Annotated in this window: 52 protein-coding genes and 1 riboswitch (2 of these 53 only partly in view); of the genes, 17 read left to right on the top strand and 35 right to left on the bottom strand. The window is 47.2% G+C overall.

The annotated features are described in order from the left end of the window. Nucleotides 1-990, top strand: partial view of an Ig-like domain-containing protein gene (locus tag ACM64D_RS09190; protein WP_415062910.1) — the final stretch only. It extends 2,067 nt beyond the left edge of the window; the window shows 990 of its 3,057 coding nt (coding positions 2,068-3,057); its start codon lies off the left edge, out of view; the stop codon is at nt 988-990. On the opposite strand, the gene ACM64D_RS09185 is transcribed toward ACM64D_RS09190, so the two are convergent. The 12 genes from ACM64D_RS09185 to ACM64D_RS09130 form a co-directional block, all read right to left on the bottom strand. Continuing rightward, complete coding sequence (locus ACM64D_RS09185) at nt 987-1,628, bottom strand: pentapeptide repeat-containing protein (protein ID WP_415062909.1); 642 nt, start codon at nt 1,626-1,628, stop codon at nt 987-989. The genes ACM64D_RS09190 and ACM64D_RS09185 overlap by 4 nt on opposite strands. Beyond that, nucleotides 1,628-2,620 carry a hypothetical protein gene (locus ACM64D_RS09180; protein ID WP_415062908.1) on the bottom strand — a complete coding sequence of 331 codons (993 nt, stop codon included), beginning with the start codon at nt 2,618-2,620 and terminating at the stop codon, nt 1,628-1,630. The genes ACM64D_RS09185 and ACM64D_RS09180 overlap by 1 nt, the downstream gene beginning before the upstream one ends. A 255-nt stretch (nt 2,621-2,875) precedes the next feature. After that, complete coding sequence (locus tag ACM64D_RS09175) at nt 2,876-3,685, bottom strand: alpha/beta fold hydrolase (protein WP_415062907.1); 810 nt, start codon at nt 3,683-3,685, stop codon at nt 2,876-2,878. A gap of 50 nt (nt 3,686-3,735) precedes the next feature. Beyond that, on the bottom strand, nt 3,736-4,143 hold the full coding sequence (locus tag ACM64D_RS09170; protein WP_415062906.1) for a 2Fe-2S iron-sulfur cluster-binding protein: 408 nt from the start codon (nt 4,141-4,143) through the stop codon (nt 3,736-3,738). A gap of 58 nt (nt 4,144-4,201) precedes the next feature. Next, nucleotides 4,202-5,407 (bottom strand): tyrosine--tRNA ligase, encoded by a 1,206-nt coding sequence (gene tyrS / locus ACM64D_RS09165; RefSeq protein WP_415062905.1) that lies wholly within the window; start codon nt 5,405-5,407, stop codon nt 4,202-4,204. Beyond that, complete coding sequence (gene rny / locus ACM64D_RS09160) at nt 5,404-6,969, bottom strand: ribonuclease Y (protein ID WP_415062904.1); 1,566 nt, start codon at nt 6,967-6,969, stop codon at nt 5,404-5,406. Before rny ends, tyrS begins: the two co-directional genes overlap by 4 nt. A gap of 5 nt (nt 6,970-6,974) precedes the next feature. Further along, on the bottom strand, nt 6,975-7,538 hold the full coding sequence (locus ACM64D_RS09155; protein ID WP_415062903.1) for a 5-formyltetrahydrofolate cyclo-ligase: 564 nt from the start codon (nt 7,536-7,538) through the stop codon (nt 6,975-6,977). A gap of 25 nt (nt 7,539-7,563) precedes the next feature. Further along, nucleotides 7,564-7,875 (bottom strand): cell division protein ZapA, encoded by a 312-nt coding sequence (locus tag ACM64D_RS09150; RefSeq protein ID WP_415062902.1) that lies wholly within the window; start codon nt 7,873-7,875, stop codon nt 7,564-7,566. Between the two features lie 138 nt (nt 7,876-8,013). After that, nucleotides 8,014-8,604: a hypothetical protein gene (locus ACM64D_RS09145; protein ID WP_415062901.1), complete on the bottom strand. Its 591-nt coding sequence runs from the start codon at nt 8,602-8,604 to the stop codon at nt 8,014-8,016. Between the two features lie 13 nt (nt 8,605-8,617). Next, nucleotides 8,618-9,589 (bottom strand): hypothetical protein, encoded by a 972-nt coding sequence (locus tag ACM64D_RS09140; protein WP_415062900.1) that lies wholly within the window; start codon nt 9,587-9,589, stop codon nt 8,618-8,620. An 11-nt stretch (nt 9,590-9,600) separates the two neighbouring features. Then, on the bottom strand, nt 9,601-11,286 hold the full coding sequence (locus tag ACM64D_RS09135) for a L,D-transpeptidase family protein (RefSeq protein WP_415062899.1): 1,686 nt from the start codon (nt 11,284-11,286) through the stop codon (nt 9,601-9,603). Nucleotides 11,287-11,433: 147 nt separating this feature from the next. Then, entirely contained in the window at nt 11,434-13,059 is a 1,626-nt protein-coding gene (locus ACM64D_RS09130; RefSeq protein WP_415062898.1) for a hypothetical protein, read from the bottom strand. A 169-nt stretch (nt 13,060-13,228) separates the two neighbouring features. On the opposite strand from ACM64D_RS09130, the gene ACM64D_RS09125 reads away from it, so the two are divergent. Beyond that, nucleotides 13,229-14,788: a L,D-transpeptidase gene (locus ACM64D_RS09125; protein ID WP_415062897.1), complete on the top strand. Its 1,560-nt coding sequence runs from the start codon at nt 13,229-13,231 to the stop codon at nt 14,786-14,788. Between the two features lie 12 nt (nt 14,789-14,800). Beyond that, nucleotides 14,801-15,472 (top strand): oxidoreductase, encoded by a 672-nt coding sequence (locus ACM64D_RS09120; RefSeq protein ID WP_415062896.1) that lies wholly within the window; start codon nt 14,801-14,803, stop codon nt 15,470-15,472. A gap of 13 nt (nt 15,473-15,485) precedes the next feature. On the opposite strand, the gene ftsY is transcribed toward ACM64D_RS09120, so the two are convergent. The 4 genes from ftsY to ACM64D_RS09100 all read right to left on the bottom strand — a co-directional run bounded on the left by ftsY (nt 15,486) and on the right by ACM64D_RS09100 (nt 18,866). Next, complete coding sequence (ftsY, locus tag ACM64D_RS09115) at nt 15,486-16,682, bottom strand: signal recognition particle-docking protein FtsY (protein ID WP_415062895.1); 1,197 nt, start codon at nt 16,680-16,682, stop codon at nt 15,486-15,488. 182 nt (nt 16,683-16,864) lie between these two features. Then, nucleotides 16,865-17,641, bottom strand: a complete 777-nt coding sequence (ygiD, locus tag ACM64D_RS09110; protein ID WP_415062982.1) for a 4,5-DOPA dioxygenase extradiol — start codon at nt 17,639-17,641, stop codon at nt 16,865-16,867. A gap of 231 nt (nt 17,642-17,872) precedes the next feature. Next, nucleotides 17,873-18,427 (bottom strand): GNAT family N-acetyltransferase, encoded by a 555-nt coding sequence (locus ACM64D_RS09105; RefSeq protein ID WP_415062894.1) that lies wholly within the window; start codon nt 18,425-18,427, stop codon nt 17,873-17,875. A gap of 28 nt (nt 18,428-18,455) precedes the next feature. Then, the gene (locus tag ACM64D_RS09100; RefSeq protein WP_415062893.1) at nt 18,456-18,866 is read right to left on the bottom strand and encodes an RrF2 family transcriptional regulator; all 411 of its coding nucleotides are present in this window, start codon (nt 18,864-18,866) and stop codon (nt 18,456-18,458) included. A 190-nt stretch (nt 18,867-19,056) separates the two neighbouring features. Between ACM64D_RS09100 and ACM64D_RS09095 the strand changes: the two genes are divergently transcribed. Beyond that, entirely contained in the window at nt 19,057-19,698 is a 642-nt protein-coding gene (locus tag ACM64D_RS09095; protein ID WP_415062892.1) for an NAD(P)H-dependent oxidoreductase, read from the top strand. 83 nt (nt 19,699-19,781) lie between these two features. Here the strand turns inward: ACM64D_RS09095 and smc are convergent, their stop codons facing one another. The 4 genes from smc to ACM64D_RS09075 form a co-directional block, all read right to left on the bottom strand. After that, the gene (gene smc / locus ACM64D_RS09090) at nt 19,782-23,369 is read right to left on the bottom strand and encodes a chromosome segregation protein SMC (protein ID WP_415062891.1); all 3,588 of its coding nucleotides are present in this window, start codon (nt 23,367-23,369) and stop codon (nt 19,782-19,784) included. 284 nt (nt 23,370-23,653) lie between these two features. Then, complete coding sequence (locus tag ACM64D_RS09085) at nt 23,654-24,085, bottom strand: hypothetical protein (RefSeq protein ID WP_415062890.1); 432 nt, start codon at nt 24,083-24,085, stop codon at nt 23,654-23,656. 189 nt (nt 24,086-24,274) lie between these two features. Beyond that, nucleotides 24,275-24,754: an ankyrin repeat domain-containing protein gene (locus ACM64D_RS09080; RefSeq protein WP_415062889.1), complete on the bottom strand. Its 480-nt coding sequence runs from the start codon at nt 24,752-24,754 to the stop codon at nt 24,275-24,277. A 9-nt stretch (nt 24,755-24,763) separates the two neighbouring features. Continuing rightward, nucleotides 24,764-26,251, bottom strand: coding sequence for a catalase (locus ACM64D_RS09075; RefSeq protein WP_415062888.1), 1,488 nt, complete (start codon nt 26,249-26,251; stop codon nt 24,764-24,766). Nucleotides 26,252-26,455: 204 nt separating this feature from the next. Here ACM64D_RS09075 and ACM64D_RS09070 point away from each other — a divergent pair, with 204 nt between their 5' ends. Continuing rightward, the gene (locus tag ACM64D_RS09070; protein ID WP_415062887.1) at nt 26,456-26,914 is read left to right on the top strand and encodes a heavy metal-responsive transcriptional regulator; all 459 of its coding nucleotides are present in this window, start codon (nt 26,456-26,458) and stop codon (nt 26,912-26,914) included. A 41-nt stretch (nt 26,915-26,955) separates the two neighbouring features. After that, on the top strand, nt 26,956-27,180 hold the full coding sequence (locus ACM64D_RS09065; RefSeq protein WP_415062886.1) for a hypothetical protein: 225 nt from the start codon (nt 26,956-26,958) through the stop codon (nt 27,178-27,180). A 62-nt stretch (nt 27,181-27,242) separates the two neighbouring features. Here the strand turns inward: ACM64D_RS09065 and ppdK are convergent, their stop codons facing one another. From ppdK to ACM64D_RS09005, 12 genes are all read right to left on the bottom strand, one after another. After that, entirely contained in the window at nt 27,243-29,957 is a 2,715-nt protein-coding gene (ppdK, locus tag ACM64D_RS09060; protein ID WP_415062885.1) for a pyruvate, phosphate dikinase, read from the bottom strand. A 411-nt stretch (nt 29,958-30,368) separates the two neighbouring features. After that, complete coding sequence (locus ACM64D_RS09055; RefSeq protein WP_415062884.1) at nt 30,369-31,394, bottom strand: VWA domain-containing protein; 1,026 nt, start codon at nt 31,392-31,394, stop codon at nt 30,369-30,371. A 2-nt stretch (nt 31,395-31,396) separates the two neighbouring features. Further along, a complete protein-coding gene (locus ACM64D_RS09050) occupies nt 31,397-32,992 on the bottom strand; it encodes a tetratricopeptide repeat protein (protein ID WP_415062883.1) in 1,596 nt (531 codons plus the stop codon). Further along, nucleotides 32,989-33,696 (bottom strand): outer membrane beta-barrel domain-containing protein, encoded by a 708-nt coding sequence (locus tag ACM64D_RS09045; protein WP_415062882.1) that lies wholly within the window; start codon nt 33,694-33,696, stop codon nt 32,989-32,991. The genes ACM64D_RS09050 and ACM64D_RS09045 overlap by 4 nt, the downstream gene beginning before the upstream one ends. After that, nucleotides 33,693-34,847, bottom strand: coding sequence for a hypothetical protein (locus tag ACM64D_RS09040; RefSeq protein WP_415062881.1), 1,155 nt, complete (start codon nt 34,845-34,847; stop codon nt 33,693-33,695). The genes ACM64D_RS09045 and ACM64D_RS09040 overlap by 4 nt, the downstream gene beginning before the upstream one ends. Nucleotides 34,848-34,850: 3 nt before the next feature. Then, entirely contained in the window at nt 34,851-35,981 is a 1,131-nt protein-coding gene (locus ACM64D_RS09035; RefSeq protein ID WP_415062880.1) for an AgmX/PglI C-terminal domain-containing protein, read from the bottom strand. Continuing rightward, nucleotides 35,978-36,238, bottom strand: coding sequence for a hypothetical protein (locus ACM64D_RS09030; protein ID WP_415062879.1), 261 nt, complete (start codon nt 36,236-36,238; stop codon nt 35,978-35,980). The genes ACM64D_RS09035 and ACM64D_RS09030 overlap by 4 nt, the downstream gene beginning before the upstream one ends. Beyond that, complete coding sequence (locus ACM64D_RS09025) at nt 36,235-39,222, bottom strand: tetratricopeptide repeat protein (RefSeq protein ID WP_415062878.1); 2,988 nt, start codon at nt 39,220-39,222, stop codon at nt 36,235-36,237. Before ACM64D_RS09025 ends, ACM64D_RS09030 begins: the two co-directional genes overlap by 4 nt. Before the next feature lie 38 nt (nt 39,223-39,260). Continuing rightward, the gene (locus ACM64D_RS09020; protein ID WP_415062877.1) at nt 39,261-39,758 is read right to left on the bottom strand and encodes an ExbD/TolR family protein; all 498 of its coding nucleotides are present in this window, start codon (nt 39,756-39,758) and stop codon (nt 39,261-39,263) included. Nucleotides 39,759-39,768: 10 nt separating this feature from the next. Next, nucleotides 39,769-40,224 (bottom strand): ExbD/TolR family protein, encoded by a 456-nt coding sequence (locus ACM64D_RS09015; RefSeq protein ID WP_415062876.1) that lies wholly within the window; start codon nt 40,222-40,224, stop codon nt 39,769-39,771. A gap of 16 nt (nt 40,225-40,240) precedes the next feature. Next, on the bottom strand, nt 40,241-40,945 hold the full coding sequence (locus tag ACM64D_RS09010; RefSeq protein WP_415062875.1) for a MotA/TolQ/ExbB proton channel family protein: 705 nt from the start codon (nt 40,943-40,945) through the stop codon (nt 40,241-40,243). Between the two features lie 187 nt (nt 40,946-41,132). Then, entirely contained in the window at nt 41,133-42,473 is a 1,341-nt protein-coding gene (locus ACM64D_RS09005; RefSeq protein ID WP_415062874.1) for a glycine--tRNA ligase, read from the bottom strand. A 132-nt stretch (nt 42,474-42,605) separates the two neighbouring features. Here ACM64D_RS09005 and ACM64D_RS09000 point away from each other — a divergent pair, with 132 nt between their 5' ends. From ACM64D_RS09000 to ACM64D_RS08990, 3 genes are all read left to right on the top strand, one after another. Further along, nucleotides 42,606-42,959: a hypothetical protein gene (locus ACM64D_RS09000; protein WP_415062873.1), complete on the top strand. Its 354-nt coding sequence runs from the start codon at nt 42,606-42,608 to the stop codon at nt 42,957-42,959. A gap of 73 nt (nt 42,960-43,032) precedes the next feature. Beyond that, nucleotides 43,033-46,107 carry an efflux RND transporter permease subunit gene (locus tag ACM64D_RS08995; RefSeq protein ID WP_415062872.1) on the top strand — a complete coding sequence of 1,025 codons (3,075 nt, stop codon included), beginning with the start codon at nt 43,033-43,035 and terminating at the stop codon, nt 46,105-46,107. A 14-nt stretch (nt 46,108-46,121) separates the two neighbouring features. Next, nucleotides 46,122-46,511 (top strand): YbaN family protein, encoded by a 390-nt coding sequence (locus tag ACM64D_RS08990; RefSeq protein WP_415062871.1) that lies wholly within the window; start codon nt 46,122-46,124, stop codon nt 46,509-46,511. 6 nt (nt 46,512-46,517) lie between these two features. Here the strand turns inward: ACM64D_RS08990 and ACM64D_RS08985 are convergent, their stop codons facing one another. Further along, on the bottom strand, nt 46,518-47,876 hold the full coding sequence (locus ACM64D_RS08985) for a hypothetical protein (RefSeq protein ID WP_415062870.1): 1,359 nt from the start codon (nt 47,874-47,876) through the stop codon (nt 46,518-46,520). Between the two features lie 238 nt (nt 47,877-48,114). On the opposite strand from ACM64D_RS08985, the gene ACM64D_RS08980 reads away from it, so the two are divergent. From ACM64D_RS08980 to ACM64D_RS08970, 3 genes are all read left to right on the top strand, one after another. Beyond that, nucleotides 48,115-48,618: a hypothetical protein gene (locus ACM64D_RS08980; RefSeq protein ID WP_415062869.1), complete on the top strand. Its 504-nt coding sequence runs from the start codon at nt 48,115-48,117 to the stop codon at nt 48,616-48,618. Further along, nucleotides 48,615-49,319: a hypothetical protein gene (locus tag ACM64D_RS08975; protein WP_415062868.1), complete on the top strand. Its 705-nt coding sequence runs from the start codon at nt 48,615-48,617 to the stop codon at nt 49,317-49,319. Before ACM64D_RS08980 ends, ACM64D_RS08975 begins: the two co-directional genes overlap by 4 nt. A 138-nt stretch (nt 49,320-49,457) precedes the next feature. Further along, entirely contained in the window at nt 49,458-49,943 is a 486-nt protein-coding gene (locus ACM64D_RS08970) for a hypothetical protein (RefSeq protein ID WP_415062867.1), read from the top strand. Nucleotides 49,944-49,950: 7 nt separating this feature from the next. Here the strand turns inward: ACM64D_RS08970 and ACM64D_RS08965 are convergent, their stop codons facing one another. Then, nucleotides 49,951-50,349 (bottom strand): hypothetical protein, encoded by a 399-nt coding sequence (locus tag ACM64D_RS08965; RefSeq protein WP_415062866.1) that lies wholly within the window; start codon nt 50,347-50,349, stop codon nt 49,951-49,953. A 49-nt stretch (nt 50,350-50,398) separates the two neighbouring features. Between ACM64D_RS08965 and ACM64D_RS08960 the strand changes: the two genes are divergently transcribed. The 5 genes from ACM64D_RS08960 to ACM64D_RS08940 all read left to right on the top strand — a co-directional run bounded on the left by ACM64D_RS08960 (nt 50,399) and on the right by ACM64D_RS08940 (nt 57,248). After that, complete coding sequence (locus ACM64D_RS08960) at nt 50,399-51,193, top strand: Mrp/NBP35 family ATP-binding protein (protein WP_415062865.1); 795 nt, start codon at nt 50,399-50,401, stop codon at nt 51,191-51,193. Nucleotides 51,194-51,634: 441 nt separating this feature from the next. Beyond that, a riboswitch (cyclic di-GMP riboswitch) is annotated at nt 51,635-51,717 on the top strand. Between the two features lie 270 nt (nt 51,718-51,987). Then, entirely contained in the window at nt 51,988-52,659 is a 672-nt protein-coding gene (locus tag ACM64D_RS08955; protein ID WP_415062864.1) for a hypothetical protein, read from the top strand. A 55-nt stretch (nt 52,660-52,714) separates the two neighbouring features. Then, complete coding sequence (locus tag ACM64D_RS08950) at nt 52,715-54,295, top strand: FAD-binding oxidoreductase (protein ID WP_415062863.1); 1,581 nt, start codon at nt 52,715-52,717, stop codon at nt 54,293-54,295. Nucleotides 54,296-54,405: 110 nt separating this feature from the next. Beyond that, a complete protein-coding gene (locus ACM64D_RS08945) occupies nt 54,406-56,160 on the top strand; it encodes a phospholipase D-like domain-containing protein (RefSeq protein WP_415062862.1) in 1,755 nt (584 codons plus the stop codon). Then, nucleotides 56,157-57,248 carry a hypothetical protein gene (locus tag ACM64D_RS08940; protein ID WP_415062861.1) on the top strand — a complete coding sequence of 364 codons (1,092 nt, stop codon included), beginning with the start codon at nt 56,157-56,159 and terminating at the stop codon, nt 57,246-57,248. Before ACM64D_RS08945 ends, ACM64D_RS08940 begins: the two co-directional genes overlap by 4 nt. A 69-nt stretch (nt 57,249-57,317) precedes the next feature. Here the strand turns inward: ACM64D_RS08940 and ACM64D_RS08935 are convergent, their stop codons facing one another. After that, nucleotides 57,318-57,671, bottom strand: partial view of a LysM peptidoglycan-binding domain-containing protein gene (locus ACM64D_RS08935; protein WP_415062860.1) — the 3' portion only. Its footprint extends 1,218 nt past the window's final position; 354 of the gene's 1,572 nt are visible here — the last part of the coding sequence; its start codon lies off the right edge, out of view — the gene reads right to left on this strand; its stop codon occupies nt 57,318-57,320.

Here is a 57,671-nt window from a genome sequence, read left to right as displayed (position 1 = left end):
GACGGAACTGTCGCAACAAATTGTTTATCACCGTTTAACTATGCAGCTCTTTCAGAAGGAGAGCACACCTTCGCGGTAGTGGCTGTCGATGCTGCAAACAATAGCTCTACGGAGGCCACTTACACTTGGAAGGTGGACTTAACATCTCCGACGATCACCCTTCAGTCGGGTCCCAGCGACCCTAGCCACTCCATCTACGATGCAAGTTTTGTATTTACCGTTTCAGACGACCTCAGTGGTGTATCTTCAATAAAATGCCAACTCGATGGTGGCCCCCTCGAAGATTGTATTAGCGGAAAGACTTATACGGGGCTTAGTACCGGAGCTCACTCCTTCCTGCTCAATGCAATCGACAACTCTGGCAACAGTGCTCAACAAAGTTATAGCTGGACGATATATAGCTACACTTGGAAGAGTTCAGCCTGGTCCGCCTGTTCGGCGGCTCAACCCTCGTGGAGTGTTGGTGCCTGGTCGGCTTGTTCTGCTGCCCAACCGGCATATCAGTATGGCGCGTGGGGATCTTGTAGCGTCTCTTGCGGAGGAGGCCTTCGCTATCGTACGGAAACATGCCCCGTGGTTTCAGGAACACAAACTCGTTCCGTCAGTTGTGTCGCCACCAATGGCACACAAACTCGGACTGTCTGGTGTGAGCGAAATGATGGCGTCACTGTCGCGGAGTCCTTTTGTCTTTCGGCGAAACCCAATGATAGTCAGGCTTGCACTCGCACCGATTGTCCAACGCCCACTCCGGACTCGAGCCAATCTTGTCCCCGTGGCGGCGGCACTGATTGCAACAGCAAAATGGCAACGTCGGAAGCCTGTAATACCCAAGCTTGCTGTACAGCCGCCAACAACACGTCAAATATGTGTGCAGGATACACTTACTGTGGAGGTTGTGGTTCTGCAGGTGGGACTTGTGCCAGCGGCAGCTCCGTCCAAATTGGTTGGTGTTCAGATTGTCCTATGATTCCCCAATGTCAATGTAACTAAGAAGTTCGTCTTCTGATCACGACAAACAGGACAACGATCAAAAAAAGTCCGCCAAATGCCAACCACGATGTAAGTCGCAGAGGGGCTTCTTTTTCCAGCAAGGCTTTATTAAAATCAGTAGGCCAGGTTGTTGTTCGATCGTACTCGACCCCCTCGAATGTGACATTTTCAAAGGTCGCCCCCTCCAGGTTGGCCCCCTTGAAGTTCACCTTTTTAAATTGTACATCCTCATAGGTCGACGACTGCATCTGGGCATTTTTAAAATTCACTTCTTCAAAGGATGAATCTTTAATTCGACTTCCCTTCAAATACACATTCTCAAAATTCACCGCTTTGAAGGATGATTCCGAGATGTCCATCCAACTCCACTCCATCTGTGACAGGTTCGAATCTTTGATTTGCGCATGTTTCAAGGAGGCCGCCCACCAATCCGCACCTTGCAAATCCACTTCATTCATTTTGGCGCCCTCTAAAGAGCTCCGGGAAAAAAAGAGCCCCTGCAGATTTTTTCCCGACAATGAAATATCTCGGACGGACTCTTTATGGAAAAATCCACACATCTCCCATTCAGGCTTCATCGTGTAGGCTCTTTGTCCATTGAGGCTGCATTCTCTTTTTGCAATATCAACCTGATACATTAATCCCCCTGCTTCCCACAAAGGGGCTCCCCTTTTTCGTTGAATCCGCGAAAAGCTTCTTTCCCTTTGCAAGCCGCCCTAGGACTTCGAGGCTTCAGAGGGGGTGCGAGAGGCAATAGGCTCTGCTCCAGTAACGTGTGATCTTTGAATATTTCAACTTTCACTTTTTGATCCACTTTGTCGCAGGCCTCTTTTCTGCACTCGCTCAACAGAGATATTTTCACCTGCCATGGACAAGTCTTCGCCACTTGGCAAGGCATCAACACATCCGTCATTTTTCCATCTCGATCCGCCAGGGGTTCCTGCTCTGCCAAGAATAAATTTAACCTCGTCCCCTGAGCGCATCCCGAAGCCCCAAAACAATTGGACTGCTTAAGAGTTTCATAAATGGCCTGTCCAGACAGACTCCAAATTTTGATTTGAGCCAAAAGGTTCTTCGCCTGCAAGGAAGTATTGGGAACATATGGAAAGCTTCCAACTTCAAAACCTGTCATCGGAAGATCCGGTCGAGTCTGCTCTTTGTAAGGATTTAAGTCCTTCACTTTTTGCAGATCTTGCGCCACCGAATCTAAAACACACAGCGGTTCTCCATCAACACTCAATCCCAAAAAGCTATGAGGAGGATTTCTATCCAGACAGTTTTTTCCTTGCCAGGACTGTTGCTTCAAAAAAAGATCCCTTGGAATTCGTAAATAAATAAACTGACTGCGCGGCATATCGCTATTTTTCAACTTCCAAGAAGGATCCCAACTCAATGAGGCGATCAGACCGAGTGTCGATGGAATGCAGGGATACTCCTTGCATAAAGCTTGAGCGGCCGTCCACACCATCCACTGACAATCGGCAGAAGTGGAACAAGCGCGATGTTGATTGTCATAAAGTCCTTGGGCCCAACTGTTAAGAACATCACCTCGAGAATTGCGAACCTCGATATTCTCTGGCAACGAACTCGTGCAGGGATACTCCAAGCAGTGCCGCGTTTTGTAATTCAAATTTACTCTTACGATCCGCTGCAAAACCTCGGGATCCTGAAAAGCCTCCAAGAAGGAAGAAAGCATTTTTTCAGCCGGTCCTTGGGGAAAGGTTTGCGTCTCTGCCCGACTTTGGAATGAAAGAAAGAGAGTGAATAAGAAAAATAATCTTATAATCTTCATATCGATGTGCCTTCCGCCCTTAGCACATCACAGTGAACCGGCAATTTCAACTTGGATTTATTTGGATCTCTTTGAGAGATGACAACTTCAAAACTAGGCGGCGATCGTGCTCTCTAAAAATTCTTTAATCAACTGAGAGATCATCTCAGGACGAGTTTTAATCGCCAAATGTCCCGCCCCTGTTAAAGCGATGACATCTTCACAACCAATATGCATGGCAAACTTTCGATAAGCGTCTTGGTTGAAAAGCAGATCTTCTTTATCAAAAACCAAGCGACATTCGCCACGATGATTGTAAAGTTTTTGATGCCAGAAGCTCCAGTCCTCTGACCGCAGAATCCACGAAAAATGATGAATCATGTGTGCGACAAACTGAAGCTTGCGTCCTTTGAGATGTTCGACAGCAATCACCCCTTCACTGCGTTCATCACGAAAGATCTGAGCCGATCGTTTAAGAAAAGCCCGCCCCATCGGAGTCGACAACATGAGATAAATGCTCTTCAGATTCAGCGGCACCGAAAAGAAAAACTTCAGCTCTTTCGGCATAAAGTGTTTGATCGGATCTGTGACCATGGGATTGATAAGCACGGTCTTCTTCACCAGATGAGGGTGCAAGGACGCCAGTCCCCAAGTCAAAGCACCCCCGTAACTGAGGCCCGCCACACTGACCCTTTCACCGGGAAACGTTTCCCGAATGAACTTAGCCAAGGTCTCGACCTGCACAGTGAAAAACAACTTATCCGTACTCATATAGACATGGCTCAGATTCGGAACGACGACTCGATATTGTGTCGATAAGGATTCCGCGATGGACTCCCAATGATGAACACTTCCCCCATAACCATGGAGAAGAATAAGCAGCGGTCCCTGACCTCGTTCGCGGAAGGTAATTTTGTGAGACATTCACCAGGCTTGTCGGCATAAACAAGCCTGTAATAAACTAGACCAACGACCTACTTCTTTTCTTTCTCGTCGGCTTTTTCATTGAGCAACATGGTGTCGTTCACGGCTTTGGAATCAATTTGTTTATTGGAACGGAAACCTCTGATTTTTTTGGTCTGATTTTCAGCTCGTTCCACTTGTTCGGTCAAATCCACCGTCACGTCCCCGAAACAGCGCACTTGGCAACTGAGTCGGCGGCCATCAATAAAATGACTGGTTCCAATCAAGTTCAATTCAGCCTTGCTGGGAGGAAGAACATTGGACTCCCCTTCAACGATTTTCACCCGGCACTCGGCACAGGAAGGAACCCCTTTGCAAATCGAACGGATCTCCAGATGATTCTCTGTCGCAATCTTCAAAAGGGTCTTATCTGGACTTCCTTCAACTTCGAGGTTCTGAGGAAGAAATTTAATTTTCATATAAGTACCTACAACACGTTTTAGAAGCGTCGCGTTTCAAAAAGGTACGGCGTACCTTTTATTTTACGACGATTTTTGTGAACTTCTTTTTGCCGGCTTTGATGACGAAACTTTGGCCTGCCTGCAAATCGATTTTCAACTTAGGGTCCGATACTTTTTCGCCGTCAATCTGAACCCCTCCTCCTTGAATTAAGCGGCTGCCTTCGCCATTGGAAGCCACCATGCCCGCTTTGCACATCAAAGCCGCCAAGCCCACTTGAGCTTCTGGGGCCACCACAAAGTCCGGCACTTCATCAGGAAGTCCTTTTTCAACAAAGATACGATTGAACTCGTCCTCGGCGGCTTGAGCGGCCGCTTCCGAGTGAAAACGTTTGATCAAGAATTTCGCCAAATCCACCTTCACTGTGCGAGGATGTTTGCGCTTCTCTTGCACATCCGTCTTCAACTGCGCCAAACCTGAGGCCGTGATATCCGTCAGGAGTTCATACCAGCGGAACATCAGATCATCGGAAATTCTCATGGTCTTTCCAAACATATCTTTTGGTGTATCCACCACAGAGATATAGTTATCCAAAGACTTCGACATCTTATTGACGCCATCAATGCCCTCAAGAATCGGCATCGTCAAAACACACTGTGGTTCCTGACCGTAAGCCCCTTGCAAATCACGTCCCACCAGCAAGTTAAACTTCTGATCCGTCCCTCCCAGCTCGACATCTGAATGTAAAGCCACTGAGTCATAACCTTGCGTAAGCGGATACAAAAACTCGTGAATCGCAATCGGAGTCCCGGACTTGTAACGTTTGGTGAAGTCATCACGCTCAAGCATCTGAGCCACCGTGTATTGAGCTGACATTTTAATGATGTCTGCGGGAGTCATCTTGTTGATCCACGTCGAGTTGTAAACGATCTCGGTTTTTTCTGGATCCAAGATTTTGAAGATCTGCTTGGCGTAAGTTCTGCCATTTTCTTCAATCTCTTCGCGAGTCAACATCGGGCGCGTGGTGTTTTTTCCCGAAGGATCACCAATCATCGCGGTAAAGTCCCCGATCAAAAAGAAAATCTTATGGCCCAAATCCTGGAAGGTTTTGAGTTTATTGATCACCACGGTGTGGCCCAGGTGAATATCCGGGCGTGTGGGGTCCGCACCGAATTTGATATTCAAGGGTTTGCCTTTTTTAAGCTTCTTGAGCATCTCTTCGTCGTTGATGAACTCCGCAACGCCGAATTTAATTCTCTCTAGCTGCTCCTGAGGACTCATCATCGTGCGTGCTCCACAGAGCGAGTTTCACGAACCACGGTCACTTTGACCTGCCCGGCTTGTGGCATTTCTCTTTCGATCTTACGAGCGATATCACGAGACAACATCACGGCTTGATCGTCCGTCACTTTGCTGCTTTCAACAAGCACACGTACGTCTTTCCCCGCCTGAAGCGCCAACGTTTTCAAAACACCGTCAAAGCTATTGCCGATACTTTCCAAATCTTCAAGACGGTGAATGAAGGAATCCATTTGCGGACGACGAGCACCAGGACGAGAGCTCGATAAAATAAATGCCGCATGCACAATCCACGCAAGAATTGAATGAGGTTTTTCCTCTTCGTCATGGGCGCGAATCGCATGGCAAACGTCTTCAGATTCATTGTATTTCTTTGCGGCCTCGGCACCGACAAATGCATAGCTGCCTTCTGCCGTATGATCAATGGCCTTACCGATATTGTGCAACAGACCCGCACGACGTGCTTGCTTCACGTTCACACCCATCTCACCGGCCAAGAGGCCCGCAATCTGCGCAACTTCCAAAGCCTGGTTCAAAGCATTCTGACCTTGATAAGAGCGGTATTTCAAACCACCGATAATTTTGATCAACTCAGGATGCATGTTGGCGATACCCAACTCCATCACATGACGATCGCCCTCTTCTTTGATGGACTTCATCAACTCGGCACGTTGCTTTTCAACAACCTCTTCGATGCGAGCCGGATGCACACGTCCATCTTCCATCAGCTTCTCAATCGTACGACGAGCCAACTCACGGCGAACCGGATCAAAACCAGAAATAACCACAGCCTCAGGAGTGTCATCGACGATCAAGTCCACACCGCAAAGAGCTTCCAACGTGCGGATGTTACGTCCCTCACGACCGATGATCTTTCCTTTCATCTCGTCGTTAGGCAAAGCCAAAACGCTGACCGTGCGCTCGGACGTGTATTCAGAGGCGAAACGTGAAAGAGCCGTCGCCAAAATACGTTTGGCTTTTTTATCAGATTCTTTGTGAGCCTCTTCTTCGATTTGCGCGATCTTTTTCGCCGCTTCTTGTTTGGCCTCATCTTCCAAAGCGCCCAAAAGCTGACGACGAGCTTCGTCTTGAGTCATCGCGGCCACGGACTCCAACTTCTGCTTGAGCTCAACAATGTGAGTCTCGCCTTTTTTCTCAAGATCCTTGATGCGATTTTCTGAAATCGCAATTTTTTCTTCACGATCTTTCAGCGTGTTCAGATAACGCTCGTTCTCTTCCATTTTCTGTTTGAATTGATCTTCAACTTCCTTCAAACGACGTTCAAGCTGAGATTCTTTATTTTTTACTGTCGACTTTTGCTTATGAATATCGGCTTCCACATTCTTACGAGCGCGCGCCTCAAAATCCTTAGCCTTGGTCTCTGAATCTTTTTTCAGTTTTGCCGCTTCCGATTTCGCCTTGTTGATAATACGCTCGGCCTCGATACGTGCGGATTTCTTTTTATTTTCGTCCTGCAAACGTTTTACGATAAAGACAACCGCCCCGCCCAACAAAACACCGATAATTGCGGTGATAACAAATTCCATGATTCTTACTCCTGATGCTTACTGCAATCGACAAGACCCGATTCGGTGACAAGAAAATCCATTGTCACATCATGGGCCTCGGTAGGTAGTGGGTTGGGACTGATTTGAAAATCAAAACAGATCCCCACTTTCACCCCCTGGTAGGAAGAAAGCGTTTTATCATAAAACCCTTTGCCCTTCCCCAGGCGACTGCCATTCTTATTAAAAACTAAACCGGGTATCAGCAGCCCGTGAATGGCCTGGAGATCTCTTTGCGGAGAATCCGGGGATGGCTCCCAGACTCCGTAAGGTCCTAGCACAAATTTCTGTGCTTCAAAGAACTCCAAGTGTCCTTCCCTCATTTTGGGAAAGGTCCAGGCCAAATGAGAGATCTGAAAGACCTCTTCGACCTGAGCTTCCTCCGGCAAAGCCCTGTAGGCTCCCCAGAGTCCCGTTTGCGTTTTTAAAAAATCACGCAAATGGAGATTAAGCTGCTGCTGATTTTGAACAAGACCTTGCGCGAACTCTTGAGCGCAAAGAGATTTAAAGAAGGAACGACATTCCTTTTTAGAGCTCCAAGAAACAGACATGGACACTCCAAGAGATCAAACCAAGTTAGTTGTTCAAAACCTTTGGGTTGTTCTTGGAATTTTCTAGATCCATAGAAAGCTGCAACGCCTTTTCTTCAAGCTTTTCCAGCTCGCGATGCGCTTTTCTTTTCAAAAGGATCAGTTCTTCAGCCAAATTCATCGCAGTTAAAACCGCTGCATTTTGGAAAGAACCGTTTTTGGTTAAAGACATGGCTTGATTCATCTTGTTGTTTACAAATTCAACGAGCTCCTGAACAGTCGCATCGTCATGAGAGGTTTTTAATTTGTAAGGGACACCCGCAATTAGGAAATTGTAGGTTTTTTTATCAGATGTCACTAGCACACCTCAACAGCTGCAGAATCATATTGCCAATTCAATTGCTAGGCATAATTGCCTAAACCTTTTAAAACTCTAGAAAAAACCTAGATCAACACTGCTAAAAGTATATCCCTAATAAGTCGATATTCAACAGATTTATTTTTTAGTACAAGTGCATATAATGCCGAGATCACTCTTCTTTTCGCAGAGAATCGAGCGTTTATTGGGCTTATCAACCAACTCAATCTCCTCAACGTCCTTGAAGTTCCGGCGATAGGTCGAGACAACGTCATTAAGCTTCGTGTCATTATAGGAGTATTCGTCTGATTTGATCGTCCCATTGAGCAAGAAGTTATTGATCGTGTCTTGTTTAGGATTGATGCGCTGATTCCCAGTCAATTTGATATCCGTCACGACGCCCTTTTCATCGATCTGCTGCAGACTCAAGACGGTCTCCATCTTACGATCCCCCTCAAACTGGGTCCGTAAAATCAAGTTGGTGGGTTGCTTATCCACATCCAGATAATGGATCTTTCTTTGACGCAACTGCGACTGGGATGTCACAAACTTTTCATCAATAATTTCTTTAAGACGGTTGAGATCAACCTTGAAGGAAAGCTTCTCATCTTGAAGCTCCGGGAAACAACGCACAACATTTTCATAGGAAACAGAAACTGGTTTGACACCTTGAGCCCACAAAAAATGGGGCCCAAGAATTAGTATAAAACTGACAACGATATTTCGCATTATTCCTTTACCGTTACATCGGCTCGCAACTTTCCGCCTGAGAGCGGTCACAACCTTCTGTCTGGTCACTCGTGCAATAAGCCCGAGACTCCGTTTTCCATGTACGCGCCTGAGAACAGTCTCCACTCCCTAGGCTAATGAAAGACCTCACCGCGTTCAATGAAATTCCAAAAGTCCGGTCATTCTGGGACACATTCCCGGCCTTGACTGAAACCGCCGGCATGTTTTTACCTTCGGCCTGGACCTTATAGACGCCTGGAAAAACAGAGACAAAATCCTGATCCGACATTGGCGAAGAAACCAGATACCGAGGATGCTTCGACGCAAAGGTATCTCCTGGGAACGTCACCCACATTTCCTGAAAAGTTCCATCGTTTGCAAAATCAAAAAGTTCGCGCAAGCCCATGGGATCTTTCGCCGTATTCCAGGCCTTACAAACCGCTGCCGCACTGGAGGAAATATTTCCGTACGATTCAATTTTGGGGCAAGTCTCATAAGTAAACCGCTGAACAAAGTCACGCTCCCAGGAGCCCGTCAAATAAAGATCGCCAAAGTTCTCTTTCTCAAGACGGAAAAAGTGACGGTTCATCATAAACATTGTCATATACATTTTCTTTTGTTCAACCAAAGAGGAGAAGTCGCGATAAACTCGAACTCTTTGTCCCCGCACCTGAGAGGGCACGTTCACTCGTTCTAAATACAAATTCACATTTTTTCCCGCATCCACGGTCACAACCTCAGGATGGATCGAGTTTTCAAAACCGACAATATAGGCTCCTGCGGGCACCGCCTGAGCCTTATTCAAATCAAAAAATACCGGAGCATCACAAACTCCCCGCTGACCGATTGTACAGCGGACCGCTTTGACCTTTTGAAAGATCTGAAATTTTCCGGCCTGGCCATTCACCTGCAAGGAGCCCATGGACTGAGCTTGAGCAAGACCTGCGAACAACAATGCTGATACTGTGATCCACCACTTTTTCATCGCTCTCTCCTTTAGAACAACTCGCCCGAGTTTTTCTTGTTTTGCAAAGCTTTACTCAAACGCATGTCCTGTCCATACACGTCATCAATAAAACGCATCGAACCGTCCTCGCCTTTTTCAACCGTCAGATAGAGGAAGTAAACCGGCATCGCCTTTTTCAAGATGACCTTCTTATCAAGCTCTCCAGGAATTCTATTGTCATACAAAGGCACGTAAGACTTGATGTCTGCCAAACTCCAACCCGGCTGATCGCGCAACAAGTACGCCGCAAGATCCAGAGGTTGCTCCAAACGAACACATCCCGAACTGCGATGACGTTTGCTTTCGCCGAAAAGTTCTTTCTCATTGGTGTCATGCATGTAAATCGCCCAAGGATTTTGCAGAGGGAACTTCACAACGCCCAAAGCATTGTCAGGACCAGGCAATTGACGGATATAATATGTGAAATTTCTTGCCGTCATATTCTTCCAATCAATACTGGAAGGATCCACAACCTGATCCGTGCCTTCATCGATCAAACGCATATTGTGTTTTTCCAAATAACGAGGATCCGCCTTCAACATCGGCAACTTGTCCTTGATGGCAATACTGCGTGGCACCGTCCAGTAAGGGTTCAGATTCACGTAAGTCAGTGAGTCTCTCATAGAAGGTGTTCTGCGGAAGGGCTGACCGTTGACGGTTTTAAAGTGAAACGCCTTTCCACCCTCATCAAAAAGACGGAACTCGGTCGTCGCAAGATTCACAAAGATATGGCGCGGTTCGATGTTCTTCGGAAGCCAACGCAGTTTTTCCATGGTCACTTCAACTTGAGCCAATCGCTGATTGACCGTAAAATTCAAGGCGCGAAGAACTTCAGAACGCGTTCCGATCACACCATCCGCCGTCAAACCATTCAAGGCCTGGTACTGCTTAAGAACATCTTCAAATTCTTGATCAAAGGTATTTCCACCATTGTTGGAAATACGATAGCCCAACTGATTCAATCGTGTGCGCAATTGACCGACTGAAGGATCCGTCACTCCTCGTTTAAGAGCAAACCCCGGAGAATTAATCGTAGGCCAACCGCCTTGATTCTTGAGAGTCTTCAGCTGCACCAAAAGATCCATGAGATCTTTATAGCGAGCATGAGTGGGCGCAAAGGAATCCAATGACGCCATCAAGGACTGAGGAGCGTTCATCAGACTCGCACTCAATTCGCCGTATTCATTGAAGTCCTTCTTTTTAAATTTAATATCTGTATCAACCTGCTCGGGATCGAAGCGCCCCGTCGACATATGACTTACATAACGAATCATCGCCTCACTGGCCGCCAATTCAAAAGTGATCCAGTTCTTCTGATTGTTCTGAGTTGCTTTAAAGAGATTCTCAACATCCGCATCCCAATAGTCTGCGGGATTAAGACCATGGCGGTCCGCTGCTGACAAAGTATTCTTCAGCGCCTGAGCCATCGAATTTGGCAGACCATTGCTGTCGACCCAAATCGCTTGGTAACCACGCAAAGAATATAGCTTATTTAATGTGTCGGTATGAAGGATGAAGTTCCCCCAAGAGGGTTTCATTAATGGCACCAGGGTTTGGCGACCGATATAGCTTTGAATAACAGAAGCCTCGCCATAAGCATGCGAAAAGCTGGGAGCCATTAAAGTAAGGCTCATACCCAAAATGAACGACTTCCCGAACCAACTCTTAAACATCATATAAACCTCTCCAACACCTTTACTATCAAGTAAGATGCCACCTTGGGATGAGGCTTGTTTGACACTTGAAAGATCAATCTTTTGACAGAGACCTAAAAATGGCACGGGGCTGTCTCAAAATGAGACAGCCCTCGTATTAAGGAAAACCTATTTTTCTGAATTAAGATAACGAACAATATCCACGTTCGGCGGTTGCGCTATACCAGCGCCTGGCTTGGGCCCTGTTAACTCCTCCAACGAGTAATCCATACGGGCGTCATAACGTCGCTCCCACTGATAACGCAGCCATCTTTCACGACTGTACCATTCCCTTTTATTGGGTGTATCACGACAAGACGACAGCTCTTGGGGGGAGCTTGCGCCCCAGCGAAGTTCAACACAATGATAAGGGTCAAAACTCAGATCAAACAAACGACGACGAGCATCGTCTGAATTCAAAGTCACCGTTCCCCCGCTGGAATTCGTGTACGTGAATTGGCAAGAGCGAGTTTCTCTTTCATAAGCTGCCAGCAGATCTGCCGCTAAATTCGCTCCTGTGTATATGATGCTGGGATCTCCAGCGCGATAACGCTGAATCATCTGTCGCGATTGAGAAAGTAAGTCCATATAGGAAACCTTCAAGCGAGCGTCCCGAGACGGCGAGGCGTACGCTTCCCACTCCCCTTCTGAGCCATAGATATTTTGAGGCAAACGTTCAGGATGATCCTTCTGATCAACTCCCGACTTTCTTGCCAGGTTTACTGCGACCACACGATCTTTCAAGCTGATGCAAATATCGGCTAAATTTTGGCGCATATCGCGAAGAGGATCAATTTTCAGATCACCACTGGCCATCACCATCCGCACATACTCGTAATAGTTGAAGACAACACCGCGAAAGACAAATTGCCCCTTCTGCCAATCCCCTCCTGGATCGGGACGATTCCCATAAAACTGTTCAAGGCTATAGAAAGAAAGGGCCGAATTGCGTGCACCTACAATCTTACCCCCGATATATTCTCCTGCAGAATTCATCTTACCGCCGACAAGACTGAGGGGGCGAAAGTTCTTGAATCCCGATCCCTGGTAAGGAAAGCTGCGCACAAACTTTGGCGTGTACATTCCCGAAGTCAACGTGTTGTCAGGATGAGAATCAATATAGAAAATCCTTCCGTCATCTGTGACTTTGTAAATCACAGCAACGTGTCCGTTCGGATCATAAATGATCGTACCTGGGCGCACACTGTCGCGACCCAGCCTCACCGGATAGAAGTCGGTGTAAAGACCCGTGTCCTCTTGCCCCATCAAACGAAAGGACGCGGACCAAGTCATATTCACAATCGTTTGATTAAGAATCTCCAGCGCATTGGGACTTCCCCAGCGACTGGCCACCACATCATAACGACCGGTCACGTAGTTACCAAATTTTGTATAGCGCACATCTTTGTTATCCCCTGTCTGGCGAGGACTGACATCACTCTGAACCGACATGGGCAGGCCATTTTTCCATGCGAAGTATCCTCGCAAAAAATAGGGCAAATCCGCGCAATCCGCGAAGAGACGAAGCCCCGCAGGATCTGTTCCTGCATAGGGATTGGCGGAACTTCTTAAACAAGTATCGACTTGGAAACACTCGCGTCGTTCAACCGCTCGTCCAAGATTTGCGATGAACTCTCCGAATTTGATTTCATCTTGCTCCGTCCATTGAGGCTTTGTGATACGCCACCGAGAACTACTTTGCGCCGAGGACAGACACGGGAGCAGAACCAATATAATTAACAGGACCTTCTTCATGAAACCTCCTTGTAGTGTAGTGCCCCTTTTGGGCTCCGTTGAATAACAATTTGACGGCGAAAATTCCTGTATCAAAAATACCGCAGGGGTGATCTCTGTCACGCTTCTTGCTTTGAAGATCGGAGTCTATGACAAAGGTTTAATTCGTCTTATATATGGAGGACGTTCCATGACAAAGTTTCACACTCGCCGCCTGTGCGCTACGGTATTGAGCGTGTTGATTGCCACGTCACCGATGCTGAGTTCAGCACAAGCTCTCCTCAATGAAGATGTCGCTTCATTCAGTGAAGATGCGGCAGCCGCAGTGGCCGTTGAAAAGTCTCAGCTTAAAGTCGGTCAGCGCTATTTTATCGCGGTGGAAAGTCTGAACCTCCGTAGCAGCAACTCCACCACTGAAAATAACGTTATTGCCAAGCTTGCGATGAACGATGAAGTTGAAATCTTTGATCTTTTAAATGAAGCCACACCCTTGGTGCAGATTAAACTTCTGAAGTCCGCTGTAAAATCGGATGTTGCGCCAGAGCTTTTTGTCTCTAAAGACTATCTTAGTGAAAAACAAATTCTTCTTCCGTCCTCCAAGTATTTCGTGATTCAAAACGTAGCGACCGAAAAGACCCGTGTTTATGAGCGCTGTGTAGAGACTCCAAACTGCCCTCATAAACTTGTGATGGAAACGGAAATGGTTGTGGGACGCCCCGAGGAAGGGACCAAAGACGATCCACACGCGTTTAAAACATGGCTAGGTCACGCTAAGATCTCGGAATGGGTGAAGTTCTATCAAGACGGAATGGCCCATTATCCTCACTGGTATAAATCAGGACAAGACCTTAAGACAATCCCAGGTCCGATCACGGAGGGCATTTCGAAAATTGCCTCTTCTCGAAAATGGATGGTGAAAGACGCTCGCAACAAAGACACTATCTATGGTGCGTTCGGTTGGTATGCCGCCAAAGTGACTCCTTCTGATGACGTCAGTGGGATGAACTACCAATGGATTCATGGAACTATTGGTTGGGGTAAAGATGGAGCGGCTGCGATCGAACTTACTCGCGGATTTTTGATGAACTTATTCTCGAATCCTGGATCATCTGGTTGCACTCGCCTTGAGAACCGCGCCGTGGCTTACCTGCGCAGTCTTTTGCCTGTCGGCACGGACATCTATCGTGTGTATGCGCGGGAGTCGACACGTGAAAAAGAAACTGTCACTGGTTTCTTCAAAAAGAAAGTCACCCCCATGCCTCGCTATGCCGATAAGTTCGGAGTGAATGGTCGCTGGGATTACATCCTTCTGACTAACGGCGCTCAACAAAGTGGTGGTTTGACGGCGGATGCGAAAACCATTATCGACAAAGCCATTCCAGTGATTGCGGGCGAGAATTTGGTCGAACAAGGTTCTTATGAGATTGATCAATATCCCAATGCGACTCAGTTGAACTATAACTACACAGCTTCTTCTGGAAAAACGGGCGATCGTTATAAGATCGACTCCGGAAAAGAAGCGGATGCGGCTAAAACCAACTTTAAAGGATATTTCTTAGTTGATGAAGGACGCTTTATTGACTATCAACATCCTGACTCTCAAATCACAAAAGGAACTATTCGTGTGAGCGGAATGGCGGACTTCATCAATTCAGTCCCTGAATTCTTGGCAACTTCCGGCGAACACAATCCTCCTGCTGTGGAATTCCAGAAAGAGAATAACAACAACATAGGCTCACAAGGCGGATAAGGACTTCTCTTTATGAACTACCCAACAGATGTCACTCTGGTTGGCGGAACGGGGCTCGTGGGACACGAGCTCCTTCTTATTTTGTCACATCTTCAACAGATCTCGACAATCAAAGCGGTGACCCGCTCTCCTCTGGGAAGAGTTCCTCCGCACACGGACAATATTATTTTAGATTTTAATAAACTGAATAGTTATCCCGACATCTTAAAGTCCCCGGTCTTTGTGTGTTGCCTGGGAAGCACTATCAAAAAAGCCGGCAGCCAAGAGGCCTTTCGCCAAGTCGATCACGACTATGTCTTGGACTTTGCCCGTATCGCCGAAAAATCCGGAGCCCAAAAGCTTTTAGTGATTTCAGCCATGGGGGCCCATCCCCAATCGCGAGTTTTCTACAATCGAATCAAAGGTGAAATGGAGAAAGACCTGCGAGAGCTTAAAATCCCACAAATTGAGATCTTCCGCCCTTCTCTTATTTTAGGAGAGCGTAAAGAGCGGCGTGCAGGGGAAGAGTGGGCGCAGAAACTAAGCCCCTATTTGAATCCTCTATTACGAGGACCCCTAAGAAAGTACCGAGCCATTCAAGCCCGAGATATCGCCAAAGCCATGGCGATTGCCGTTCTGAATTTTCAGCCAGGATTTCATGTCTATGAGTCAGAACAGATTCAGTATATTGCGGACCAAAGATAATCGCGTCACTTCTTTACTGAAACAAAGAATCCACAAACTCTTGGGAAGAGAACGTGCGAAGATCTTGAATTCGCTCACCAACACCAATCAGCTTAATCGGAATCTGTAATTCCTGAGCAAGTCCCACCGCGACTCCCCCTTTGGCTGTTCCGTCCATTTTAGTCAAAACGGCTCCGGTCAAAGTCAGCGCACTGTGAAACTCTTTGGCTTGCATCAAAGCATTTTGTCCCGAGTTGGCATCAAGAACAATCAAGGTCTCGTGAGGTGCTTCTGGGATAACCTTGGACATCACTCGCTTCATCTTTTTGATTTCTTCCATCAAATTAGCTTGAGTGTGCAAACGACCGGCGGTGTCCACGATGACAACATCGTACCCTTGCGCCTTCCCTTTGGCGACGGCATCAAAGGCCACGGCACTTGGATCCGTGACACCTTCAGGAGAGAAAATTTCAACTTGAGCGCGATCGGTCCACACCTTCAGTTGTCCCCCTGCCGCCGCACGGAACGTATCGCCCGCTGCAACCAACACTTTTTTGCCTTCTTTTGCCAGTTGCGCTGAAATTTTACCAATGGACGTGGTCTTGCCCGCGCCGTTGACTCCGACGATCATCAAAACTGTCGGGCCTTCATTGGCAAACTGAATTTTAGCAAGAATGCCCTGATCCGGACTTGAAGAGTGAGAGCCCGCAAAAATATTTTTAATTTCTTCCTTCAAAGCATCGCGAACCGTTTCGTAGTCGGCCCGTTCTTTTTTAGACAGCTTGTCTTCCAAAGCACCCATCAAGCGCTGAACCGTGGTCGGCCCAAGGTCACTTGTGTAAAGAATTTCTTCGATTTCTTCCAGGTGTTTGTTGCTGGCATCTGTTTTAAAAAGACTGCGAATACGTCCAAAAAGATTCTCTTCGGTTTTCTTCAATGCTTCTTTAAGATCAACAGCTTTTTCTTCGACGGCAATGAAAGCCTCTTTAGCCAGATCCGGGATTTCAATATCGGAAACCACTTGCCCTGTGGAATCAATATGAGCCAACGGAACAGGCTCTTCCGTTTGCGTCGGCATCTCGCGCTTCGCTTCGTGAGTCAGGGCTTTTTTGTCTTTGCGAAGAATGTTTTTCCAGACTCCATAGAAAACAACTCCGAAGATGACGGCGAAAAGAAGTCCGACAAAAATAAAAAGATTCTCAATCTGTTGAGCGTGATCAGGCGACATCATCTGCCCTCCGACAATCTGCGTTAGATGTTCAGGAAAAATCCCTCCCTATCTATCGCATTTTATCGTCAGAGACCAGATGAAATGGCCAAAACTCCCTTAATTTTGCTCGGAATAAACAACGTCCAGCTCTTCAAGACTGTATCGGGCCTCGTCCAGAAACGAAATCTCTCCTTATCTTCAAATCAAACTTGTTTTCCAAAGCTTAAACAGCGCATGGAGATGGAACCCATGTCATAGCCTTCAAATTCAAAATTCAAGAGGTCCTTTTCATCCGCCGCTCCTAAAACATACAGCAGAGGAAGATAATGATCGGGTGTCGGCACACTCCACTGTCCGGCTTTGGTTTTTTGAAAGTCCTCAACCAGGGCTTTAAAATCTCGTTGCTCTAAACGTCCCTTCACCCATTCATCAAACTCAATAGCCCAATCAAATCCTTTTTGGCTATGCCCCCAGTCGACACGACGCAAGTTATGGACAATGTTTCCACTGCCGACGATCAAAACTCCACGCTCGCGCAAAGACCGCAGAGTTCGTCCCAGTTCAAAATGGAACGAGGCGGGCTCTGACATATCAATACTTAGTTGTAAGACCGGAATTTGCGCCTCTGGGTACATCTTGCGCAAGACCGCCCACGTTCCATGATCTAGACCCCAAGCACTGTCGTCCGCTTGAATCTTGGGCGACTTTGAAAGTGTCTGAATATATTCAGCCATCTGAGGATCTCCCGGCGCAGGATACTGCACATCAAAAAGTTCCTGCGGGAATCCGTAAAAATCATGGATCGTTTTGGGACTTTGCATATGGGTCACCCAAGTCCCCGCACTGAGCCAGTGAGCTGAGATACAAAGGATCGCTTTGGGGCGAGGTAACTCATGTCCCAAAGATGTCAGCATTTGTGTGAAATTATTTTCTTCAATCGCATTCATCGGATTGCCATGTCCTAAAAAGACTAACGGCATTTTGACGTCTTGCTTGTTGCCATAACGATTGACCAGCATATCGAGCTCCCATGCAGAACGAACTTTCCATAACCCCAGGGCGGCCAAGAGGCCACCAGCTCCCAGGATCAATGATCTGCGTTTCAAATTCGGTTCATTTTTCATGGTCTTATTATCGAACAAAAATAACTATCTCGATAGTGTTCAAAAACAGATAATACTGTTCCTTTAATGAAACAATCTGGTCAGGCTCTATTTTCCATTTTTTAATTTCGCGTAGATCAAGGTGTCTCGACGCTGACCATTCTCAATGGCGTGTTGACGAAGGCGCCCTTCCAGGACATACCCGCATCTTTCTGCGACACCTCCGGAACGCGCATTGGTCCCAGAACAATGAATCTCGATTCGAAAAAATCCCAGATTAAAAAGAATCGCTTCTAAAGCTTTGACGGCCTCACTGATATAGCCTTGGCCTTCATATTTCCCCAAGATCCAATAGCCCAGCTCGCAGCGATTATGATCCCAAGCAATGGTATGAACCCCGACATTCCCGACATAAACCTGACCGTCATTCAAAAAAATGCCATAGTCGAACATCTTATAGTCGGCCCATTGTCGATGGGTCATTTCAATATAGTCTCGCTCATCGTGAATCCCTTTGGTCCAGGCCACCCACGGCAAAAAACGCCCCAGGCGAGTACGATCTTCATCGACATAGCGAAACATGGTTTCAGCTAAATCCATCTGATGTTTGCGCAAGGTGATTCTGCTGGAAGAAATCATCTCGGGAAGATATTGAGCTTTCACGATCCGCCTCACTGGTAGGGGTTCGACGTTATTTTATTTTGGAGGTGAGATCAGAAAGACGAATTCCCGCAAGATAGTCCATGGAATTGGCTTCGATCCCCTCTACCACTTCATCCAAAAGTTTTCCCATATTGCAACTGACGACACACTGTTTGACCGGCTCTTTGCACGGAGTTGCGATCAACTTCTTATCACAAACAGCAAGATAGATATCTCTCAGAGAAATTTCTTTGGCGCTCTTCGCAAGTCGTACGCCTCCGGCTTTACCCTTAAAAGACTCTAAAAGTCCCGCATCAACCAGTTTCGACAAAAGACGACGGATCACCGTGGGGTTTGTACGAATACTGGCAGCCAGTTGCTCTGACGTCATCAACTCGCCCTTATGAAAGGCCAGCGCCGTCATGACATGAACTGAGACAGAAAACCTTTGATCGACCATGATGACATTCTATCCCATCGAAGAAAAATAAACAATCTCAAGGACCTATACGAATCTTTATTCCATTGTTAGGACCCCTCATTTTATCTGTATCTATAATTGTTGCATTTAAGCCTTGGTGCCGCTATATTGTGCTCATATCTGTTACATTATTTCATTACTAATGAGACCTTCAAATGGAGAACGAAAAATGAATCATGCGAATATTAAAGAAGCCCTCGAGTGGCGCTATGCCACAAAACGCTATGACGCGACTAAGAAGATTTCATCCCAGGACTGGGAGACTTTGAAAGAATCTTTGCGTCTGGCGCCTTCGTCCTACGGCATTCAGCCTTGGAAGTTCTTTGTCATCGAAAGCCCCGAAACACGAGAAAAGCTAAAAGCGGTTTCTTGGAATCAAGCCCAGGTGACAGATGCCAGTCACTACGTCGTGTTCATTTACAAAGAAGAAATAGATGAGGCTTTCATTCAAAAATACATCGATGAGATCTCCAAAGTTCGAAACACCCCGGTGGAATCTTTGGATGGGCTCAAAAATATGCTGACTCAAAATCTGGGCAAAGCCCCTGAAGAAAAAATCCGAGTCTGGTCACAAAGACAGGCCTATATTGCCATGGGATTTCTTCTGCAAACGGCTGCTCTTCTTAAAATTGATGCCACTCCCATGGAGGGTCTCGACCCATCAGCCTACGACAAAATACTAGGCCTTGAGGGTTCGGGCTGGAAGACGGTCGCCACCGTGGCCTTGGGCTACCGACACTCTGAAGATGCTTTCCAAAACATGAAAAAAGTCCGCTACCCCGAAGACTCTGTCTTCACATTCATCAAATAACACTCTCGACCACCCCTCCAAAAAAACAAACCCCCGAGGACACCGTCTTCGGGGGTTTATCTTTTTAAATGAATTTAAATCTCTTACTTAATGTCCTGCAAAGACACAGACACCATCGTAGAAACACCACGCTCTTGCATGGTCACGCCATAAAGCTTCTTCGCTACTTCCATGGTGTGCTTATTGTGGGTCACGACGATAATTTGAGAGCGCTTCGCCATCTCACGAACCAAGTCGTTGAAACGGAAAACGTTCGCATCATCCAATGGAGCATCAACCTCATCCAGCAAACAGTACGGAGAAGGCTTCACCAAGAAGATGGAGAAGACCAGCGCCACCGCTGTGAGCGCCTTTTCTCCCCCTGACATCAAAGACACGTTCTGCATCTTTTTACCTGGAGGACGCGCAATGATCTCAATTCCCATTTCGCCCTTTTCTGGATCTTCAATCAACTCAAGCTTCGCTTCCCCGCCGCCGAACAGGACTGGGAAGACGCGAGTGAAACGATCATTCACAAGGTCGAAAGTTTCCTTAAAGCGTTTTGAACAGATTCTGTTGATACGATCGATCACTTTGCGAAGCTGTTCTTTGGCTTCAGTCAAATCTGCGTGCTGCTTCGTCAAGAATTCATAACGTTGCGCAGTTTCTTCGTACTCCTCGATCGCTGACAAATTCACTTCACCGATCTTAGAAAGCTTTTCACGAAGTTCTTTCAACTCCGTATCCGCTGCCAAGAAGTCACCTTCACGGCCCGCGTATTTTTCTACGACATCAGGAAGATTCAACATGTAACGTTCACGCACTTGATCGATCAAGTACTGCTCTTTCATCTTAGCCTGTTCCAGCTTCAATTGAGAGTCGTTCATTTTGTGTTGTCTTTCATTGCGTGCGCGCTGAGAAGACATTGCTTCCTCTTCGATCGCACGAGCACTTTCCGACATCACTTCATATTCGTCTTTAGTGCGAGACACTTGAAGTTTCAAAGTCTCGACCTCATCCAAAAGACGCTCAAATTCAATTTTCTTTTCTTCCAAGGTCATTTGGCTCTCAGTCATCTGAGAGTTATACCCTTGTGCTTCTTCACTCATGCGAGCCAACTGCGCTTCTAAGTCCCCCAAGGACTTCGAAACCATTTCAAGCTGTCTTAAAACACCTTGATACTCTTGAGTTTTTGAAGCGGACTTCACCTGAAGATCCGTCACTTCTGCCTGCAGTCCATCAAAGCCCATACGAGTCGAGTTCAACTCTGTATTTAAGGACTCCACTTCCATCTCAAGCATAGTTTTCCGTTCACGAGCTTCAAAAAGAGCCTGGTTCAGCTCTTCCATCTTCTGCTCTTGAACTTCCAACTGCTCGGAAATCTTTTTCACTTCGCGCTCTTGCTTTTCAACTGCGGCTTGCGCATTGGCAAGTTCGTTTTCAGCACGCTCTAAATCTTTACGAAGTTCCGTGACTTTGATTTCCTGTTCGATTTTGCGTTTTTGCGCGCCTTCGAAATCGTTCACAACATTATTCAATTGTTCTTCGGTCTTCTTCAAAGCGGCTTGCGCCAACGCCAATTTCCCGGCGAATTCGTCTTTCTTATCAGACAACTCTTTGATTTCACGACGACGCTTCAAAACGCCAGAGTCTGCGGATTCAGAAGAACCCCCTGTCAAAACTCCATCAGCCGTCAAAGTATCACCATCGACAGTGACAAATGTCCAACCCTCATAACGAGGACGAAGAGCCAAAGCGGTGCGGATCGAATCCACGATCGCCACACCATCCAAAAGATAAGCTACGGTGTGTTTGAACTTATCTGCCGCTTGAACGACGTCTTTCAAAATAGCCTGAACACCCTGTTCGTTCGCTGGGGCTGCCGCACGATTCAAACCACCCGCGCTGTCTTTAGCGGAAATAAAGCTTGAACGACCGGATTTGTGCTCTTTCAAATGGGTCACGGCTTCCAAGGCCACGTCAGAATCAGAAGACAACAACATCTGCAAACGAGAGCCCAAGGCTGCTTCCATCGCCACTTCGTAAGCCGCTGGAACTTCCACGACCTCAGAAACAGGTTGGAAGTGAGTCACAACAGAACCATCCGCCATCATCTCTTGAGTGCGGGTTTTCTGCCAAAGCATGACTTGCTTCACGCCCTCTTGGAAACCTTCAAAATTATTTTGCAGGTTCTCTAAGCCGTACAAACGGGATGCGACTTCATTCAAAGAGTCTTTAAACTGCTCTACTTCCAAACGTTTTTGCGCTGCCGATTCCGTCAGAATCTTTTTATTGGCTTCGAAAGACTCAAAGTCGTTCGCCAGATCCAATTGCATCTGACGTTCTTTATCCAGTTCATTGAAGACTTTTTTACGACGTGCTTCGAACTCAACTTGTTTTTCACGAAGTTCGTTCAAAACAAGTTGTTCGGTGTCTTGGCGCTCGGACAAGTCCGCGATTTGCGCGCTCAAAGAGTTCACGCGTGCATCCAATGAAGACTCGGACTGCCCGACAGCGAAAAGCTCGCGGCGTTTTGTTGTCAAATCTTCATCAACTTGAGAAATACGAGAATTAGAGTTTTGGAAGATGTCGTTCTTTTCAGCGAATTGAGCTGCCAAGCTTTCGGCTTCTTCTTTCAGCTCTGCCACTTGAGAATCCAACTGAGCCTTATCACGAGACAAAAGCTCCTGACGAGCCTGCTGTTCTTGCAAGATCGTACCGGTCATTTGTTCATTACGACGAGCTTGTTCGATCTCAAAGCGCAGCTCTTGGATCTCCATCTCTTTCTTCTGAACTGTGGATTGTTTGTTGTAGTATTCGGTTTGCTGCTCTTCAACGGCCTTTTCTTTTTCAAGAATTTGCAATTTAAGAACTTCCAACTGACCTTGCAGAGTCGAAAGGTTGGTCTCCCCTTCTACTTCCATGCTTTGTGCTTCATTGAAAATCGCCTGCGCTTCATCAGCTGCACGCTTCAACTCAATATATTGAGCTGATGACAACCACAAATCCAAGTCTTCGATTTGATTTTTGATATTACGATAGCGCTCGGCACGCTGCGCTTGTCTTTGCAAAGAGTCGATTTGGCGCTTTAACTCGCCAATGATGTCCTGCAAACGCACCAAGTTTTGATCCGTCGATTGCAACTTACGCTGAGATTCTTTTTTACGTGCCTTGAATTTGGTGATTCCGGCCGCTTCTTCAATCAACATACGACGATCTTCAGGCTTCGCCGTGATGATCTTACCGATCATCCCTTGAGCGATGATAGAGAAACCCTTCGAACCGGCCCCTGTATCCATAAAGATCTCTTGCACGTCTTTCAAACGCGCCGGTTCTTTATTGATGAAGTACTCCCCCTCACCGTTACGATGAAGACGACGAGTCACCATGATTTCAGAATGTTTAATATATTTCGCAGGGAACGCGCCGCCGTCATTTTCCAGCGTCAGAGAAACTTCACACATCCCCAAAGGAGCATAACCTTCCGCGCCCCCGAAGATAACGTCGGTCATTTGAGAACCACGAAGATCCTTGGCGGACATCTCACCCATAACCCACATGAGGGCATCTACGATATTGGACTTACCGCAGCCATTTGGTCCTACGATACCGGTAATCCCCGCATCAAAATGAATGACGGTGCGATCTTTAAAAGACTTAAAACCAACCAGTTCAATTTTTTTAATTCTCACTGCTGTTCCCCTCAAATACCGCCCTTGGTCTAGCTAGACCAAAGACCATTTCAATCTCGCGAGTGTTGGGAAGTATGTCAACAACAGGCTACGAAAAGGAAGTCCGTAGCTGAAAACTTAGGCAGAGTTGCGAGAGGTTATTTCGCGATGCATCTCGAAGGGCGCCCCCTCTGCTTAGCTCTTATGCAACATTCCGCATCAGAGTTCAAGATGACGACGTCTTTCGCAAATAAAAAAGGCGCACCAGATTTGGTGCGCCGCATATTCAAACTTGATCAAAGAACCTATTGGCAGCGAACGATTTGCCCAGATTGGTTGTAGAGTGTGTAACCGCTGCAGTTAAACTGTGTTCCGCAGTTCACCCATTGAGAACCATCTGTGTGAGGGCCATTACACACTTGAGTCGTGTAACCATTGTTATAGTTGTTATACATACACATCTGAGTGTTGGCCTGTTGAATGTACTGACCATTCACCACTTGATAACAAAGATTGTTGATCATTTGGTAAGAGCCATTCACATTCGAACACAAGCTCGTGTTCACCTGAGTCAGCGCGCCGTTGATGTTCTGATAACAAAGATTATTAATCATTTGATAACCAGAGGTCGTCACCGTGCTATTCCCATTGTCCTTGCTACAATTCGCAAGTCCAAGAGTCATTGTTACTAGAGCGATCACCTTAAAAACTTTAGACATCATATTTTTTGTTTTCATATAATTTTTTCCTTGATGACTAATCCTTAGAGCAAGACCGCGGCCAACTCATGCCATGCCAATGAAATATCAATCGTTCTCGCATCTTAGCCTTTTACGGAAGAAGCGTGGAGCCCCCCAAATTTGTCGGATGTTTTGACAGTGCCGTCGTTTGACACCGCACTTTGTGTCACTGTTTAGACAGTTGTTTCACTCTGAAACAACATTCTTGAGCTTTGTCTTAAGCACTTTAGCTGCGACTTTCAAAGGATCCCTCCAGGTGGGTGGAGCTTCACAAAGAATCGCTAAGACATCGTGGCGTCCAAACACTCGGGCAAAATCAGCTGCCGTCATTCCATGGGCGTTTTGTAAAGTGGTCTCAGCCCCATTTGCAATCAACAGCCGAACAATATCGGTGAGCCCCTTAAAGGAGGCTCCCATTAATACTGTATTTCCTCCTGGATCTGCCGAATTCACACAAGCCCCTTGCTCCAGCAAAAATCTCACTGTCTCAAAATGATCATTGTACGCCGCGAGCATCAACAAGGAATATCCGCGATGATTACGAACTTCAATATCCTGCCCTTGCGCTAAGTATTCGCGAAGAGCTTCCCTATTCCCACAGCGAGCCTCTTCAAAAATAAGAGGCTCGCCGTTCATTGTCTTTTTATATTCTTCCCAGGTCGCCATGTGGTTCCTCTAATGATGTGCGGAAGGACGCCCTTGCAAGGACTCCGTGTACACCGGAATATTCATTCGTTGCGCCACTCCGGTTCCGTATTCAGGATCGACCTTCATGAAAACATCCACCTGCCGTCGGATGATCTCTTCGGGAACCCCCTGGCGCATGGATTCGGCAATGTTATCTAAGAGCTGTCTTTTTTGGTCACTGCTCATAAGGCGAAACAACGCGCGCGTTTGAGAATAATCATCATTCCCCTTGCGATGATCAAAACGATCCATCACCGAACTATCAAAACTTAAAGGTGGTTCTTTGTATTTCTCTTGCTGAGTCGGTCCCCCGAATGAGTTCGGTTCGTAAAAGGCATTATTATATTCAGGAACATCCAAGCGCATGGCGCCATCTAAGTGATAGGTGTTCACCTCCACACGTGGTCTATTCACGGGCAAGAGTTCATAGTGCGTCCCAATACGATAGCGGTGAGCATCGGCATAAGCGAAGGTTCGCGACTGAAGCATTTTATCCGGAGACCAGGAAATTCCCGGGACCATGTTGTTAGGGTTAAACGCCGCCTGTTCAATTTCCGCGAAATAGTTTTTCGGATTGCGGTTGAGCTCTAATGTGCCCACTTCAATCATGGGAAAATCCTTATGAGGCCAAACCTTGGTGAGATCAAAAGGATTGAAAGACGTTTTCTTGGCTTGTTCCTCGGTCATGATTTGTATGTAAAATCCCCACTGCGGATAATCTTTATTTTCAATGGCGTTGTAAAGATCTTCTTGATGGCTTTCACGAGTTCGTCCTACCAACTCCGCCGCCTCTTCGTTGGTAAGATTTTTTATTCCTTGTTTGGTTTTAAAATGAAACTTCACCCAGTGTCGTTCATTCTTCTCGTTAATGAAGGAATAGGTGTGCGAACCGAAACCATGCATATGGCGATAGCTTGCTGGCAATCCCCGATCCGAAAATAAGATAGTAACCTGATGAACACTCTCTGGGCTTAAAGACCAGAAGTCCCACATTGCCGTCGGAGAGCGCAGATTGGTGCGTGGGTTTCTTTTCTGTGTATGAATGAAGTCGGGAAACTTATAAGGATCGCGCACAAAAAAGACCGGAGTATTGTTCCCAACCAGGTCCATATTTCCTTCTTCGGTGTAATACTTCATGGCAAAACCGCGGACATCACGTTCCGCATCCGCCGCCCCACGCTCCCCAGCCACCGTCGAAAAGCGAATGAGCATGTCCGTCTTTTTTCCTTTTTGCAGAAACTTGGCTTTGGTGTATCGACTGATATCGCCAGTCATGGTCAAAGTGCCATAAGCCCCCGATCCTTTGGCATGCACGGTTCTTTCGGGGACTCTTTCACGATTTTGATGCGCCAGTTTTTCGATCAAAGCAACATCTTGTAGCACCAAAGGTCCGCGCTCTCCGACAGTCAAAGAATTTTGATTGTCAGGGACGGGCGCTCCGCCCGTTGTCGTAAGTCCTTTTTTTTCTTTTGCCATAACAGCTCCTTGAAAGATTCTTAGTTGATCTAGACAGACTAAAAACGCTTTGCCGGCAAGAGGAATGAAATCTTGGGGCCTTGTTGAAAGATCATGAAAAATGATTCTCTTTTGTCATTATTCAGCCCCCCTCCCCTAAACAGGTCCAAGTTATCAACTTGGCAATAAAAGAGCTTGAGTCTGGAGTGTGCTACAGGCTTTAAAATGAGAACTATGAATAATGCCGAAGTGACATTGTCCATAGGCGAACTTTCAAAGAGATCCGGCGTCAGTATCGAGACAATTCGCTACTACGAACGATTGGGGCTCTTAAAGCCTGTGGCTCGAACGACATCCGGGTACCGGGTTTACGACATTGGGTCCGTAAACACCATTCAATTTGTAAAACGCGCGCAATCTTTGGGGTTTTCCCTGGCCGCCATCAACGATCTTCTAAAACTGAGGGCAACCACAGAAGCCCCCTGCAATGAACTTCATGGCAAAACCGTCAGCTATCTTGAGGAGATTGAAATGGAAATTAAAAAACTGAAGAACATCCATTTCGTCCTTTCCAGTCTTGTTCAAGAGTGTCGTACTAAAAAGCCCAAAGACAGCTGCAGTGTTTTAGATTGTTTTGAGGGAAAAGGCTGCAGCTCCCTCTTGCTCAAAGTTTTTCAATTTTGACTTCTCAATGCGAATCAATCTTTCACAGATAGGTGGAACAAATGCCGAAGGATTCAAATGATGCACTTTTAGTCTCCATGCGCCAGCTCGTTGCCTCAAACAAAGAAATAATCTTTCAACTTGAAAATCGTATGTTTGGCGGCGGAGTGGTCATTGGGGAGGCTCATCAAAATGAGCATCTCAAGAAAACGGTCGCAAAACTGAAAGATTTCACTCGACGGATGGAAGAGCTCGAGACTCAAATTCGCAGTTTTGATAGTGAATAAACCTTCGTTGAAAAGGCCCCAAAGAAGAACTCCCTTCCGAAACGAAAGGGAGTTCACAAGAACTAATGAACTTTTTTACCCATTAAAGCAGCACGAGCCGCCGCTAAACGAGCGATAGGAACGCGGAACGGAGAGCACGATACGTAATCAAGTCCGACACGGTGGAAGAACTCAATAGACTCAGGATCACCACCATGTTCACCGCACACGCCGACTTTCAGATCGGGTTTGGTGCGACGACCAAGATCTGTTCCCATTTTCACTAAAGATCCTACACCCACTTGATCAATCGACATGAACGGATCTTTAGGCAAGATTCCTGAAGACACGTAAGAACCCAAGAAACGACCCGAGTCATCACGAGAAAGTCCCAAAGTCGTCTGGGTCAAATCGTTGGTACCGAAACTAAAGAAGTCCGCATGCTCCGCAATCGCATCCGCAGTGATCGCGGCACGTGGAAGCTCAATCATCGTTCCTACGTGGTAGTCAAACTTCACGTTTTTCTCGGACTGAACTTTCTTCACTTCGTTGATTGTCAAAATACGAAGCGTATCCAATTCTTTGTCCGTCGCCACCAGAGGAATCATGATTTCAGGAGTCAACTTCTTACCTTCTGCCACCAACATCGAGGCCGCTTCAGCAATCGCGCGCACCTGCATTTGATAGATCTCAGGATAAGTGATCGCCAAACGGCAACCACGGTGACCCAACATAGGATTGAACTCATGCAACGCTTTAACTTTTGAACGCAAGCGGTCCGCATCCATACCAATACGTTTCGCCAATTCTTTGGTCTCTTCGTCAGTGTGAGGAACGAACTCGTGCAAAGGAGGATCCAACAAGCGGATGGTCACTGGCAAGCCGTCCATGATCTTAAAGAGTTGATAGAAATCATCCCTTTGCATTGGCAAAAGTTTCACCAAAGCCTTTTCTCGATCGGATCTGTTGTCGGCGATGATCATCTCACGAACCGCATCGATACGATCTGCGCCGAAGAACATGTGCTCTGTACGGCAAAGACCAATACCTTCCGCGCCGAAGCGACGGGCTGTTTCTGCATCTTTCGGAGTATCCGCATTGGTGCGAACTTTCAGACGACGAAGACGATCTGCAATCGTCATGATACGCTCAAAAGTGCCTTCCAATTTTGGTTCAATAGTTTTTACTTCACCCAGGAACACTTCACCCGTCGAACCATCCAAAGTGATCACATCGCCCCGTTTAAGAACGTAGCCTTTCACTTTCATAGTCTCTGTGCGATAATCAACTTCCACTTCTCCGCAACCAGCGACACAGCACTTGCCCATACCACGAGCCACAACAGCCGCATGCGAGGTCATGCCCCCACGAGTTGTGAAGATCCCTTGGGCCGCCACCATACCGGCGATGTCTTCAGGCGAAGTCTCAACGCGAACTAGAATGACTTTCTTACCTTGCTCTTTCCATTCAACCGCTTCTTCCGAAGTGAATACGATTTGACCGTTCACGCCCCCCGGAGACGCCGGCAAACCTTTCGCCAACAAAGTCTTCGCCGCCTTAGGATCCAGTGTTGGATGCAAAAGCTGATCAAGAGCTTGTGGATCTAAACGCAAGATCGCTTCATCTTCCGTGATCAATTTTTCGTCGATCATATCGCAAGCAATTTTCAAAGCCGCGGCTGCCGTTCTTTTCCCATTACGAGTTTGCAGCATCCACAAAACACCCCGCTCAATAGTGAACTCGATGTCTTGCATGTCGCGATAGTGAGATTCCAATTTTTTGTAGATTTCCACCAGTTGCGCATAGGCTTGAGGCAAAGCCTCTTCCAAAGACTGTACACCCGCAAGCGCCGCTGCGACCTTGGTGATCGGCTGTGGTGTGCGAATTCCCGCCACCACGTCTTCACCTTGAGCGTTGATCAAAAACTCTCCGAAGAAGGCTTTTTCCCCTGTGGAAGGGTTGCGTGTGAACGCCACACCTGTTGCCGAGTCATCTCCCATGTTTCCGAAAACCATGGACTGAACGTTCACGGCTGTTCCCCAACTTGCAGGGATCGAGTGAAGTTCACGATAAGTGATCGCACGAGGCGTATTCCATGAACGGAAAACCGCAGAAACGGCTCCCCACAGTTGTTCCCAAGGATCTGTTGGGAAAGACTGACCCGTCATTTGATGAACAAGATCTTTGAATTTTTTTACAAGAAGTTTCAAATCATCGACATTCATTTCCGTGTCGAGTTTGTAGTGTTTTTCTTCTTTCAGATCTTCAAGGGTTACATCCAGAAGCGAGGAGTTCATCCCCATCACCACATCAGAATACATTTGAATAAAGCGACGATAAGAATCCCAGGCGAAACGAGGGTTGTTCGAAGACTTCGCAAGTCCTTCCACCGTCTGGTCATTCAAACCCAAGTTCAAGATGGTATCCATCATGCCCGGCATAGAAGCGCGAGCACCCGAACGAACCGACACCAAAAGAGGATTGTTCACATCACCAAACTTTTTGCCGATCTTCGCCTCGACTTTGGCCATCGCCGCCGTCACCGCAGGACGAACCCATTCAGGAAGTTTTCCGCCAGCCTCTGTGTAGTGCGTGCAGATCTCTGTCGAAATAGTAAAGCCCGGAGGAACAGGAATCCCCAGCGAAGTCATCTCCGCCAAGTTGGCTCCTTTACCGCCCAAGATGTTTTTCATCCCAGCGTTACCTTCAGCCTCACCGGCCGCAAAGAAGTACACAAACTTCTGCGGGATCGTAGAGCTAATTGATGATTTATTTTCCGTGTTTACATTCTGGTGCATAAGTCTCCCTCCAGAAAAGTAAAAATTGTAGTCCAAACTACCACGTATAAAACACTGCTAAGTGCCTAATATCAATGAAATATTTTTAATATCTCGCGCAACGAGTTATAGAGCCCCAACTCCAACCCAAAACCCTCACATCCGTACTAAATTCACTTTATTTTCTAACCACTTAGACATCATCCCAAAAAACAAACAATCTCCCGCCCCAACAAACCCACTTCTTTCTGCAATCCCTTAGAGCCCCCTCCTGGGCTTGAAGTCCGAGTTCCACAGCGAAGCAACCCCCCACTGCGGCAGCCAAAAAAAGAACAACAAGAGCGAGGACTGTCCGAGGAATTCAAGCCCAGGAGGGGGCTCTAAGGGATTGCAGAAAGCAAAAGGGGCTTCGATCGAAGCCCCGGGAAATTCCTAATTCACATCTACGACTTCAAAGTCGATACTCAACCCGACACCGGGGCCCTGGTAGTTCCAGTTGATCCCTTCCGACAACAAAATAGAGTTTGTCGAGGGCTGATAAACCCAACCACTGGTGGCGCTGTTGGGAATCACTTGAGTGCCGTAAGAGACTTTGATCGTCTTTACGTTGGGAATACGGCTGAGCTTCACAGTTCCCGCCGAACGGCGAACGATGTCTTTCGCGAACTCCGCCAGCTTCACACCGTAATCAGGCAAACAAAGGCTCAAGATGTTCTTCTGAGACTTGTCACCATTTGAAACGATGGCCAAGAAGTTCTCAAGCTTATCATCAAGTTCTTCCATTCCCCGACAGATAGTTTCTTCTGCCAATTTACGGATCACACCGTAAGCCAAAACGCGGCTTGGATCAGTCTTCTTGGTGTTCAGAAACTGCAAGAAATCTTGGGGACTGTACTTAGACTGCTCCTTAGCATCGGTAATAAAGATCACCGCTAAGAATGCGTCTTGCCGATGAAATCCCACATTGACAGTGTTTTCCAAGGGCAAAGAAAGAGCTTCCATCACAGGACTGAACATCTCTTCCGTCGCACTGCCATTGGTTCCCAAAACCATTTTTCGCGACAGGACATTCACTAAATCCGGCGTCGTTTTAGAGACAAAGGACGGAGTGCCAATCAACTTCCCGCAATTATCGCGATTGAAGTAACCACAAAGTTCCATGTCCGTACTGATAACACCGATATGGTAGTCCAAGATTGAAACCTTGGACATGGCATCCGCAAACAAGTAAGCATTGCGACTCAATGTCTGTTGAACGCTTTCCATACTTCCAGAGTTATCAATCACAAAAAGGATATCTACTTTGGGGTTGAAAACCGTAAAGTCTTTGGGCTTTTCAGAAAATCCCTCCTTGGGAAGGACGGCCTTTGGAACTAACTTTGTCGCTGATTCACTTCCGCAACCTGTCAGAAGCGAAAAAGCAATGAGGGCACAGAGAGCTTGAACTAAAGATTTCATCTTTACTCCTTCACGCTTTCTTTAGAGCAACCTTTTTTAACGTCCACTTTGAAGTTAGAAAGTTCGTCAAACCAGATCTCTTTGTCATTGGCAAAACTCATCGCGAACTTGCCGTTGGCGCCTGTGGATCCTTTTTTAGATTCAGATACATTCGCGTGCTTCAAGAACTTAGAAGCCGAATCCACTTGCTGAATCATCTCCACTTCAACGATTCTCAAACGCTGCATGACTTGTTTAGAGTCTTCCAACTCAGCCTTGGCCAACTCCTGAACGCGCTGATAACCCGCTCCTTGAGTCAACTGAGCCCGAGTCTGAACTTGATTCTTCAAAGTTTCAAAGTGACCCTGCAAATTTCCGAACGTCAAAGAACGCGCATAAAGCTGTTCTGCAAGTCCCGCTTCTTTCGTCAGATATTCATGTCTCTTCACTAACAACGACAACACTTCATCTTTCGACGCGTAAGCAGGCAAAAGATGAGCCTCTTTACCAAGCTTGGCGGTGCTCACAGGACCTTCAGACAATGACTTCATCAGATTCGCCACAGCGGGCTGATGAGGATCTGCTGCCAACTTTTCAAGAGCGACCAAATGATCTCCGAACTGCGACTTAATAGACTTCATCGTCGTCAGAACACCTGGATAATCACACACCTTCAAGCTGCTGAAAGAGCTCAGCAAGTAAGACTCAATACCCACCCATCCTTTAAAGTGGGGGTAAGTCAAAGTCTTGGTGATAGCCATCGCATTCTGTGGCTCCCCTTTTCTCATATAAGCCCAAGCCATTTCCTCTTGCGCCTGGAACCAATAGTCCGATTTTTTAGAGATCTTTTCGTAGTACTTTAGCGAAGCATCCAAAAATCCATTTTGATAAAGCAAACGACCTGCAGTGATCGTCATAAGGTCTTTATCAATCGGGTTGTTTTTGGCTTTCATCAAATGCGCCAGAACTTGCGCGGCTTTCGCAGAATCCCCCCGGATGCCCAAATTCAAAACCAGCTGCCATTGCAAAATATTACGTTCTGCAGAGTCCACCGGAGTTTTCTTAATGAGCTCAGTCAACGCCCCAAGATCTTCAGCCACGTAGCTCTTCTGAAGAACCACCGCCATTTCAGCGCCCACGCCAAAGACTTGAGTCCAATATGGATTCCAAGTGACTTGCGCCATTCCCCAAACCGGATCTTTGTCATTGAGATTTTCTTTCCAAAGACTGATCACCGAAGCGTCAATTTTTTGGGGTTCTGAAATCGCCAAAAGACTTTCAACCCCCGTCAACTTCAAACCATTTTTATAGTTGAGGAAGGCTTCTAGAGCTTTACCCGTCTCTGTTCCCTGGAATGTGGAACCGCTGAAAGCCGCACTCCACTGAAAGAGGGCTTTTTCGTAGTTCTTATCCACCAAGAACTGGAAGAAAATATTTTGTTCCGCAGAAGAAGGGTTCACCGCTTTTTTAAGTTTAGCGACTTCTTCGCTTTCAACATATTGAGCCGCTGCAGATCCGGTCTTGCCTTCTAGGATGCTCATCAGATCGTCTTCAGCGAAGGCCGCACTATGAACACCTAAAACAAGAGAGGCTGCAGTCAAAGATTTTATTAGCATCATAACATCCAACCCATTTGCACAGAGGCTGTGTTTGTCAGCATATTTTCAGTCTTATCATAGTATTCAGCTTTGTATTGTTGAGCGCGATACTCCAGACGAGTCGTCAAATTGGAGTTCACCCAAAAACCAAAACCCAATCCCATCATCGCGGCCGGAGTAGAACCAGAAGAAAGCTCCATAGAGCCATAACCCGCCGTCAAATAAGTATCAAAGTGCGCCACACCCCATTTGCCGAAGCTCAACTTCCCTACGATCGGATACCAGTTCACAAGACCCATCGTTTCTGTTTTAGGATAGACAACCTGAGGGAAAAGATACTTCGGATCTTTTGGATTTGTAGCCGCTTCTTCACTGGCTTTTGCAACCATCGCCTTACCTTCAGGAGTCAGCGTATTGAAAGAGTAGCTGTACTTCAATCCCACACTCCATGCCGGATTGATGTGATAATGCACATTCATTCCCACGTTGTTCGTGTGATTGTAAGCATCGCCACCAAAAACTCCAGAAAACTCTGGTGCCACTTCAAATCGGTTTGTTCTGTTCGTGAAACGATTCTGAATCACTTCATTTTCAACTTCGGGGTTCAAAGCTTTGGCCTTGATGTAAAGAGCCTCATTCCCACCGAAAGAATCGATTTCTTGTTCAACTTGCGCATAAGAAACAGAGGATAAGAAAAGTGCTACAATTAAACTTAAAGATTTCATGGTGTCGCCGCCTTTACGTTAATGCGAAGAGTGTGTTTGGTCGTGACTTTTTGCTTCGAGCGAGACGTTGAGTTTTCAACTTCCATACTCAAAGTGTAGACCTTCGCTTCAGCTCCTGTCGTATTGATGATGCCTGAACAGTCCAATTGATATTTGCCGCCACTACCGTACTTACAGCTCAAAGAACTTCCGGGAAGAATCGTCGCAATATCATCCATCGCCGTCATAGCAAGGATTCCATTTCCAGAAGGATCATAAATCGAAAATGCCACTTGCGCGATTTCACCTACGGTCAGAACGGGGCCAAGATTCATGGTCATCTTGGTATTCTTCAGTTTCGCTTCAACAGAAACCTCTTTTTTATAAAGGTCCGAGCTGACGCCATGTTTAGAAACGGCGACCAAACCAAAACAGTAATTTCCTGAAGGCAACATGTCGGCACTGGACAACCCAATGCTCAATTCACCTTTGTATTTGCCAGGATTTGCTGTATCCGTCTTAAGATTCTTCACTTCTACCAAGTGAGCGATAGAATCCGAATAGTAATTGCTTGGACAATCACGGACCATCACGGCCACTTCGTCCTCTGAAAACGCGTCAATGTCTTCAACCTGGAATTCCATGGTATAGTTTTTACCCACCAACCATTGCGCCTGACCCGTCACCGTATTGACGATAGGCTTTGAGTATGAATTCACAATCACCAAAGAAATCGCTTTTTTCTCGACAGAAATCGTTGGATTTTTTTCCGTAGATTGTGTCGCCAAAGTGATGCGCAAAACCAGTTCTACACTGGGACGTCCGCCCACAAGCGCTTTCACCGGAGTCCATTTGAAGTCCCCCGTCGCAGCGTCAAAAGTAGCACCTGGGAAATCGGCCAAGTTGTCGATAGAAAGTGTAAAACCCACATCAGGAGTCATCACGCGACCCAAGATCTTAAACTCCATTTGACTGCCGACACGGCCATTAACCAAAACAGGCGCATCAATTTGCATGGCCTCTTTTGAAAGAGGTTTTTCCGGCACAGGTTTATTCGTATCAGGAAGGCGACCTTCGCGAACCTGATCAGAAGCCCCCGAAAGAGGATCCTGCTGCATTTCACACGCCGTCAAAAACATTAAGCTGGTCAATAAAGCTAATACTAATTTCATCTTTTACCCCTGACCTTGTCTGCGCAATACGAACGGATAAGTTACTTTTACATCCACGCCCCCTTGAGGGACGGGGAACTTCCAAGTTTTCAAACGCATAGTAATACAATCCTCGACGCCCTTGTTAGCCATCGAAGAATTCTCCACTTGAGCCGATTTCACAAGTCCATTGCCACCGATCACAAATCCCATGGCAACACGACCGCTCAAGTTCGGTACTCCTTGCAAGGCCTGTTCGTAACAAAAACGAACTTGCCCCAAGTTACGACGAATCACTTCGTCAATCGCGGAACGATCCAAACCTTGAGCCACTTCTGCTTCCGCACCCAATGGAACCGGCGCGCCTCCCGCAGAACCAACCAATGAAAGACTTCCATAACCCGCTTGGCCGCCACCTTTTCCCTTCGTGCCGTAACCACCGCCACCGGCGATATTCGCACCAGGTCCCAAAGGAGCTGAAGTGATCCCTTTTCCATACAAAGACGTTTGCACGCCTCCGCTGCCACCGGTCCCGCCAAGGCCTACACCTGCTGTTGTATTTACAGCACCTAAGTTCAAACCACCGCGTTGTTTACCCGAACGCAAACTTCCCAAGGCCGCCAAAGCGCCGGAACGTTTTACCAGCTCCGCTCTTTTGGTCGGCATTTTAGTGGCGGTTTGATCCGCCATCATATTGGTGGAAGGAGCCACCGTACGCTGTTTCATTTCTTTGGCTTTAACGATCTTTACAACTTCTTGTTTCAGCTCTTCAGTGACTTTCGCATTCTCTTTGGGAGCGAACTTGAAGATGGAAAGCAAAAGAAGGAACAAAGCCACGGCCATCATGATCGAAGCTTTCAGATCCTTTTTGCCGTCCTCTTTCACTGAGCCATCGACGGAGACCGTCGCAACGTCCTTTACGACACGCAAAGATCCGTAACTTCCCAAAGCAAGCTTCTGATCCTTCATCTCGTCAAAATCAAGATCCGCAATTTTAGAGAATTTGATTTTGTTTTTTTCCAAGCCCGCCGTGTCCGTAACGACTTCCAAACGTTTTGTATCAAAACGCTGAATCAACTGCGCCTTTTTTTCCGTCACCGGAATCTGGCGAGTCACATTACCCAAATTGTCTTCTAAAACTAATCGAAGGCTCATTTGTTTTTCACCTCACCCAAAGTCGCTGATTGCTTCATGCGATCTTTGAAGTCTGCTCTCACACCAATTAAACTATTTAAGACTTTATCTTCTTCGACTGTGGTCACAGCTTCATCCGAGAAGTGATATTGACCACTCACAAGAAGATCTTCGAAGTTCATATCCTGAGCCTTCTTGTTCGTCGCGGTATTTTCAGGAGCTGCCTGCGCCACTGTGGCCATGAAAGCCATAATCATCATCAACGCATATTTCATCATTGCTGTTTCTCCTTCACTTCATTGTCCTTCTTAGCCAATGTCGCCAAACGTCCTTCAAGGTATTCCACCATACTCTTACGTTGTGCCTTCTTCTCAAGAACCAAAACTTCTTGAATCGCACTAGCCACGAACGGATTCTGCTTCAAGTTCATGCGCGCCTTCTCAAGCTCCGCCAAAGTCGGCTTCACTTGTGCCAAATCAGAAGCTCTGATTTCAGCCACGGCTCCAGTCCAAGAAGCCTTTTGATCTTCTGGAGCGACCGCCGCCAAAGCTTCCACTTCTTCCACTGTATATTTGGCCCATTCAAAGTTCTGAGCCGCAAAAGTTTTGTAAGTCTCCAAAGCCGTTTTCTGACTCCAGAACTCTTTCACTTTTGTTTCCGCCATCATCGCCGTATTTTGATTGGGCGCGACCTGCTGGGACAAAATCGTCAGATATTCAGTCTCTTGCTCGGGAGTCAGTCCCGCTGGCATTGGCAACGCCAAGGCTTCGTTATAGAAACGTGTGTTCTCTTTCGCAACCAGATCCAGGGCCAACAACTGAGACGACCAAACCGCCGAAGCAATCGCTTTATTCGCCAAAGCATCGATCTTTTCTAAAAGCTTCACGCGCGCCTTCAAACCCGAGGCAATCGTATTTTGGTTTTTGGTATCAATCGTGTGCGCCGCCACTTGAGTGCTCAAGGCTTTCAGATCACTCAATAACAAGATTTTTCCGATCATCACGAAAGAGTCTTGTTGAGAGTTGCCTTTTTCTTTCAAAGCCTTTTCTAAAACTTTTTTATCATTGGTCAAACCATAAACTTGCAAAGCCGCACGAGCATAAAGGCCCGGGTTGCTTTTGAAGTATGGTTTGTAAGTTTCCAAGTCCTTTGCCGGAGCTTTAGACATACGGATCAATTGAGTTGCAATCAAAGCCTTCTTTTCATCGTCTTTAGATTGTTTCAAGTATTGAGAGTAATATTGTTGAGGGTCTTTATCCGCAAGCTCCGAGTACAGAGCCAACTTCAACATCTTTTCATCCTGAGACAAAGCACCAAACTTCATCTGCTCGGCAGCCTTCAATGCCGTCGCAAAATCAAGTTCCAGTTCGGCAAACCAAACCTTACGTCCCAATGCGAACTCTCGCTCTTCGTCCGTCAAAGTTGTTTCGCGCAAAAGATCTTCCGTCGCCACGCGAGCTTCCGTGATCTTATTCAGTTTTTCATTCAACAAGATCTTATTCTTCAAGTAGACCTTACGATCTTCGGGGCTGGCCGCAGCGGCATTAAAGCTGCCCAAGGCCAACAACGCTTGATCCGGCTGAGCTTCAGCCAATTTCGCAGACTGAGTCAGGATGGATTTTTGATGGATGTGCTGAAACTCCGCCTTTTTGTCGGTAAAGAGCTTTGCATATTCTGCGGACCACTGCTGGATGCGGGCGTCGTCTTTAAGCAATGCCAAAGCATCCAAAGAAAGTTCCGCCGCTTGCGCCTGGATCTGACGAGATCCCTGCCCCGCTACTGCCAACTGTTTTAATTGCTCGGCCGCAACCGTGTAATTTCCTTTTTGATAGATTGCATAGGCCTTTTGATATTGCACATCAAAAGACTTCTGCTTCAGCACGGACTTCTGTAAATAATCATCCTGAGCTGCAACCAAAAGAACTTCGTCTTTTGATTTTTCCGCGTTTTCAATTCCCAAAAGAAGATTCTTTTCAAGCTTATCCGCTTGCACCTTCTGTTGAGCCACGTCTTTTTCCGCCGTGTACTTTGCCAAGATGACTTTATTAGCTAACGCCGTCCACTGCGCTGCTTGAGTATATTGGTTCGCTACAGCCGCCGCTTGCGCTCCCCACACGTACATATCTTCATCTTCAGAGAAGACTTTGAAATACTCTTCATAGGCATTCAAAAGCTCGGCACTGGGCTTGCTGTTTTCAATACGATTCCAGCCCACCACAAATTGACGAAGACCTTTGGCAGACTCTTCACAAGACGCCAAAGTGCAATCCGTTCCGCCCCACAAATTCAAAGCCATTTGATAAGACTTGGCCGCCGCCGCAGTGTTTTTCAAATCAAAATGAAGTTGCGCCATGCGCACTTGCGCTTCCAAACGAGCTTTGGCGTCGCTTTGTTTTTGATAAACAAAGTCCCACACCTTCAAAGAAGGCTCTTTTTGTCCTAAACGCAGACCTTCACGAGCCAATAAAGTGACTTGCTGAATTTTAAAGTTTTCAGGAGACAACGAATACAAAAGCTCCGCATCTCCGTCCTTGATTCCTCGCGCGGCCATAAAAGTCGCCAAATCACGTGACACCTCTTCTAGGAATTGGGCATCTGCCACTCCCCGAGACGAAGCCATGCGTGATTGAAGTTTCGGATTTTTGAGGATCTCTTGAAGTTGCACCAAAGAGGCATCCATATTGCCCATGCGGAATGAACACCAAGCCTTACGGTACGCCGCCAAGCCCTGAGAGCTGGCACCTTCTGTTGCCAAAACCTTTCCATAAAGGTCATGGGCTTTTACAAAATCAGATTTTCTAAATGCCATTTCCGCCAAAGACAGATTAGCTTCCGCCACCTCAAGAGGAGAAGAAGAGGAACCCAACATCGCTTGATAGCTTTTTTCAGCCAAATCACCGCGACCTTGCAGTTCATAAAGGTGACCCATTTGCAAATGAACTTTGGCGATTGAGTTCGCAGGAACCTTCGTCAAAGCTTCAGAATAATAATTCAAGGCTTTTTCGCGATCTTTTTCGCCGGCCTTACAAACAGTACAACCCTCCGCCAGCTCTTGCATTGAAAGCTGACGAGCGCGTTCTGCATGAAGATCCGCCAAGCGCAAAAGAACAGAGGCTCTCGCAGGATCTGCCGGAGCCAAGCCCAACTGTACTTGAGTGAGTTTTTGAATTAGGAGGTCTTGAGTGGACCCAGCAGCTATCGCGGGCTGTGCATAGACAGCCCCCACGGATAGAGAGAAAATTAAAAGTCTTTTTTTCATCATCGAGACCCCCTCCGTCTCTAAAAACAACTTCACCCCGACTACTTGAGAACCACCGCGAATTTGATGTCGCTGTATCCCGCCTGGTTCATGCCCAGAATAATCTGGTTCAGGAACTCGTACTTCACTCGGCGATCGGCTTGGATCGTCGCGATTCCCGGGAAGGCCTCATTCGGATGAAGCTCTTGGTACTTCTTACGAAGCTCCAAAAGTTCCGCCGTGATCGTTTCTGCCGTCACAACTTTGTCTTCAATATAGATTTTGCCATCGTCCACTTTGATAACTGGGTTTCTTTCAAGAACATCGGCCAAATGAGCTTTTGGAAGCTCTTGATTTTTACCGATCATCAAGATTTCGCCCGTGCTGGAGAAGTTCATCAAAAGGAAGATGACAAGAATAGAGAACGCATCAATCAACGCCGTCAGAAGAAGATCCGCAGCAATATGTCTTTTCAATTTAGCGCCGCGAGGACTGATAATAGAGTGTCCCTCTAAAGTCCCCAGCAACACCGACTGCTTTAAAATGCCGTCTGAAATCACAAAACCCCCACTATAAAGGAGAAACGCCCAAATCCGTCATTCCGCTCTTCTTCAGCTTATCCATCACATCGATGATTTCTTCATAAGCTGTCGAAGCTGTGGGCTGAATCAGTCCGGTGTTCAAAGAAGGGTCCACTTGCTTTAAATTAGCCAAGGCCTTCTCTAAACCATCCCAATTCACCTTATTGTCTTGTTGAGAAACACGAAACTTACGCAAAGAAGCAGGAACCAGAGAGCTCTGTTGCACTTCCAGATCCAGATCCCCTTTGGGCGTCATACGGATCCACACCAAGGGACTTTTCTTTGTGTCCTCTTGAGCTTGACCGCCGACGGCTTGTTTCACGTTCATCGATCCCACGTTCAACCACACTGCGGTGATCAAAAGAAAGCAGATCGACACTGACAACAAGTCAATGAACGGAATAAGGTTTACTTCGAAATCCAAATGCTTTTTAGAGTGTTTCATAAAAACCTCTTAAAGCTTACGCGTTCACTTCAGTGTTGCGCTCTGATTTAGAAGTCTTGATTGAATAAGAAGTGATCGGTTCGTAAGCATAGCTCAACCAGTTGTAAACTTTGAGTCCACCTTGGTTCAAGTCTTCAGCCAAACGATTCGCACGGTTTTGCAAGATTGCATAAGCCACAAGTGCTGGAATCGCTGCGATCAATCCGTAAGCTGTCGCATTCATCGCTTCAGAGATACCTGCAGAAAGCAAAGACGCTTTGTCCGCTGGATTCGCAAAAGCCACCGCCGCGAAAGATTTAATCATACCTGTGATCGTTCCAAGAAGACCTGTCAACGTCGCCACGTTACCAAGCATCGACAAGAAAGCCGTGCGGTGATCAAGGTGAGCGTTTTCTTCAAGAAGAACTTCGTCCATTTTGCCTTGGATCTCTTCTTTACCACCCAAGTTACGAGCAGCCATTGCACCTGCCGCGATCGCACGAGCTACGGGATACTGTGCAGACATTCCCTGCGCTTTAGAGATGATTGCATCCATTTCGCCACGACGAATAGACTCTTCAAATCCAAGAGCAAATTCGGTTTGGTTCGTTTTACGACGAACAAATAGAGCGTATGCTCTCTCGATAATGATTGCGATAGAAGTTACTTGGATGAGCAAGATTGGCCACATCCAGAATCCACCATGTTCAAACGCCTGAGCCATTTTAGTTAGAAATTCCATAATTTCCCCTCCAGTCGCTAAAGATTACAGACCATGGTCCAGGAGATGGCAAAGCGAAAGACACATTGACACGGGCCAATATCAACAAAAATGTAACTTTAATTTGATGGATTCCTGAAAAAAGAAACGCCTGGAAAGTGAATCAGGCCACTTCTCTCGGCAGCCTGATCCAGGTCATAACTAAAGATTACTGATTAAAGGATTTCAACTTCCCTGCCACATAGGCATTCAATTGAGACATGGAAACGCGTTCTTGGGTCATTTTGTCGCGATGACGAACCGTGACAGCCTGATCATTCAAGGTGTCAAAGTCGACGGTCACACAGAAAGGAGTCCCAATTTCATCCTGACGACGATAACGCTTCCCGATAGAAGCCGCTTCATCGTAAGTAACATCAAAGTCCTCTGCCAGTTGATCGCGCAATTTTTCAGCAATAGACGTCAACTCTTCCTTCTTCGACAACGGCAAAATTGCTACTTTGTAGGGAGCAATCTCTGGATGCAGCCCCATCACCACGCGAACATCTTCTTTGCCAGCCTCGTCAGTGCTCACTTCCTCACGGTATGCATCACACATAAAGGCCAAGAACAAACGATCACAGCCCACGGCGGTTTCAATCACGTACGGAATGTATTTCTCTTTGTTGGCTTCATCGAAGTACTCCAGATTTTTTCCAGAAAACTTCGAGTGTTGAGACAAGTCAAAGTCCGAACGATTGTGAATACCTTCAAGCTCTGAGAAGCCCATAGGGAATTTAAACTCAACATCCACCGCGGCGCGAGCATAGTGAGCCAACTTATCGTGATCTTTGAAACGCAAGCTTTCAGGCTTCAAACCATACTTGATATAGAAGTTCCAACGAGTTTCTTTCCACTCTTTAAAATACTTCTCATCCGTCCCCGGCTTCACGAAATATTGCATTTCCATTTGTTCAAACTCACGCGTACGGAAGATAAAGTTTCCAGGCGTGATTTCGTTACGGAAAGACTTTCCGATCGCAGCAATCCCGAAGGGGATTTTATAACGAGACGATTGCTGACAGTTCTGGAAATTCACAAAGTGACCTTGAGCGGTTTCAGGGCGCAAATAGATCACGCTTCCTGAATCCTCCAAAGGACCCATGTGAGTTTTAAACATCAAATTGAAGTTTCTTTCTTCCGACAAATTCTTGCTGCCGCAATTAGGACACTTCTTTTCATTGACATAAGAATCCGTATTGTCCGCGCGGAAGCGAGTTTTACAATCTTTACAGTCAACCAAAGGGTCACTGAACCCATCGACGTGTCCAGACGCCTTCCAAACCGTGGGATGCATCAGGATCGCGGCATCTAGACCCACAATGTCCGCTCGGCGAGTCATGGCATTCCACCAAGCACGCTTCACATTGAGCTTCATCAAAGAACCTAAGGGACCATAATCCCAACAACTGCCAAGACCTCCATAGATCTCGCTTGATTGAAAAACAAATCCACGACGTTTACTGAGGCTGACAAGGGTGTTTAAATCCTCGCAGTGCTTAATTTTCATACAGAGGCTCCAAGGTATATCTCTAGAAGTCATTTCTGGGACGACCTCTAATGGTTACACTTCGGTCTAGAAGCAGTCAAGAAAACGGGCGTCCTACTTGATCTCGGACGAGGTCTTAGAGAAGCTATATTTATGCAGCGCGCTTCAAAAAGGTACGGCGTACCTCTTCTTTTTTTTCTTTTTGTTTCACAGGTTCATGCGGAGTCTGTCACTCAGTTTGTAACTAAAGAAGAGAAGATTCGTGAAGAAATGATCACGATCTCGCGTGAGTTGGGTGTGACTTGCACAGAGTGCCACAATGTGACGAATTTCCGCGAAGACTCCAAGAAGGCCTTTCAAGTTGGAAAAGAGCACATGAAAATCACTCAGATGCTCAAAGACAACGGCTTTGACGGAAAAAAAGGCCCCATGTCCACATGCTATATGTGTCATCGCGGCAAACTTCGTCCTGATTTCAAAGAGCCCACTCCCGATAAGGCCCACTAAACTCCCCTTCAACTCCTCAGGTTGACTCTCGACCCGCATCAGTTGGAAATTAAAGGCGCCGGAAAGGACCTCTATGAACTTAATTGATCTCTCGATTCGTCGCCCGGTTTTTGCGTGGGTCCTCATGTTTGCTCTGATCGTCTTTGGAGCCATTTGCATGAACCGCATGGGCATCAGTCAACTCCCCGACGTCGACTTCCCGGTGGTCAGCGTTTCCGTCACCTATGAGGGAGCTGCACCCGAAGTCGTGGAGTCTGAACTCATTGACCCGATCGAAGAACGGTTGCTCGCTATTGAGGGCATCAAAGAAATGCGCTCCTCAGCTCGACAAGGGTCGGGGTCTGTCACTCTCGAGTTCGACATCAATCGCAATGTCGATGTGGTCTTGCAGGAAGTGCAAACGGCTTTAAGCCAAATGCGCATGCCTCCGGGAGTGGACCCCGCGATCGTTCGCAAACAAAACCCAGAAGAGGACCCGATTATCATCATCTCGGTCTATGGCGATGCGCCTTTAAAAGAGATGCTTTCCTGGACCGAAAACTATCTTCTAGATCAAATCCGCTTTTTGCCCGGCGTGGGCGAGGTCAGTATCGGTGGTTTCAGTCAACGCAATCTGCGCATCTGGTTGGATACCAAAAAACTGGAAGGCCTCTATCTGACAGTGAGTGACGTCGTGGAAGCCCTGAGCACCCAGCATCTGGAAAGTGCCGCCGGTCAATTCACCGAAGGACGTCGCGAGTTGCGCGTGCGCTGGCTGGGTGAAGCCAGCTCCGTGGATCAAATCAAAAACATCCAGATCCTACGTCGAGGGGGTCAACGCATTTTCGATCGCGAGATTTTCATTCGCGATGTCGCCGATGTGGAAGATGGCCTCTCAGATATTCGCCGTGTGGCCCGAGTCGACGGACAACAAGCCGTCGCCATGCAAATCCGCAAACAACGTGGCACCAACGAAGTTGTCGTAGCCCAAACCGTCAGAGAAAAACTGGAAGAGATCAAAGATCGCTTTCCCCAAGGGTTCCAATACCGAGTCAATGTCGACTACACCCGCTCCACCGAAGCCACCGTCGATCTTACTCTCGAGAAACTATGGGTCGCGGCCCTTATCACCATCCTGGTGTGCTTCCTTTTCCTGGGAAGCCTTCAGGCCGCCGTCAACATTCTTTTCTCCATTCCCACTTCGATCGTGGGCACCTTCACCATTTTGTATTTTTCCGGCTTTACGCTGAATCTTTTCACACTTCTAGCCCTGACTTTGTCGATCTCTATTGTGGTCGACGACGCGATCATGCTTTTGGAAAATATCGTACGCCACTATCGCATGGGCAAAGGCTCTGCCAAAGCAGCCTCGGATGGCTCGAAAGAAGTTCTTCCCGCTGCGATCGCCGCCACTTTGGCCGTGGTCGCCGTCTTCTTGCCCGTGATCTTCATGCAAGGAATTATCGGAAAGTTCTTCTTCCAATTCGGCGTCACCATGAGTGCCGCGGTCATGCTGTCCCTGCTCGAAGCCGTCACCATCACGCCGATGCGAGCCGCAGCCTTTTTAAGCAGTGAGCCGAAAATTTCCAAACTGGAACATTTTCTCGATGAGGTCTTTGAAAAGCTCTCGCATCTGTATCAGAAAGTCCTGCACGGCACTTTGCGCTGGAAATATCTGATCGTGATCGGTTCCCTGCTTTTCTTCGTGGCCTCTTTGTTCCTAGTCTCTAAAGTCCGTCAAGAATTTGTGCCCGCGCAGGACCAGGATCTGATCATCGTCAGCGCGCAAACACCGCCGGGCACTTCTTTAGCGACAACCAGCGAACGCTCCAAAGAGCTTGAGTCTATTCTTTCCGCCAATCCCAATATCGCCGGCTTCTTCGTTTCTGTCGGCGGCGGAGGTGGTGGCGGCGGTGCCAGTGTGAATCAAGTTTTCATGCCGGTGACCTTAAAGCCCCGTGCGGAACGCCATCAAAGTCACACGCAAATCATGAATGATCTGCGCGGTGAATTTAAAAAGATCAAAGGCTTGCGCGTCACCATGCGTGACATCTCCGCACGGAATTTATCTTCGGGACGACAAAATCCTTTGGCCATCAACTTGCGAGGCCCCGATTTAAAAGTTCTTCTGCAAAAGTCAGAAGAACTGATGGAGAGACTGGAAAAAGAAAAGTTGGCCGTGGATCTGGACACCGATTTCAGAACCGGAATCCCCGAGCTGATTCTTACGCCCAATCGCAAAAACATGGCCAGCCGCGGAGTCTCTGTGGAGTCCGTGGGGCAGGTGCTTTCTGCCGGCGTGGGTGGCCTTCGCCAAGGTCGCTACACTGCCGACGGACGCCGTTATGATATCCGGTTTAAAATCAAAGAAGATCAAATTCGCTCGGCCGAGGATTTCAAACGACTCTACGTCCGGAATAACTTCGGCAATTTGATTCCCATGTCACAACTTGTGAATATTCGCGAAGACAATGCTATTCAAGGAATCAACCGGGTCAACCGTCAAAGAGCCATTTCTGTTTTTGGAAACTTAACGCCCGGTCAATCTCAGGCGGTCGTTCTAGAAAAAGCCTCCGCCATTGCTAAAGAAATTCTTCCCACCGGGTATTCGTATGCTCTTGAAGGGGCCTCCGCCGGTTTTGCCGAATCTTTCAAAAGTCTTTATGGTGCCTTGATGATTGGTATCCTGGTCGCCTATCTGATTCTGGCGGTTCAGTTTAACTCTTTCATTCACCCTGTTTCAGTCCTCATCGCCTTGCCTTTCAGCGTGACCGGAGCCCTTGTGGCCCTCTGGATGTTTGACGTCTCACTGAATCTTTTTAGTTTTATCGGATTGATTGTTCTGATGGGTATTGCCAAAAAGAATTCTATTTTGCTGGTCGAGTTCACCAATCAGGTTCGACGTCATGGCGAAGAAAACATTTCCGAAGCGTTGCTGAAAGCCTGCCCCGTGCGCCTGCGCCCCATTCTCATGACCTCGGTTGCGACGGTCGCTGCGGCCCTGCCACTGGTGGTTGGTGCGGGCATTGGCGCGGAAACACGATTGCCGATGGGACTTTCCATTATTGGGGGAACGATCATTTCAACTTTGTTGACACTCTTTGTGGTGCCCGCCCTTTACTTGATGCTTTCCCCTTTGGAGAGTAAAAAGAAAGACATCCTGCTTTAGGCAGCTTAAAAGATATGCCATTTAAGATTTTAAAGTCCACTCAACGAATGATTTATTTTTGCGCCGGATGGGGATTCCTCATCCTGGCCGTCATTGGCATTTTCCTTCCGCTGCTTCCGACAACACCTTTTTTACTGCTGACTGCGTATTTTTTTGCACGCAGTTCCCAGCGCTGGCACAACTGGTTGCTGCAACAGCCCCATCTCGGCCCGGTGATTTTGGATTGGCAACGACACGGAATCATCCGCCTTCGCGTGAAAGTGCTGGCCACGGCTCTCATGGTGCCGCTGGTTACCATCTCTCTGTTAAAGGAAACGATTCCTCTTTATGCCCGCATCCTCGCAGGACTTGTTTGCCTCGGAGTTTTAATATTCATCTGGAGTCGCCCCCAGGTACGGAAATAAAACGCTCTAGCGAGCGCGATCCATAAGGACCGCCACCTGCAAACCGCCCCCACTCACATTGACCTTCAGGCTTTTGTTCGTGGCACGACACATGAGTCCACCCACTTCAAAATGCTGGAAGCGACCGTTGGACCAATCGTATTGCACAAAAACTCCCAGATCCGAGATGGCTCTTTTCGGTCTTGAAAGAAGACCATTGACCTCAATCAGATTCAGTTCTGTTTTCTTTTGCAAAACCCATTCATGGCGACGACTGCGGGGAATTTTGCGGATTTTATTCTCAAGCTCCTGGTTCATGAAAACCTGCTGACCACCATAACCATCGGCATGTTTTATCACCCAGTCCTGCGGACGTTTGGTCAATTCATCGGCAATCGGCGCAGACAGCAGATGCGCGGGAAGGATGGAAGAGCCCAGAGCATTTTCCTTACCCAGAAACCGTTTTTGCAAAGCCGGATCCGCGAGCAACACCAAAATAGACTTAGACGCCACAAGCCCCGTCAAAAACGAACCGTATTGCGGTGTTGTGGATCGCACCAAGCGACGATACAGATGATGTCCCTCTTGGTAGTCTTTCAGAGTATAGGCAAAACTCATATTGATGGCATCAGGACGCCAGTCTTTACCGATGACCACCCGTTGATTCTGCGTCTTGAAGGTCTGATGGTACAACTGAGGATAGCTTTCGGCGTCCACATCAAGATCAAACTCACGAGGACAAACCAGACGCACCTCAGAACCCAGACGCTCTGCTGTTCGCAAAAGATATTCTTCATCCCAGTTGTAGCTGTCATACTGAATGCGCGCGATCTTGTTTCCAAGGCGCTGCATGTTGCGAACTTCCGCCGCTGCGGTGTCTATCATACGCAGGCGTTTCTTTAAGGTCGGCATATGCTCTAACAAGGTTTTTTGAAAAAACGAGGAGCGCGCAAGTCCATCAAAACCGATTTCATTTATCTCTAGAAGCTGAGGTGGATTTCGCGGATCCGGTGAACCCACGATGGCCATATCAAAGCGATAGCTTCCGGTGATGCGACCTCGGCGAAAACGCAGCACTTCCAATTCATCCAACAGATGGTCCCGGATCGGTCCCTTGGGCACAATCGCGCGAATCTCTTTTTCAGGCAAAGAAAGAAGCTCCAAAGTGAATTTCGTAATCAGGTAGGCGCTGCGTTTGATCGTTGGCCAATAAGACGCCGGCAAAACCCTGGGAAGAATGGAAAAATCATCATCCGTCACTCCCGTTAGCTCAGAGTCCACAAATGAATTCCACAAATTCGTTTTTTGATCGGAATTATTATAGATCGAAATTTGCTTATCAAGATCCATGGGCGGCCGTTCTCGGTAATAACCATTGAATTTCATAAGCTAATTATGAGGGCGCCAGCCCCCCGCCTCAAGAGTCCCCTTTTTTAATCTCACGAAACCAGACTAAGGCTAAGGCACGACCTCACACGCTCGTTTTCCAGGGCCTCTTTTTGCTCCCTTGTCGAAAAACTGATCACTTCTCCCAGACCACTCCTAAATAAGTGCGAACTCAGATGGCACCCAAACTGCACTTATTCTGCTGGATATTATTCTTAACGCTCGGATAAGGTGACCAATGCGTTCTTTTTGGGGTGCTCTTTTACTAATACTGTTTTCTCAAAGCAGCGCGTGGGCGCAAACCCAGGCCTTGTGGCCCTCGGCTCCGGTCTTAAAAAACAGCGACTGCATCCTTGAAATCTTAGCAAAAAAAATGAATATCACTTTGGATGCCAAAAAGGCCCGCCCGGCAATCAAACCTCAGGACAAGATCACCTTGGAGGAATACCAAGATGCTGTCGAAAAGTTCTGGGGCTGGCGTCCCAGTGCAATTGTGAATGTTTATAATCCCGTGACCAATCAGATCTTCTTAAATACGACGGTTGAGTTCTATCTGCCCCGAGGGCGCACGATCTTTGACTCGTTGGCGCATGAGTACGTTCACTTTCTACAACTCAACTATTTAGGAAGAGACCCCGACGATTCCTACAACGAAGATGAAGCCGTCGAAGTGCAAACCTGGTTTCGTGAAACTTTTGCGTCTCAAATGAAAGGCCTGGATTTTCAATGTCCCGGAAAATGAAACCGCTCTTTTTTTTATTGTGGATGGTTGGACTGCTTTTCAGTGCAACGACGTGGGCGGCGAATTGCCCCGGTCATCCGCAATTACGCATTGAAGGCGGGACCGATCTTGAAGTTCAAGAAACTTGCCGCTCGTTTAAGAAAATCACTGTCTTTTTCGCTGAAATGGGAATCAAGACGGACGACAACCTGACGTTGCATTTTAAGGATATTGTCTATCTTCCCGGGGAAAATGAGAACACCGAAAACAGAACTCCCGTCTATGGGTATTTCGATACCGACACACGAGAAATTCACCTGATGCACTTTGCTTCTCCCGATCAAGAACATCGCTCTGCCTGGGGCCTGACATGGACTCACGAGCTTGCCAGTTCATTCTTGCTCCATGAGATGACCCATCTGGTGGTGACCTCTTATTTGGGGGCTGATTTTAAACGCCTGGCTCGCCCCTGGCATGAGGCCATTGCCTATGCCGTGCAGTTGGAACTAATGCCCGTGGCCCAACAAAAAGAAGTCCTCTCGAGACAAAAAGATCTTGTTGCTGATCCGTTCACTGATGTTCGTTCCGTCAATATCATGTCGTATGCCGTGGATCCCGATGCTTTCGCCGTCAGAGTCTTTGCTGCCATAAAAAAATGGGGCGGTCGCGAATTTATAAAAAAAGTTCTGGATAATCAGATCCCAGGAACCGAGGAAGAATAATATAAAGCGCGCCGCTTTTCGGCACCACCTCGGGACTTCAACATTTCACTTTGAGAAACATGGTTTCAGGTGCCACCTCATTGCTCTTCAGTCAGCACGCCCCTTGCTTTTAATAAAACTCAGCAAGGAGTTTTGGAGATGCTTCAACGCGCTTTCATGATTATTCTCATTTTGGGACTGCATATTTCAACCCAACCTTGGGTTGCTCCGGAAAAATCCGTCAAACGAGAGCCACAAAGCCTGAACACGGCTCCAAACGGCACTTTTTATCTGGCCAGCGGAACAGACGGATGCCCTTCTCAGATCAACTGGCTGATGGAATGTCAGGGATTCGTCCTTGATACCAGCGGCAGTCACTCCCTTTCTGAAGGCCAAAGATTCTGCCATATCAATAAAGGCCCTAAAGTCTTCCGCGAGCGCCTTGAGTATGGCACGAAGAAGCTACTCACAGAAGTCGTCAGCAAGGACAATATGATTCGCAAAAAGGAAACGACAACTTTTTCGGCGAAAGGAAACTCCGTCACTCTCGAGCAAGAGGACACCGTGATCTTTGATGAGACTGGAAAATTTCTTTGGGAACATAGTAACAATGGCAAAGGATTTAGCTGTCTTTACTCTCGCTAACTTAAACTTATACGTACTTATTCAAAATCGCCTTATAAGCCGTTTCAAGAAATTCAATGGAGTGTTTATCAGACCGACGAACCGCCGTTTGATACGCCTCCGTCACAAGCTTTATCGAAGCTCCCGCCGGAACCCCCAAAACCTCATACGCATCCCAGCTATGGCCATTGTAATTAAACATCACATTTAAATGTTTTGTCACAGTGCCTTGTAAATCGGGATGTTGTGGCAAGGGCTCGTCAGCCCCGCTTATGACGGGTGCTGGGTCCAGGAGCGACGGCGCACTGTCCTTGGCTTTCATATTCAGCTGCGTCGGACGCTGTGGCCCTCCGCGCGACAATAGATACCAAAAGACGAAAGCTCCCGCCCCCACTAAATTCAATGTCAAAAAGTCTTGGCTATTCATCCAAGTTCTATTATTCGTTGGGAGCACAAAATTATCAAGGAGTGTCCGCATGGCAGCACCAAATCCCTTCGAAAAGCAAACCCCCATTCCCGGAGTGAAACATATCATTGCCGTTAGCTCGGGCAAAGGAGGCGTGGGCAAGAGCACCGTCGCTACAAATTTGGCCATGGCTTTAGGGCGTAAAAGCAAAGTAGGACTTCTTGATGCTGACATCTATGGGCCGAGTATCCCTCGAATGTTAGGAACTTTGGGACAAAAGCCCCAAATCAATCCCGAAACAAATCAACTCGAGCCCGTCACTCGTTATGGTATCAAATTGATGAGCATCGGTTTTTTAGTTGAGGAAGGGGCGGCCGTTGTTTGGAGAGGGCCGATGCTCTTTAAAGCCATGGATCAATTTTTACGCGATGTAAACTGGGGCGAGTTGGATTATCTCGTGATTGATCTTCCCCCAGGCACTGGCGACATTCAGCTGACTCTGGCGCAGAAGGTTCCTGTGGCCGGGGCCGTGGTCGTTTCTACACCGCAAAACGTGGCCTTGATCGACGTTAAAAAAGCCGTCGATATGTTTGAACGCGTGAATGTTCCTTTGTTAGGTATGATTGAAAACATGGCCTATATGATCAATCCCGCCAACGGCGAAAAAATGCAGCTTTTCCCTAAGGGAGAAATGGATTCTTACGCGCAATCCAAAGGGATCAAAAAAATCGGTGAAGTTCCCTTCAACCCTTCCGTGGGTCTTGCGTGTGAAGCCGGCATCCCTATCGTTGAAGCCAACAGCAACGGCGCTGAAGCGCAAGAGTTCATGAAAATCGCCGATCGCATCCGCGAAATCCTGCCTTAACCCAAAAAAATATCTCGCTCTGAAGTGCGAAAAGCACTTCAGAGTCTCACACCTAAACACTGTCTTCGTTCCACCTTTAAACAAACCCCACCGCCTTTTCCCGAAGAGAAACACATTTTCGACGTATTTTGAGAATCGAATGTGCCCCCCTTGAAAATAAAACTTTGGTCGAGCTATCCTGAAAGAGTTGAAACCACGAGGCTCGTGAGACTTGCTCTAGGGCAGGTGAACGCTTGGTCGGGCCAGCGAAGGAGGACACAGATGAAAAATCGTATACACGATCATCATGATGAACCACCGAAGTGACGTGCGAGTCACCAGGATTGCTACCCAGAGGTTTTGAGTTCAGGCCTCTCTAAAGAATGATGAACAGGTTGGATCTATCAAGAATAACTCAAAGGAGGTTCCTAGGGTTATACTCGTTAGGATTTAGATCCTTCCTTTGCCTCAAGGCAAACCGTCGGAAACGGCGGGACGCAAAGCTAGAGGGGTGTCGGTGCGAACCACGCCAGCCAGCTGCCAAAGGTGAGTCACCTGAGGAATCAGAGGTGTGCATATGGAAGGAACAATTACATACAAGGATTGGTTTCATTCCCCTTAGCTTGCGAGTTATCATTGACGATTCCTCGCAGGCACTTTTAGTTTCTGCAGGTCTCTTTTCCCTCTCAAAATCTGATTATTTCCATTACAATTATCACATTTTTACATCCCCTGGGCGGACTTATAGTGAATTCCAAGGCAGACCATTGCGTAAAGGCATAGCAATTGGGTATGCTGGGCCCTCTGAGGTCCCTATGGAATTAAACACATTAGAAAAAAAGAATCCTGTCTGTCTTCAACGGCTCGAAGAGTTTAAGTGGCTCACTCAAAAACTCTGCGCTCTCTTTGCGACAGAAGGAGTTCGTTGTCAGGCTTATCGTCCTGGCGCTCCCCATTTTTCTAATCTCCCTCAGTCCAAACAAGACGAGGTCCTTGAGTACCTCAGATATTATCTTGAGCTCTGCATGGGACAAATTGCCGCCGGAGATCGCCTCAGTGACAATCTGAGTTTCACTTGGCGTGCTCTTAAACGTTTGGGTTTTGTTCCCCGCTCGGACTTATTCAACCACCTCACTGACGAAGATGTGATTGAGATCTACAACAGCGAGAACAGACAGCTCTTTAGAAATCTCCGCTTCTTTGATCATTGCTCTTACACACTGGAAGAACTTTGCACCTTGGAATGGTGGGCTCTTTTTGAACGAGATCAAAAGATCACCATGAAGCTTTTCGAAACCGCCGAAAAAATATTCCGCGGAGAAATCACGGAAACTGTTGTTCCTAACGATATCGAGCCCCATATCATCAAAGAAACTCAATCTCTTGAGTGCAATTCGGTGCTCTATCAAGTCCGTTGCGCCAGTCCTCTTTACGTCAATAGACGGCCCGAAGGCTTGATTTGTATCTTAAAGATAAATCTTCATTGAGCCCCCAGCTCTTGAGACTTACTATCGAAACTAAACAAAAAATCGATAGGACTTTATGGGTGCTCAAGAGTTTCTCAGCTTCTGCAAAGATTTACTTGGTCAAGAATTCGTATCAATTCCGTCCTCACCACAGTCCTGTGTCAGTGGTTTTACTCGAGAGCTGACGGCGACTGTTTCTCCTCGCAGCAAAGAAGAAGTCGTTCAAATTGTTAAAGCGGCGAATGATTTTCTTGTTCGACTTTACCCCATCAGTCGCGGGCGTAATTGGGGGTTTGGTTCGTCGTTACCAACTCAAGACGATCTGATTCTTTTGGATCTTTCCCGCCTCAATAGAATTCACCAAGTGGACCTTGATCATGGTTACGCTATTGTCGAGCCTGGAGTCACGCAAAAGGCCATGGCCGATCACTTGACGGGTCTGAACGCCCCTTACTTCCTTGATGTCACAGGGTCTAGCAGCGACAGCAGTATCATTGGCAACGCCCTAGAGCGCGGTATTGCCTATCACTCTTTACGCGTTGAAACTATTTCCTCTTTAGAAATCGTTTTGGGCAGCGGTGAAGTCATTAAAACAGGTTTTGCCCAAGATCACCGCTTTCAATCTATCGGACACCTCTATAAACACGGCGTGGGCCCCTCCTTAGATGGACTCTTCTTCCAATCCAACTTCGGAATCGTCGTCTCTGCGACAATTCAATTACTTCCTCGTCCCGAAGAACAATGCTCTTTTACCATCGCCCTCGAGGACGAAAAAAACCTGCTTCCTCTTTTGAATGCCATCCGTCCCCTTCTTGAAAATCAAGTCTTACGCTGTATTCCCCACGTCTTCAATCAGGGACGTCTTTATGGCGGCATGGCCCCCCTGCTTGCTGACTATTTTAAAGCGCAAGGGGAATCTTGGAGTAAAGAATCCATCCATTCTTATATGAGCAAACATCTTCCCGGAAAATGGTTCGCCGTGGGAGTTCTCTCGGGAACTGCCGAAGAAATCAAATCCATGAAACAAGCTCTGCGCAAGATTGCGAAATCGTGCGGGGGAGCTTGCACCTTGTTGGATGAACGCATCAATCGAATTATTCGTGTTTTGCTCAAGCTGCCGTTCCTGAAAGAGAAGCGTGCTCTTTTTCATGTCTCCCAAGTGGTGCGTGGCCTCACGATCGGGGTCCCCACCGAAAAAACCTTGCCCAGCATCTGGTGGCCCATCACTCCTCAAAAAGAGTTGCAATCACCAGATCAACTGGATAGCGGCAAGGCAGGATTTATTTATAACGTGCCTTTTGTCCCTTTCAAATCCCAGGATGTCGAGCGGATGTTGAAGGAAGTTTACTCCACCTTGGGTTCTTCGGGTTTTGAATATGCGATCACTCTAAATCTTGTGACTCCGCAGGTTGTCGAAGCGGTCATCAGCATTCACTATGAACGTGACGTCAAAGAACAGGTCGATAAAGTTCACAACCTAGTCAGACGCATGACTGAGAACTTAAATGATCTTGGTTATCCCCAGTATCGCACCAACATTGCCATGATGGATCTTGTTGTCGACTCTAAGAGCGACTACTGGCAAGTCGTCAAAAGACTCAAGAGTGTCTTTGACCCCAAGGGAGTGATTGCTCCCGGGCGCTACTGCCCAGAATAGGATCGTCCGAGCGCCCAATTTGTCACTGCTCAGGGTTTCTTGTCGAAATCCTGACTTTATCTTCAATATATCGTGCCCCCGGAGGCAGACTTCTTGCTCTGTCTTTGGGCATGATGAAGTCACTTCGTTTCTTCAGTTTTTTGTTCGTTCTGTTTTTGGCTCTTTCCGGTCAGGCGCTCAGCTATGACTACCCCAAAATTTTTGATACCACTTACAAGGTCATGACGAACAAAGACCTCTACAAAGCGTTGAATGAAGCTTTGATTCAACAAAAAAACCCTCTCACACAAAGTCAGATCGTCTTCATCCTTCAAAACAAACCCGAATACATTCCTTTGGTCGAACAAGCTCTTTCCCGCATGGCCGTGTCTCAATCTGAGTCACCCGAGGCTTATGCGGAATTTCTTAAAACCGTCAAAACAGAACTTAAAAGTTTGGTGCAATCGCCCGAGTTCCTCAAGCAAATCGAAAACTACGCCAGCCCTACCAACCCCGCCCTTCTGACTCTTCCTGGGGATGCCCCGGGCTACCGTGCGATGAGACTTTTTGTGAATCATCCCCACTTGCAAAACCCCACTGATCCACAGAGCAAAGTTTTGCCGGGAGATGATTTGCGCCAAGTGGTTGTGGATTTTATTGGCGGGGCGGAGCAGGAGATCTGGTACAACGTTTTTGACTTCGATTTGCAAGTGGTGGCCGAGGCACTCAAGAATCAACACCTCAAAAAGAATGTCAAAGTCCATGGCGGTATTGATGCCGGCACCATTGCCGCCCGCAACGAAGTTAAAGTCATCTTTGATTCTTTAGCAAGTTTGGAAAGTGCTAATTTTAAAACCGTCGCCGTGAACTCGGTCGGTCTGAACCATCAAAAAATCATTGTGCGCGATCCGTTCGGTCCGCGTGCCGCCGTCCTCTTCTTGTCAGGGAACTTCACTCAAAGCTGCATTGGGCCCGAAGGAGATCTGGTTCAACTTCCCCCTGAAAAAAGACCTGTGTATTCCATTCCCAATGCCAACCACGCCCTGATCATTCTGGGGTCCTTGCCTGCGCAAGTAACTCAAGCAGAACTGCGCAAAACGTTGGAATTCAAAATTCGCGGACAAAGCCAATATCCCATCGGCGGAAGTTTTAAAATCTTTGGCAATAAACAAGGTGCTAAAGAGGCGCCCTATATCATCTTGTCTTTCTCTCCCAAGGGCGGTGATGGCGACGTCAATAAGAGCATCTTTGTTCCGCTGATTCAAAACACTCAAGGCCCCATTGAGGCTGTTCATTTCGCTTTCTCTTCAAAACAAATTCAAGAAGCTCTTTACCAACGAGCCAAACGAGACATGGACGAACGAGGTCGCTTTGAGTTTCGCTCCGTGGGTGACACGCCTTTTGCTTTGCGCGAATGGAGTGTTTTCCTTTCTCTCTCGGGTCTCAAAAAAGATCTCCCCACAGGCAAATATTATGTCGACGCCGAAGCCCCGATCCTCCAGTCACTGGGATCCCTGGGGGTTACAAATCTTCAACAGAACATTCGCACGGCCCCAGAGGTTTATGGAGAAAGACACTTCCGCTTAGAAGATGGCACCGCCCTTAAAACCACCTCCAAGATTCATCACAAGGTTTTCATTTTCCCCGAAGAATCCTTGGCGGTTTTGGGGACCTCCTTTAATCCCAGCGAAAATGCCGAATCAAACAATGAACAGATTCTTATCGTAAAGGACAAGCGGATCGTGCAGCAAGCGCGCGGATTCTTCTATTATCTGTTTAACAACTCACAAAAATCTGTCACCCAAGAGGCCACTCGTCGCAACCTCCGAGCCCTCCCCGACACCTTAGGAGACGATAACGAAAGCACTACGGAGCGTGATCAATGAAATCATTTCGTTTCCTCTCAATTCTTGTAAGTGTCCTTCTTGGATTGTCTTCCGCCTCCGCGGCCGAGATCTATGCGGACTACGCCAAAGAAAAGAAACGGATTAATACCGAGGGCAGCGAAGCTGCGATTCACTTCTTTCATCAGAAATACAGTGACACCCCTTATGTGATCGTGAATAAAAAATCAAAATCGGCCTTCTTCTTTTCTGAAAAAGGGACTCTTCTTGAAAAGTCGACCGTACAAACCTACCCAGGGGATGAACTCGGTCGTGGCGGCGCAGGAATCTACTCCTACGCCGAGGCCAAGGGCTTTTTTCACTACGGAAAGGCAGAAAAAGATCTTTCCGTACACGCTCTTTTCGTCGGGGACCTGCGAATCTCTCCGGGGACGACCATCTATGTTCTTCCTGAATCTGAAGACCATCGTTTCCGTCTTCGTAATCACAAAATCACCTTCAACGCGGCTCGAGTACTGCGCAACCGCCCGCTTTTCAACTATAGCCCCTTGAACAACGAAATTCGTCACAGTGAGTTCACCGTCGACTACGCCGATACTTTTATTAAAAAGTACGTGCGCACTCTTCAAGATGAGAAAGCCACCTTGATGGCTTTGCTCAATTTGGAAAACGATGAATACAATATGTTGGCGGAATTCGCATTCGGAGTTCTTTCACCAGAAACGCAATTTGGAACAAATTGGAAATACCGATTGAAACAAAATATCCCCGTGGTGGTTTCAATTTTCAAAGGGAATGGTTTGGATACAGACCAAAACAGCCGAGGCCCCACTCAAATCAAGAAAATCCCACCGGTCATCGTCGAGAAATACAACATCGATAAAGGGGACCTAAAAAGACCCGAAAACGCCGCGGTCGCGACGCTGGCCTTCGCTGCGGATCTTCTGAAGGAAGTGCGCAACATGGCGAACCTCCACCCTCTGATATCTGAAGAAACACTGCAGGACTATATCTATTACCTGTATCAAGGCCGTCGTTATGAAATTAAAGAAGGAACCGCGACGCCAGAAAAGAATCAGTCCATTCAAAAGATTAAAGAGGCCATCGGGCATCTTACGATTGAGGAATAAGGCGTTTACATAAAAAAACCCTCGCTTCTTTCAAAGCGAGGGTTTAGGTAAATCACAAAAAATCAAAAACTACTGTTTGCTTTCCCCTGGGGGAATCACAATCCGTGATCCCACCACCAACGAGGCGGGATTGCGGATCTTGTTCTTCTCTTTGATATCCGTCATAGAGACATTGTATTTTGCCGCAATCGCTGACAGATTTTCCCCACGTTTCACAACGTGAACTTTGGTTTTTGCAACCTCACGTACCGAGGAACTGTCTGGGGAAGGAACACGAATTTTCATTCCCACCTTTAGAGTACGACCTCTCTTCATGCTGTTTAAACGCTGAAGCTCTGACACGCTGGTCGAATACTTGCGGGCAATGGTATACAAAGAATCACCCGATTGAACGATATAATAACGTCCATCACTGCTGATGCT

This window comes from Bdellovibrio sp. (assembly GCF_047637665.1).
Taxonomy (GTDB): domain Bacteria; phylum Bdellovibrionota; class Bdellovibrionia; order Bdellovibrionales; family Bdellovibrionaceae; genus Bdellovibrio.
Note: the sequence above shows the minus strand (reverse complement) of the source record. Positions and strands in the feature narration are given on the sequence as shown.

What these genes read in the sequence shown, in the direction of transcription:
- ACM64D_RS09185 (WP_415062909.1), bottom strand. Translation starts at nt 1,628, where the DNA reads ATGTATCAGGTTGATATTGCAAAAAGAGAATGCAGCCTCAATGGACAA.
- ACM64D_RS09175 (WP_415062907.1), bottom strand. Translation starts at nt 3,685, where the DNA reads ATGTCTCACAAAATTACCTTCCGCGAACGAGGTCAGGGACCGCTGCTT.
- ACM64D_RS09170 (WP_415062906.1), bottom strand. Translation starts at nt 4,143, where the DNA reads ATGAAAATTAAATTTCTTCCTCAGAACCTCGAAGTTGAAGGAAGTCCA.
- tyrS (WP_415062905.1), bottom strand. Translation starts at nt 5,407, where the DNA reads ATGATGAGTCCTCAGGAGCAGCTAGAGAGAATTAAATTCGGCGTTGCG.
- rny (WP_415062904.1), bottom strand. Translation starts at nt 6,969, where the DNA reads ATGGAATTTGTTATCACCGCAATTATCGGTGTTTTGTTGGGCGGGGCG.
- ACM64D_RS09155 (WP_415062903.1), bottom strand. Translation starts at nt 7,538, where the DNA reads ATGTCTGTTTCTTGGAGCTCTAAAAAGGAATGTCGTTCCTTCTTTAAA.
- ACM64D_RS09145 (WP_415062901.1), bottom strand. Translation starts at nt 8,604, where the DNA reads ATGCGAAATATCGTTGTCAGTTTTATACTAATTCTTGGGCCCCATTTT.
- ACM64D_RS09140 (WP_415062900.1), bottom strand. Translation starts at nt 9,589, where the DNA reads ATGAAAAAGTGGTGGATCACAGTATCAGCATTGTTGTTCGCAGGTCTT.
- ACM64D_RS09135 (WP_415062899.1), bottom strand. Translation starts at nt 11,286, where the DNA reads ATGATGTTTAAGAGTTGGTTCGGGAAGTCGTTCATTTTGGGTATGAGC.
- ACM64D_RS09130 (WP_415062898.1), bottom strand. Translation starts at nt 13,059, where the DNA reads ATGAAGAAGGTCCTGTTAATTATATTGGTTCTGCTCCCGTGTCTGTCC.
- ACM64D_RS09125 (WP_415062897.1), top strand. Translation starts at nt 13,229, where the DNA reads ATGACAAAGTTTCACACTCGCCGCCTGTGCGCTACGGTATTGAGCGTG.
- ACM64D_RS09120 (WP_415062896.1), top strand. Translation starts at nt 14,801, where the DNA reads ATGAACTACCCAACAGATGTCACTCTGGTTGGCGGAACGGGGCTCGTG.
- ftsY (WP_415062895.1), bottom strand. Translation starts at nt 16,682, where the DNA reads ATGATGTCGCCTGATCACGCTCAACAGATTGAGAATCTTTTTATTTTT.
- ygiD (WP_415062982.1), bottom strand. Translation starts at nt 17,641, where the DNA reads ATGCCGTTAGTCTTTTTAGGACATGGCAATCCGATGAATGCGATTGAA.
- ACM64D_RS09100 (WP_415062893.1), bottom strand. Translation starts at nt 18,866, where the DNA reads ATGGTCGATCAAAGGTTTTCTGTCTCAGTTCATGTCATGACGGCGCTG.
- ACM64D_RS09095 (WP_415062892.1), top strand. Translation starts at nt 19,057, where the DNA reads ATGAATCATGCGAATATTAAAGAAGCCCTCGAGTGGCGCTATGCCACA.
- ACM64D_RS09085 (WP_415062890.1), bottom strand. Translation starts at nt 24,085, where the DNA reads ATGAAAACAAAAAATATGATGTCTAAAGTTTTTAAGGTGATCGCTCTA.
- ACM64D_RS09080 (WP_415062889.1), bottom strand. Translation starts at nt 24,754, where the DNA reads ATGGCGACCTGGGAAGAATATAAAAAGACAATGAACGGCGAGCCTCTT.
- ACM64D_RS09075 (WP_415062888.1), bottom strand. Translation starts at nt 26,251, where the DNA reads ATGGCAAAAGAAAAAAAAGGACTTACGACAACGGGCGGAGCGCCCGTC.
- ACM64D_RS09070 (WP_415062887.1), top strand. Translation starts at nt 26,456, where the DNA reads ATGAGAACTATGAATAATGCCGAAGTGACATTGTCCATAGGCGAACTT.
- ACM64D_RS09065 (WP_415062886.1), top strand. Translation starts at nt 26,956, where the DNA reads ATGCCGAAGGATTCAAATGATGCACTTTTAGTCTCCATGCGCCAGCTC.
- ppdK (WP_415062885.1), bottom strand. Translation starts at nt 29,957, where the DNA reads ATGCACCAGAATGTAAACACGGAAAATAAATCATCAATTAGCTCTACG.
- ACM64D_RS09055 (WP_415062884.1), bottom strand. Translation starts at nt 31,394, where the DNA reads ATGAAATCTTTAGTTCAAGCTCTCTGTGCCCTCATTGCTTTTTCGCTT.
- ACM64D_RS09050 (WP_415062883.1), bottom strand. Translation starts at nt 32,992, where the DNA reads ATGATGCTAATAAAATCTTTGACTGCAGCCTCTCTTGTTTTAGGTGTT.
- ACM64D_RS09045 (WP_415062882.1), bottom strand. Translation starts at nt 33,696, where the DNA reads ATGAAATCTTTAAGTTTAATTGTAGCACTTTTCTTATCCTCTGTTTCT.
- ACM64D_RS09040 (WP_415062881.1), bottom strand. Translation starts at nt 34,847, where the DNA reads ATGAAATTAGTATTAGCTTTATTGACCAGCTTAATGTTTTTGACGGCG.
- ACM64D_RS09035 (WP_415062880.1), bottom strand. Translation starts at nt 35,981, where the DNA reads ATGAGCCTTCGATTAGTTTTAGAAGACAATTTGGGTAATGTGACTCGC.
- ACM64D_RS09030 (WP_415062879.1), bottom strand. Translation starts at nt 36,238, where the DNA reads ATGATGAAATATGCGTTGATGATGATTATGGCTTTCATGGCCACAGTG.
- ACM64D_RS09025 (WP_415062878.1), bottom strand. Translation starts at nt 39,222, where the DNA reads ATGATGAAAAAAAGACTTTTAATTTTCTCTCTATCCGTGGGGGCTGTC.
- ACM64D_RS09015 (WP_415062876.1), bottom strand. Translation starts at nt 40,224, where the DNA reads ATGAAACACTCTAAAAAGCATTTGGATTTCGAAGTAAACCTTATTCCG.
- ACM64D_RS09010 (WP_415062875.1), bottom strand. Translation starts at nt 40,945, where the DNA reads ATGGAATTTCTAACTAAAATGGCTCAGGCGTTTGAACATGGTGGATTC.
- ACM64D_RS09005 (WP_415062874.1), bottom strand. Translation starts at nt 42,473, where the DNA reads ATGAAAATTAAGCACTGCGAGGATTTAAACACCCTTGTCAGCCTCAGT.
- ACM64D_RS09000 (WP_415062873.1), top strand. Translation starts at nt 42,606, where the DNA reads ATGCAGCGCGCTTCAAAAAGGTACGGCGTACCTCTTCTTTTTTTTCTT.
- ACM64D_RS08995 (WP_415062872.1), top strand. Translation starts at nt 43,033, where the DNA reads ATGAACTTAATTGATCTCTCGATTCGTCGCCCGGTTTTTGCGTGGGTC.
- ACM64D_RS08990 (WP_415062871.1), top strand. Translation starts at nt 46,122, where the DNA reads ATGCCATTTAAGATTTTAAAGTCCACTCAACGAATGATTTATTTTTGC.
- ACM64D_RS08985 (WP_415062870.1), bottom strand. Translation starts at nt 47,876, where the DNA reads ATGAAATTCAATGGTTATTACCGAGAACGGCCGCCCATGGATCTTGAT.
- ACM64D_RS08980 (WP_415062869.1), top strand. Translation starts at nt 48,115, where the DNA reads ATGCGTTCTTTTTGGGGTGCTCTTTTACTAATACTGTTTTCTCAAAGC.
- ACM64D_RS08975 (WP_415062868.1), top strand. Translation starts at nt 48,615, where the DNA reads ATGAAACCGCTCTTTTTTTTATTGTGGATGGTTGGACTGCTTTTCAGT.
- ACM64D_RS08970 (WP_415062867.1), top strand. Translation starts at nt 49,458, where the DNA reads ATGCTTCAACGCGCTTTCATGATTATTCTCATTTTGGGACTGCATATT.
- ACM64D_RS08965 (WP_415062866.1), bottom strand. Translation starts at nt 50,349, where the DNA reads ATGAATAGCCAAGACTTTTTGACATTGAATTTAGTGGGGGCGGGAGCT.
- ACM64D_RS08960 (WP_415062865.1), top strand. Translation starts at nt 50,399, where the DNA reads ATGGCAGCACCAAATCCCTTCGAAAAGCAAACCCCCATTCCCGGAGTG.
- ACM64D_RS08955 (WP_415062864.1), top strand. Translation starts at nt 51,988, where the DNA reads ATGGAATTAAACACATTAGAAAAAAAGAATCCTGTCTGTCTTCAACGG.
- ACM64D_RS08950 (WP_415062863.1), top strand. Translation starts at nt 52,715, where the DNA reads ATGGGTGCTCAAGAGTTTCTCAGCTTCTGCAAAGATTTACTTGGTCAA.
- ACM64D_RS08945 (WP_415062862.1), top strand. Translation starts at nt 54,406, where the DNA reads ATGATGAAGTCACTTCGTTTCTTCAGTTTTTTGTTCGTTCTGTTTTTG.
- ACM64D_RS08940 (WP_415062861.1), top strand. Translation starts at nt 56,157, where the DNA reads ATGAAATCATTTCGTTTCCTCTCAATTCTTGTAAGTGTCCTTCTTGGA.